Origin of the sequence: Amycolatopsis sp. lyj-108 (assembly GCF_046549005.1) — a bacterium.
Lineage (GTDB): Bacteria > Actinomycetota > Actinomycetes > Mycobacteriales > Pseudonocardiaceae > Amycolatopsis.
Window position 1 is genome coordinate 454641 of record NZ_JAJPWQ010000007.1, and the last position, 57517, is coordinate 512157.

Annotated in this window: 50 protein-coding genes (2 of these 50 only partly in view); 26 read left to right on the top strand and 24 right to left on the bottom strand. The window is 68.5% G+C overall.

What is annotated here, in order from left to right; genetic code table 11:
* Positions 1 to 2290, bottom strand: the 5' portion of a protein-coding gene (locus ACLJO0_RS26580; protein WP_410581165.1) for a GH92 family glycosyl hydrolase. 2003 nt of this gene lie to the left of the window's left edge; only the first 2290 of its 4293 coding nucleotides appear in the window; it begins with the start codon at positions 2288 to 2290; its stop codon lies off the left edge, out of view.
* Between the two features lie 200 nt (positions 2291 to 2490).
* On the opposite strand from ACLJO0_RS26580, the gene ACLJO0_RS26585 reads away from it, so the two are divergent.
* On the top strand, positions 2491 to 4134 hold the full coding sequence (locus tag ACLJO0_RS26585; RefSeq protein ID WP_410581166.1) for a tannase/feruloyl esterase family alpha/beta hydrolase: 1644 nt from the start codon (positions 2491 to 2493) through the stop codon (positions 4132 to 4134).
* Positions 4135 to 4259: 125 nt separating this feature from the next.
* Here the strand turns inward: ACLJO0_RS26585 and ACLJO0_RS26590 are convergent, their stop codons facing one another.
* The 4 genes from ACLJO0_RS26590 to ACLJO0_RS26605 all read right to left on the bottom strand — a co-directional run bounded on the left by ACLJO0_RS26590 (position 4260) and on the right by ACLJO0_RS26605 (position 11519).
* Positions 4260 to 4922, bottom strand: coding sequence for an ABC transporter ATP-binding protein (locus tag ACLJO0_RS26590; protein ID WP_125795689.1), 663 nt, complete (start codon positions 4920 to 4922; stop codon positions 4260 to 4262).
* Positions 4922 to 5614 carry an ABC transporter ATP-binding protein gene (locus tag ACLJO0_RS26595; RefSeq protein ID WP_125787667.1) on the bottom strand — a complete coding sequence of 231 codons (693 nt, stop codon included), beginning with the start codon at positions 5612 to 5614 and terminating at the stop codon, positions 4922 to 4924. Before ACLJO0_RS26595 ends, ACLJO0_RS26590 begins: the two co-directional genes overlap by 1 nt.
* Positions 5607 to 8183, bottom strand: a complete 2577-nt coding sequence (locus tag ACLJO0_RS26600; protein WP_410581167.1) for an FtsX-like permease family protein — start codon at positions 8181 to 8183, stop codon at positions 5607 to 5609. Before ACLJO0_RS26600 ends, ACLJO0_RS26595 begins: the two co-directional genes overlap by 8 nt.
* 147 nt (positions 8184 to 8330) lie before the next feature.
* Complete coding sequence (locus ACLJO0_RS26605; RefSeq protein ID WP_410581168.1) at positions 8331 to 11519, bottom strand: BTAD domain-containing putative transcriptional regulator; 3189 nt, start codon at positions 11517 to 11519, stop codon at positions 8331 to 8333.
* Between the two features lie 83 nt (positions 11520 to 11602).
* Here ACLJO0_RS26605 and ACLJO0_RS26610 point away from each other — a divergent pair, with 83 nt between their 5' ends.
* Positions 11603 to 12478, top strand: coding sequence for an NAD(P)-dependent oxidoreductase (locus ACLJO0_RS26610; protein ID WP_410581170.1), 876 nt, complete (start codon positions 11603 to 11605; stop codon positions 12476 to 12478).
* Between the two features lie 11 nt (positions 12479 to 12489).
* Positions 12490 to 13350, top strand: coding sequence for an NAD(P)-dependent oxidoreductase (locus ACLJO0_RS26615; protein ID WP_410581171.1), 861 nt, complete (start codon positions 12490 to 12492; stop codon positions 13348 to 13350).
* A gap of 74 nt (positions 13351 to 13424) precedes the next feature.
* On the opposite strand, the gene ACLJO0_RS26620 is transcribed toward ACLJO0_RS26615, so the two are convergent.
* On the bottom strand, positions 13425 to 14318 hold the full coding sequence (locus ACLJO0_RS26620; protein ID WP_410581173.1) for a LysR family transcriptional regulator: 894 nt from the start codon (positions 14316 to 14318) through the stop codon (positions 13425 to 13427).
* Between the two features lie 79 nt (positions 14319 to 14397).
* Here ACLJO0_RS26620 and ACLJO0_RS26625 point away from each other — a divergent pair, with 79 nt between their 5' ends.
* Entirely contained in the window at positions 14398 to 15300 is a 903-nt protein-coding gene (locus ACLJO0_RS26625; RefSeq protein WP_410581174.1) for an EamA family transporter, read from the top strand.
* Positions 15297 to 15911, top strand: coding sequence for an NAD(P)-dependent oxidoreductase (locus ACLJO0_RS26630; RefSeq protein ID WP_410581176.1), 615 nt, complete (start codon positions 15297 to 15299; stop codon positions 15909 to 15911). The genes ACLJO0_RS26625 and ACLJO0_RS26630 overlap by 4 nt, the downstream gene beginning before the upstream one ends.
* A 2-nt stretch (positions 15912 to 15913) precedes the next feature.
* Here ACLJO0_RS26630 and ACLJO0_RS26635 read toward each other — a convergent pair whose 3' ends face one another.
* On the bottom strand, positions 15914 to 16150 hold the full coding sequence (locus ACLJO0_RS26635) for a hypothetical protein (protein WP_410581178.1): 237 nt from the start codon (positions 16148 to 16150) through the stop codon (positions 15914 to 15916).
* Positions 16151 to 16211: 61 nt separating this feature from the next.
* Between ACLJO0_RS26635 and ACLJO0_RS26640 the strand changes: the two genes are divergently transcribed.
* Positions 16212 to 16811 carry a TetR/AcrR family transcriptional regulator gene (locus ACLJO0_RS26640; RefSeq protein ID WP_410581180.1) on the top strand — a complete coding sequence of 200 codons (600 nt, stop codon included), beginning with the start codon at positions 16212 to 16214 and terminating at the stop codon, positions 16809 to 16811.
* A 13-nt stretch (positions 16812 to 16824) separates the two neighbouring features.
* Positions 16825 to 17310, top strand: coding sequence for a ribonuclease E activity regulator RraA (rraA, locus tag ACLJO0_RS26645; protein WP_410581181.1), 486 nt, complete (start codon positions 16825 to 16827; stop codon positions 17308 to 17310).
* A 6-nt stretch (positions 17311 to 17316) separates the two neighbouring features.
* Here rraA and ACLJO0_RS26650 read toward each other — a convergent pair whose 3' ends face one another.
* A complete protein-coding gene (locus ACLJO0_RS26650; RefSeq protein ID WP_410581183.1) occupies positions 17317 to 18210 on the bottom strand; it encodes an NADP-dependent oxidoreductase in 894 nt (297 codons plus the stop codon).
* Between the two features lie 70 nt (positions 18211 to 18280).
* Here ACLJO0_RS26650 and ACLJO0_RS26655 point away from each other — a divergent pair, with 70 nt between their 5' ends.
* A complete protein-coding gene (locus ACLJO0_RS26655; RefSeq protein ID WP_410581185.1) occupies positions 18281 to 18862 on the top strand; it encodes a TetR/AcrR family transcriptional regulator in 582 nt (193 codons plus the stop codon).
* Here ACLJO0_RS26655 and ACLJO0_RS26660 read toward each other — a convergent pair.
* From ACLJO0_RS26660 to ACLJO0_RS26675, 4 genes are read right to left on the bottom strand one after another with little or no spacing between them, the layout of a single operon-like run.
* On the bottom strand, positions 18846 to 19307 hold the full coding sequence (locus tag ACLJO0_RS26660) for a hypothetical protein (RefSeq protein WP_410581187.1): 462 nt from the start codon (positions 19305 to 19307) through the stop codon (positions 18846 to 18848). The genes ACLJO0_RS26655 and ACLJO0_RS26660 overlap by 17 nt on opposite strands.
* Positions 19308 to 19350: 43 nt before the next feature.
* Entirely contained in the window at positions 19351 to 19962 is a 612-nt protein-coding gene (locus ACLJO0_RS26665) for a class I SAM-dependent methyltransferase (RefSeq protein ID WP_410581189.1), read from the bottom strand.
* A 10-nt stretch (positions 19963 to 19972) separates the two neighbouring features.
* Positions 19973 to 20614, bottom strand: coding sequence for a cation transporter (locus tag ACLJO0_RS26670; protein ID WP_410581190.1), 642 nt, complete (start codon positions 20612 to 20614; stop codon positions 19973 to 19975).
* Positions 20611 to 20949 carry an ArsR/SmtB family transcription factor gene (locus tag ACLJO0_RS26675; RefSeq protein ID WP_125787652.1) on the bottom strand — a complete coding sequence of 113 codons (339 nt, stop codon included), beginning with the start codon at positions 20947 to 20949 and terminating at the stop codon, positions 20611 to 20613. The genes ACLJO0_RS26670 and ACLJO0_RS26675 overlap by 4 nt, the downstream gene beginning before the upstream one ends.
* 455 nt (positions 20950 to 21404) lie before the next feature.
* On the opposite strand from ACLJO0_RS26675, the gene ACLJO0_RS26680 reads away from it, so the two are divergent.
* The 4 genes from ACLJO0_RS26680 to ACLJO0_RS26695 are packed head-to-tail and all read left to right on the top strand — an operon-like array spanning position 21405 to position 26299.
* A complete protein-coding gene (locus ACLJO0_RS26680; RefSeq protein WP_410581192.1) occupies positions 21405 to 22826 on the top strand; it encodes a family 2B encapsulin nanocompartment shell protein in 1422 nt (473 codons plus the stop codon).
* Entirely contained in the window at positions 22823 to 24211 is a 1389-nt protein-coding gene (locus ACLJO0_RS26685) for a family 2B encapsulin nanocompartment shell protein (RefSeq protein ID WP_410581193.1), read from the top strand. The genes ACLJO0_RS26680 and ACLJO0_RS26685 overlap by 4 nt, the downstream gene beginning before the upstream one ends.
* Positions 24212 to 24264: 53 nt before the next feature.
* A complete protein-coding gene (locus ACLJO0_RS26690) occupies positions 24265 to 25128 on the top strand; it encodes a geranyl diphosphate 2-C-methyltransferase (RefSeq protein WP_410581194.1) in 864 nt (287 codons plus the stop codon).
* A 25-nt stretch (positions 25129 to 25153) separates the two neighbouring features.
* Complete coding sequence (locus ACLJO0_RS26695; protein WP_410581195.1) at positions 25154 to 26299, top strand: family 2 encapsulin nanocompartment cargo protein terpene cyclase; 1146 nt, start codon at positions 25154 to 25156, stop codon at positions 26297 to 26299.
* 161 nt (positions 26300 to 26460) lie between these two features.
* Here ACLJO0_RS26695 and ligA read toward each other — a convergent pair whose 3' ends face one another.
* The 3 genes from ligA to ACLJO0_RS26710 all read right to left on the bottom strand — a co-directional run bounded on the left by ligA (position 26461) and on the right by ACLJO0_RS26710 (position 29936).
* Positions 26461 to 28452 (bottom strand): NAD-dependent DNA ligase LigA, encoded by a 1992-nt coding sequence (ligA, locus tag ACLJO0_RS26700; protein ID WP_410581197.1) that lies wholly within the window; start codon positions 28450 to 28452, stop codon positions 26461 to 26463.
* Positions 28453 to 28506: 54 nt separating this feature from the next.
* A complete protein-coding gene (locus ACLJO0_RS26705) occupies positions 28507 to 29604 on the bottom strand; it encodes a calcium:proton antiporter (RefSeq protein WP_410581198.1) in 1098 nt (365 codons plus the stop codon).
* Positions 29605 to 29684: 80 nt separating this feature from the next.
* On the bottom strand, positions 29685 to 29936 hold the full coding sequence (locus tag ACLJO0_RS26710) for a hypothetical protein (protein ID WP_410581199.1): 252 nt from the start codon (positions 29934 to 29936) through the stop codon (positions 29685 to 29687).
* Positions 29937 to 30218: 282 nt separating this feature from the next.
* Here ACLJO0_RS26710 and ACLJO0_RS26715 point away from each other — a divergent pair, with 282 nt between their 5' ends.
* Entirely contained in the window at positions 30219 to 30713 is a 495-nt protein-coding gene (locus tag ACLJO0_RS26715; protein ID WP_410581201.1) for a hypothetical protein, read from the top strand.
* 54 nt (positions 30714 to 30767) lie between these two features.
* Here the strand turns inward: ACLJO0_RS26715 and ACLJO0_RS26720 are convergent, their stop codons facing one another.
* The 4 genes from ACLJO0_RS26720 to ACLJO0_RS26735 form a co-directional block, all read right to left on the bottom strand.
* Entirely contained in the window at positions 30768 to 32231 is a 1464-nt protein-coding gene (locus ACLJO0_RS26720) for a trypsin-like serine protease (protein WP_410581203.1), read from the bottom strand.
* A gap of 128 nt (positions 32232 to 32359) precedes the next feature.
* On the bottom strand, positions 32360 to 32761 hold the full coding sequence (locus tag ACLJO0_RS26725) for a hypothetical protein (protein ID WP_233611749.1): 402 nt from the start codon (positions 32759 to 32761) through the stop codon (positions 32360 to 32362).
* A gap of 530 nt (positions 32762 to 33291) precedes the next feature.
* Positions 33292 to 33783 carry a DinB family protein gene (locus tag ACLJO0_RS26730; protein ID WP_410581205.1) on the bottom strand — a complete coding sequence of 164 codons (492 nt, stop codon included), beginning with the start codon at positions 33781 to 33783 and terminating at the stop codon, positions 33292 to 33294.
* A 7-nt stretch (positions 33784 to 33790) separates the two neighbouring features.
* Positions 33791 to 34831 carry a DUF2891 domain-containing protein gene (locus tag ACLJO0_RS26735; protein WP_410581207.1) on the bottom strand — a complete coding sequence of 347 codons (1041 nt, stop codon included), beginning with the start codon at positions 34829 to 34831 and terminating at the stop codon, positions 33791 to 33793.
* A gap of 162 nt (positions 34832 to 34993) precedes the next feature.
* Between ACLJO0_RS26735 and ACLJO0_RS26740 the strand changes: the two genes are divergently transcribed.
* Together ACLJO0_RS26740 and ACLJO0_RS26745 are read left to right on the top strand one after the other, a co-directional pair.
* Positions 34994 to 36622, top strand: a complete 1629-nt coding sequence (locus ACLJO0_RS26740; RefSeq protein ID WP_410581208.1) for a Na+/H+ antiporter — start codon at positions 34994 to 34996, stop codon at positions 36620 to 36622.
* A gap of 21 nt (positions 36623 to 36643) precedes the next feature.
* The gene (locus ACLJO0_RS26745) at positions 36644 to 37327 is read left to right on the top strand and encodes a class I SAM-dependent methyltransferase (protein ID WP_410581210.1); all 684 of its coding nucleotides are present in this window, start codon (positions 36644 to 36646) and stop codon (positions 37325 to 37327) included.
* A 13-nt stretch (positions 37328 to 37340) separates the two neighbouring features.
* On the opposite strand, the gene ACLJO0_RS26750 is transcribed toward ACLJO0_RS26745, so the two are convergent.
* Positions 37341 to 37802, bottom strand: a complete 462-nt coding sequence (locus ACLJO0_RS26750; protein WP_125795716.1) for a nuclear transport factor 2 family protein — start codon at positions 37800 to 37802, stop codon at positions 37341 to 37343.
* 88 nt (positions 37803 to 37890) lie between these two features.
* On the opposite strand from ACLJO0_RS26750, the gene ACLJO0_RS26755 reads away from it, so the two are divergent.
* Positions 37891 to 38457, top strand: coding sequence for a TetR/AcrR family transcriptional regulator (locus ACLJO0_RS26755; protein ID WP_410581212.1), 567 nt, complete (start codon positions 37891 to 37893; stop codon positions 38455 to 38457).
* 7 nt (positions 38458 to 38464) lie between these two features.
* On the opposite strand, the gene ACLJO0_RS26760 is transcribed toward ACLJO0_RS26755, so the two are convergent.
* On the bottom strand, positions 38465 to 39034 hold the full coding sequence (locus tag ACLJO0_RS26760; RefSeq protein ID WP_410581263.1) for an SMI1/KNR4 family protein: 570 nt from the start codon (positions 39032 to 39034) through the stop codon (positions 38465 to 38467).
* A gap of 52 nt (positions 39035 to 39086) precedes the next feature.
* Entirely contained in the window at positions 39087 to 39836 is a 750-nt protein-coding gene (gene aztA, locus ACLJO0_RS26765; RefSeq protein WP_410581213.1) for a zinc ABC transporter ATP-binding protein AztA, read from the bottom strand.
* A gap of 48 nt (positions 39837 to 39884) precedes the next feature.
* Between aztA and aztB the strand changes: the two genes are divergently transcribed.
* From aztB to aztD, 4 genes are read left to right on the top strand one after another with little or no spacing between them, the layout of a single operon-like run.
* The gene (aztB, locus tag ACLJO0_RS26770; RefSeq protein WP_410581214.1) at positions 39885 to 40736 is read left to right on the top strand and encodes a zinc ABC transporter permease AztB; all 852 of its coding nucleotides are present in this window, start codon (positions 39885 to 39887) and stop codon (positions 40734 to 40736) included.
* Positions 40733 to 41929 carry a hypothetical protein gene (locus tag ACLJO0_RS26775; RefSeq protein WP_410581215.1) on the top strand — a complete coding sequence of 399 codons (1197 nt, stop codon included), beginning with the start codon at positions 40733 to 40735 and terminating at the stop codon, positions 41927 to 41929. Before aztB ends, ACLJO0_RS26775 begins: the two co-directional genes overlap by 4 nt.
* A complete protein-coding gene (gene aztC, locus ACLJO0_RS26780) occupies positions 41926 to 42825 on the top strand; it encodes a zinc ABC transporter substrate-binding protein AztC (RefSeq protein WP_410581216.1) in 900 nt (299 codons plus the stop codon). Before ACLJO0_RS26775 ends, aztC begins: the two co-directional genes overlap by 4 nt.
* 26 nt (positions 42826 to 42851) lie before the next feature.
* On the top strand, positions 42852 to 44024 hold the full coding sequence (aztD, locus tag ACLJO0_RS26785; RefSeq protein ID WP_410581217.1) for a zinc metallochaperone AztD: 1173 nt from the start codon (positions 42852 to 42854) through the stop codon (positions 44022 to 44024).
* 547 nt (positions 44025 to 44571) lie between these two features.
* Here aztD and ACLJO0_RS26790 read toward each other — a convergent pair.
* Both ACLJO0_RS26790 and ACLJO0_RS26795 read right to left on the bottom strand, forming a co-directional pair.
* The gene (locus tag ACLJO0_RS26790) at positions 44572 to 45207 is read right to left on the bottom strand and encodes a response regulator (protein ID WP_410581218.1); all 636 of its coding nucleotides are present in this window, start codon (positions 45205 to 45207) and stop codon (positions 44572 to 44574) included.
* A complete protein-coding gene (locus tag ACLJO0_RS26795) occupies positions 45204 to 46379 on the bottom strand; it encodes a sensor histidine kinase (RefSeq protein ID WP_410581220.1) in 1176 nt (391 codons plus the stop codon). Before ACLJO0_RS26795 ends, ACLJO0_RS26790 begins: the two co-directional genes overlap by 4 nt.
* A 171-nt stretch (positions 46380 to 46550) precedes the next feature.
* Between ACLJO0_RS26795 and ACLJO0_RS26800 the strand changes: the two genes are divergently transcribed.
* The 6 genes from ACLJO0_RS26800 to ACLJO0_RS26825 all read left to right on the top strand — a co-directional run.
* The gene (locus ACLJO0_RS26800) at positions 46551 to 47633 is read left to right on the top strand and encodes an ABC transporter permease (protein ID WP_410581222.1); all 1083 of its coding nucleotides are present in this window, start codon (positions 46551 to 46553) and stop codon (positions 47631 to 47633) included.
* Positions 47630 to 48319: an ABC transporter ATP-binding protein gene (locus ACLJO0_RS26805; RefSeq protein WP_410581223.1), complete on the top strand. Its 690-nt coding sequence runs from the start codon at positions 47630 to 47632 to the stop codon at positions 48317 to 48319. The genes ACLJO0_RS26800 and ACLJO0_RS26805 overlap by 4 nt, the downstream gene beginning before the upstream one ends.
* Positions 48320 to 48681: 362 nt before the next feature.
* Positions 48682 to 49944 (top strand): aspartate kinase, encoded by a 1263-nt coding sequence (locus ACLJO0_RS26810; protein ID WP_410581224.1) that lies wholly within the window; start codon positions 48682 to 48684, stop codon positions 49942 to 49944.
* Positions 49941 to 53993, top strand: coding sequence for a Pls/PosA family non-ribosomal peptide synthetase (locus ACLJO0_RS26815; RefSeq protein WP_410581225.1), 4053 nt, complete (start codon positions 49941 to 49943; stop codon positions 53991 to 53993). The genes ACLJO0_RS26810 and ACLJO0_RS26815 overlap by 4 nt, the downstream gene beginning before the upstream one ends.
* 115 nt (positions 53994 to 54108) lie before the next feature.
* Complete coding sequence (map, locus tag ACLJO0_RS26820) at positions 54109 to 54927, top strand: type I methionyl aminopeptidase (RefSeq protein WP_410581226.1); 819 nt, start codon at positions 54109 to 54111, stop codon at positions 54925 to 54927.
* Positions 54928 to 55080: 153 nt separating this feature from the next.
* Positions 55081 to 57517, top strand: the 5' portion of a protein-coding gene (locus ACLJO0_RS26825; RefSeq protein ID WP_410581227.1) for a DUF6531 domain-containing protein. It continues 2417 nt past the right edge of the window; 2437 of the gene's 4854 nt are visible here — the first part of the coding sequence; the start codon lies at positions 55081 to 55083; its stop codon lies beyond the right edge, outside the window.

Below are 57517 nucleotides of genomic sequence, written 5' to 3' on the forward strand. Positions count from 1 at the left end.
CGTCCACCAGCTTGCCGGTGGTCTCCGGGCTGAGCAGCGAGTACGCCGACCACACCGTGCGATAGGTGTCCCAGAACCCGTTGTTGACGAAGAACTCGCCGTCGACCAGTTTCGCCCCGGTCTGCGTCGGAGTGTCCTGGCCGGTCTTCGGCGACACCGGGCTCGCGTACTTCTTCACCGGCTTCTCGACCGTGCCGACGTTCTCGAAGCCCGAGTTCGGGTACAGGAACAGGCGGTAGAGGTTGGAGTAGAGCGTGATCAGCTGGTCCTTCGACGCGCCCTCGACCTCGATGACCTTGAGCTTCTCGTCCCACGCCTTCTGCGCGGTGTCGGCGACCGACTCGAGCGTCGCGTTCGGGGCGAGCTCCTGCTCCATGTTCTTCTTCGCCTGATCGACGCTGATCAGCGACGTCGCGATCCGCATGTTCACCGTCTTGTCGGCGCCCGCGTCGAACTTCAGGTAGCCGAGGACGTTGTCCCGCTTCTGGTCGCCCGAACCGGTCGACAGCTTCGAACCGGCGGTCACCGGCTTGTCGAAGGTGGCGTAGACGAACATCCGGGTCGCACCGGCCGACAGCCCGCTCTTCACGTCGCTGTACCCGGTGATCGCCCGGCCAGCCGGGTCGAGGGTGAGCCCGCCGTTGTTGTTGACGTTGTCGAAGATCAGGTTCGAGTCCGCGCCGGGGAACTTGAACCGGTACAGCGCCGCGTGATCGGTCGGCGCGACCTCGGTCTTGATCCCGTTCTCGAAGTCGACGCCGTAGTAGTGCGCCCGCGCGGTCTCGTTCGAGTGCTTGAACGGCAGCTTCCGCGCCTCACGGTCGGGATTCGGCACCCCGGACGCGGTCGAGGGGAGGAACTGGAAGGTCTGCCGGTCCGCCATCCACGGACTCGGCGCGTGGCTCGCGGAGAACGCCTGCAGCGCCGGAAGGTTCTGCTCGTTGTTGCGCGAGTGGTAGGAGTACATCCAGCTCAACGTGCCCGCGTCGGTCGTCGGGATCCAGAAGTTGAACCCGTGCGGCACCGCGGTCGCGGGCATGTTGTTACCCCGCGAGAACGACCCGTTCGACAGCGAGCCGCGCGTGGTCAGCACGTTGTCCGACGGGCGAAGGCTCGCCGGCGGCGTCGGCGTCGCCGAGACCTTGATGTCGTCCAGCCAGCCCTGCAGCGAACCCGGCCCGTCGGCGTTGTCGTAACCGACCAGGATCCGGTCGACCGTCTTGCCCTTCGCGACCACACCGATCTGCGAGCGCACCAGATTCCACTGGTTGGTGTAGAGCACCTTGCTCGCGCCCTGGCCCTGCGGGGAGAGCCCGAAACCGTACTGGTCGACCGCGCCGAGCTGGCTCAGGTACGTGCCGTCGGTGAACGCCAGGTCCACCGCGACGTTCGTGCTCGGGTACTTGAGGTCGCCGCGGATGAACTCCGGCTGCACCTTGTACGACAACTCCGAGGTCGCCGCCACCGGGATGTCGACGTCGAAGATCTTGTTGTACGACCAGCCGTGCCCCTGCGCCTTGTGGCTGCCGGAGTAGCGGAACGCCCGCAGGCCGGTGAACCCGACCCGGTTCTTGCTGGTGTAGCCGCTGCCCGGGCCGCTGTCGGCGAAGCTGCGCATGTTCGGCAGCGCCGGCGGGGCCGGGTCCTCGTTGGCCAGCAGCAGCTCCGAAAGCTGCATGATCGGGCCACCGTTGTTCTTGGTGACGTCGAGCCGGAAGTACTTGTACGCGGCACTCGCGGCCGCGAGGCGGTACTCCTTCGTCTGGAACGGCTCGCTGAACTTCTGCCCGGTCTGCTTGTCCAGCTCCGTCCAGGTCTGGCCGTCGGCGGAACCCTGCAGCGTCCAGTCCTGCGGGTTGCGGTTGTCGAAGTCGTTCGCCGAGGACAGCGCGTACCGCGTGATCGACGTCGGCTCGGACAGCGTGACCCGCGCCCAGCCGGTCGGCGTCCAGGCCAGCCACTTGGTGTCGGTCGAGCCGTCGACGAGGTTCGATACGCCCTCGTTGGGCGTGTTCTCGCTGTTGGCGGAGGTCTCGGTGACCTTGCCGCGGATGTCACCGGGGATGGTGGTGGCGTTCGCGCCGTCGACACCGAAGGCCTTCGGCTTGCCCGACGGGTCGATGTCGACGGTGTCGCTCCACGTCGGCTCCGGTTCACCCGGCTCGAACGAGGAGTAGAAGTCCGGTGGGGCCTCTTCGGCCGCGGCGGTGGCGGGGAGGGCTACCAGCCCGGACGCCACGACCGTGGCACTCAGAAGGCTGCAGACCCAAGGTCTGACGCTTCGGGGCATCGTTGCACCAATGCTTTCTCGCAGGGGGACCGGTGACGCCAAGAGAGAAGAACTCGGTTGTGACATCGATGTCAAGACACCCGGACAAACCTGGCCCGAAGTGGACAACCCGGATGTCCGCAAACCTGGTGGACAACGGACGGGAGCGGGGCCAGGGTGAATGAGCCAACTGAAGCCGATCCGGAAACTGGGGTGGGGAAATGCGGCGGTTGTCCATGCTCGGCGTGGCAGCGCTCATCACGGCAGGCTCGATACTCACGGCTCCGGCGGCCACCGCCGGCGAAACGACCTTCCGCCCGGTGCGCACCTGCGCCGATCTCGTGCGGACCTACGACCTTCCCGGCGCGGTCACGCACGTCAAGACCGCGACCGTGGTGCCGGCGACGGCGACCGAACCGGAGAACTGCGACGTCCGCGGCTACGTCGAACCGGCAGTGCGGTTCCAGCTCCGGCTGCCGACCAAGACCTACGCGGGCCGGTACCTGCAGTTCGGCTGCGGCGGGTTCTGCGGCGTGGTCAACACGCCGCCGTTCGCCGACTGCGGCCTCCCGCACGGTGGCGACGTCGCGGTCGCGGCCACCGACGACGGTCACGTCGGCAAGACTCCTTTGGTGGTCGATGACGGCAAGTGGGCCGAGAACGACCAAGCCGCGCGTGACGACTTCGCGTTCCGTGCGCCGCACGTGGTCTCGAAAGCGTCCAAGCGACTGATCACGGCGTTCTACGGCGCTCCGCCGAAGAAGTCCTACTTCACCGGCTGCTCCGACGGCGGTCGCGAGGCGCTCCTGCTGGCCCAGCGCTACCCGCACGACTTCGACGGCATCATCGCCGGCGCGCCCGCCGGCTACTGGGGCCCGCTGCTCGGCGTCTACCAGACCTGGCTCGCGAAGGTCAACACCGGCGCCGACGGCAAACCGATCCTGACCGCAGACAAACTCCCGGCCCTGCACGCCGCCGCACTGTCCACATGCGACAAGTCCGACGGCCTCGGCGACGGCGCCATCGACGACCCGCGCACCTGCCGCTTCGACCCGGCCACCATCGCCTGCCCGCCGGGCACCGACAACGCCGGCTGCCTCACCGCGGCACAGGTCCAGGCCACCAAGAAGATCTACGCGCCGCCGACCGACGAACGCGGCCGCAAGCTGTACCCGGGCGGCCAGACCGTCGGCTCCGAACTCTCCTGGTACGGCTGGATCATCCCGTCACCGGAAACCGGCGGCGTCCCCTTCGCGCAGGCGCTCGCCGACAACTACCTGAAGTACATGGCCTACCCGATCGGGACACCGCATTCGTCGGTCCAGAAGTTCGCCTTCACCGCACGCGAATTCGACCGGCTGACCCCGGAAGGCATCCGCTCCAACGCGATGTCGACGGACTTGCGCGAATTCCGCCGTGCGGGCGGGAAACTCGTGATCTGGCACGGCTGGGCCGACCAGGCGATCCCCGCCGCGGGCAGCATCGACTACTACCAGCGGCTCACCCGCGCCAACGGCGGCCCCGCCGCGACGCAGAGCTGGGCGCGGCTGTTCATGGTGCCCGGCCTGTACCACTGCGCGACCGGCGACAAGCTGACCGAATACGACCCGCTGAAGGAACTGGTCTCCTGGGTCGAACGCGGCACCGCGCCGGACCGGACCATCGCCACCGGCCGCGACGCCGACGGCAAGGTCTTCCGCACCCGGCCGGTGTTCCCGTACCCGCTGCAGGCCAAGTACGACGGCACCGGAAGCGTCGACGACGCCGCGAACTTCGTGCCGGTCCCGCCATCGCGGCCTTCGCAGGACGTCGTGAACTGGGCCGGGAACGATCTGTACGGGAAGGTGGGTCCTGTCGCTCCCTAGGGGCTTCACACGCACGTCACTGCAAAAACGCTCACCGGTCCGTGAGGGCCTCCTTCCCTACCCTGAAGGTAGTGAAGGAGGCCCTCACGGACCGACAGCCAGACCCGACACTGCTCGATAACCGGTCAGGAAAGGACGCCGTCCAGCAGGCGGACCCGCCGGTCCGCGATCCGGTGCACGTCGTCGTCATGCGTCGCCACGATGACCGCGGCGCCCTCCTCGGCGCACAGCCGCAACAGCCGGAGCACGCGCGGCGTGCTCCCGGCGTCCAGATGCGCTGTCGGCTCGTCGGTGAGCAGGACCCGCGGCCGCCCGCTGACCGCCCTGGCGAGCGCGACCCGCTGCTGCTGCCCGAACGAGACCTCGAGCGGGTAGCGGTCGCCGAGCTCGCCGATCCCGAGTTCCTCCAGCAGCCCCGAAACCCGCGCGTGGATGTCCTTCGCGCTGGGTTTGGGGACGTCGGAGCGGAGCCGCAAGGGCAGCGCCACGTTCTCCGCGATCGTCAGTTCGTTCGCGAGGCCGAGTGCCTGCGGCAGGACGGCGCACGTGTGCCACGGCGGCGCGCCTGCTATCGGAATGCCGTCCAGCAGGACACTGCCGGAATCGGGCGAGTCGAAGCCGCACAGCAGCGCCAGCAGCGCGCTCTTGCCGGAGCCGGACCGGCCGGAGACGGTGACCAGTTCGCCCGCGGCCACGCGTAGTTCGAGTCCGCGCAGGACTTCGACGTCGCCGCTGGGATGGGGGAACCGGCGGCGTAACCCGACGGCCTCGAGGGCGGGTTCCGCCATCACGGCACGACCTCCCGTTCTTCGACTTTTTCCAGTCTGCCCTTGTGCATCCGGGCGACCCGGCTGCCGAGTTCGATGAGCCGGTCGTCGTGTGAGGCGACGATGACGGCGAAATCCTGGCCCGCCAGGTACTTCAGGGTGTCGAGCACCCGGTCGGCGGACCCTTCGTCCAATTGGGACGTCGGCTCGTCGGCGAGGACGACGGTGGAGCGGCGAGCCAGGGTGCAACCGAACGCGAGCCGCTGCTGCTGCCCTCCCGACAGTGCCGAGATCCGCCAGCTGCCGGTCCCGCCGAGACCCAGCTGATCGAGGATGTCGTCGGGCAGGCATTCGGTCCCGGCCGATTCCGCCGCCGCGCGGAGATTGTCGGCGACGCTCAGGTACGCGAGCAGGTTGTCGGTCGGGTTCTGGAACACCAGACCGAGGTGGTTCCGCCGTAACGCTCGCCGGTCGCGATGCCGAAGCTTGCCGGTTTCGGTGCCCTGGAAGGAGATCGTGCCCCGCACGGGCTGCTCGAACAGGCCGAGCGTCCGCAGCAGGGTGGACTTGCCGGAGCCGGACGGCCCAGCCAGCACGGTGATCCCGCGTGCGGGGATGTCGATGGTGACGTCGTCGACGCCGGTGACGGTGCCCGCCGGCGTCTGGTAGTCGACGCCGATCCCGCGCAGCCGGAAGATGGGTTTCTCAGGCACGGATCAACTCCGCGGTCCGGGCGGTGCGCACCGAGCGCATCGCGATCCAGCCCGCCAGCGCCACGACGAGCACACCGACGGCGAGAACGGTCAAAGCGAGCGGGGTCGGGTCGGGCAGCGCCGACTGCGGCGGGAGGAAGGTCGCCGGATCGAAGCGCGGCACCGAAAGCCCCGCGACCGAGACACCGCAGACGACACCGATGACCACGGCGAGCCCGCTGAGCGCGCCCAGTTCCATCAGATGACTCGCCAGCAGGGCACGCGGCCGCATCCCCATCCGCAGCACCAGCGCCCCGGCCAGCGCGTTCTGGCGCCGGCGGACTTCGACCGCGACCAGCAGCGACAGCACCGCCACCACCCCGAGCACGGCACCGAGCAGGGCCATGAACGAGAACGTCCAGGACACGACGTAGAACGGGAGCGCGTCGAGTGCGGACTCACGGGTGACGCGGTTGACCGCCGTCGCCACCCCCACGGAGCTCAGCGCCTCGGTCACCTGGGTCATCGACGAGCTGGACAGCACGCTCCACTTGGGCACGCCGCGCAGCTGCGCGGCGCCGAGCGAATCCCGCGAGATCACGTACCCGGCCTTGGTGCCGATGATCGGGAACATCGGCAGTTCGCCGATCGCCCTGGCATCCCCGAGGCCGGCGGGCAGCGCGGTCTTCCTGGCGGCGTCGCTGCCGATCCTGATCGCCGGGACACCGGCGCCGGCGCTGGACAGGCCGCTCAGCAACCGGTCGACCTCGGCGCCGTCGAGCGGGCCGAGCGTGGCGGCGCGCCGGAACGTCCGCGGGTCCACGACCAGCACGACCTTGCCGGTGCCGGTCAGTTCGCCGACGATCGTGGTGGTGTCGCCGACCGAGTCGGGCAGCCGGACCTGTCCGGTGCCGACGACGCTTTCGGTGTCGACCCTCGTCTCGGCCCCGACGAAAATGGCCGACTTCGTTTGCAGCGCCTCTTCCTGGCCGCGGGCGATGCCGATCCCGGTCGCCAGTGTCCCGATGGCCAGCGTGCCGATCACGAGGACACCGGTGACCGGCGCGCGGGCGCTGGCGAGCCGCCGGATGGCCAGTTGCAGCGCCGGCCGGGACCACAGCCGCGCGCGATGCGACGCGTGCAGCGCGAGCCAGGCCAGCCGTGCGGCGATGAGCCCGACGGTGAGCACGACGAACACCGGGTACGTGAGCGCCAGCGGGTCGACCTGGGGGAGCGGGTTGCCGATCCGGGACCCCTTGCTGTAGTCGACCAGCCGGTTCCAGCCGAGCAGGGCGACCGCGGCGGTGAGCAGTTCCCACGGGAAGAACGCCAGGATCTTCACCCGCCGGCGACCTCCCGAGCGGACGCGGCCGAGTTCGAACTCCCGATGGGTGCGGACCGCGATCACCCCGGCGAGCAGCGCGAGCGAGACGAGCAGGATCGCGGCCGCGACGAGCGACCCCCACACCATCGACCCGTCGTCCAGTTCACCTGGTGGTCCGTACACCCCGAGCAACAGCCGGGCGAGCACGCCGCCCGCCACTCCACCGGCGACGATGGGGAGCCCGAGTTCGGCGACCGCGAGCAGGCCCAGCGCGCCCGGGCCGCTGCCCCGGGCGGACAGCAACCGCAGCTGTGGGTGCCGCCGCTGGTACCACTGCAACGCGACGGTACCGATCCCCGCGCAGCCGACCAGGATGCTGATGGCCGCGAGCGGCAGGATCGAGATCAGGACATTCGATTCGGCCTGGTTGCTGATCTCCACCGAACGCTCGAACGGCAGCGAGCCGACGATCGCGTCACCGAGGCCTCGGGCACCCAGATCCGCCTTGACCGCGGCGATGAGGGCCTTCGAACGTTCCTGCAGGTCTTCGGCCTCGCTCACGGTCTTGGGAGGAGCCTCGTAGAACGACAGGTGCAGTGTCTTGATCACCGGGACGCCCAGTGCGCGGACCGTGTCGTCGAAGGTCTTCCCGTCGGTGGCGAACATGACCGAGTCGAGCGGGTCGTTGGCGAGCCTGCTGACGACGGCGTTCCGCTGCTGCGAGCACCACCAGCGCGGCGCCGGGTCGGCGAGGTCGCGGTACAACCCGGTCACCGGGGGCAACGGGGTACCGCGGATGCTCGGCGTGGTCCCGGTTTTGATCCCTTCGGCCCCGGCCACGACTGTGCCGAGCCAGAATCCGGCGCCCGCAGACCCGTCCGTCAGGGTGAGATTGCCGGGAAGAGCCTGATCCCGGTGGGCGAGAACGACCTTGTAGTTCGGGTCGCCGTTGAACTCGGTGCCGGTGAGGTACGGCGTGTACCGGGAGGTGACCGGCGCCGCGAAACCGTGCGCCGGGGCGTTACGGCGGACCGAGTCGACGACCTGCGGCGCGACCGCGGCGGGGACGTTGTCCTTGCTGAAGACGGGGCCGTAGTAGTCCGGGCACGCGATGCCGGACTGGTACGTCACAGCGGCGCCGCCCGCGGCCGAGGCCTGCAGGATGGCGGCGGTGCCGAGGAAACAGGCCAGTAAGGCGGTCACCGCGGCGATGATCAAAGTCAGGGGACTGGTCAGTGCCGCCCTCGGAGCCGCTCGCCACGGCATTGTCACCCTGGGCCCGCCGGGAGCCCCCCACCTCACCCGCATGGATACGCACGCTACCGGTCGGGGCGCTTTGGCGACAGAAAGAAATCACCGTTTGTTGCTGACGTGAAGTAAGGCCTGGTCCATTGTGGTGATACGGGTGCACGCCTACTGACTGTCCGTCACCAAGTGATCGATCGGAGTCCTCTCGCCCGCCGCGTGCTCCGCCGAGAATGCGGTTTCTCCGAGCGCCTCCACCACGACGCCGGTGATCCGGTCGACGTCGCCGCGTTCCCCCTTCGGCAGGGGAGCGCCCACCGACCGCCGCGAGGCCGCCGCGGCACCCAGCAGCCGCGCGGCCGCGTGATACGAGCCGGCTGCCGCCTCCGCCCCGGCCAGCCCTTCCAAGCCGAGGGCGATCGCGCGGGGATCCTCGCTGTGCCGGGCGATCGCGAGGCCGTCCAGCTGGAGCCGCTTCGCCTTCGCCGTGTCTCCGCGTTGCTCGGCGATGAACCCGAGCTCGGCGAGGATGAGCGTGCTGCCCGCTTCGGACTCCACGCGGCGATGCCAGTCCAGTATGGACAGCAACCGCTGTTCGGCCTCCTCGAACAGCCCTTGACGTCGCTCGCCGAGCGCGAGCCCTGTCTCGGCGTAGACCTCGCCGGGTTTGAAACCGTGTTCGACGGCCAATGTCCTGGCCCGCTCGTGGAACTCCTTCGCCCCCTCGAAGTCGCCCGTGAGCAGTGCCGTCCGGCCCAGCCAGGACAGTTTGTAGGCGACCTCCGGCCACAGCTCCAGTTCCTCCGCGCGGCGAAGGCTTTCCCGATGGACGCGGGCGGCGTGGTCGTAGTTCCCGGCTATCGACGCCAGCACGCCTACGACGAACGACGCTTGAAGCCAGCCCCAGCGTTCGCCGAGCCCGTCGAAGATCGCGGCGCTTTGAGCGGCGATCCGGCCGGCGCCGGTGAGGTCCCCACCGGCGATCAGATGGGTTGCCCTGTCGCTGAGCGCGGCCGCGGCGCTCCAGTCTTCACCGATGTCGCGGGCGGTTTCGAGCGCGCCGAGGGTGAGCTTCTCCGCCCGGCACAGGTCGCCGATCGTGGACCACGCGTAGCCGAGGAACCACAGCGTCCGTGCCCGCGCGACGGGATCGGAGATGCCCCACACGGCGTCCTCCACCGCGCCCTCGGTGCAGGTGCCGTCGAGGACGGCGATACCGGTGCTCCAGCCGAGAGCCTGCGCGTACTCGTCACCGGTGTCGATCTCCGTGTCGAGCACCAGGTTCAGCGAGCGACGGGCCTCGCTGAGCCGTCCGCGGAGGAACCAGAACCAGGTCGTCGCGTTCACCAGCCGCAACGCGAGCCGGTGTTCTCCCAGCCTCAGCAGCGTTTCCAGCGCACGCCGGGTGTTGGCGCCCTCGGCGTCCAGCCGGTCGAGCCAGCGCCGCTGCTCTTTCCCGCGCAGCCCCGTGTCACCGCGTTCGGCCAGTTCGACGTGGAAACGGGCATGCCGCAAGGACAGTTCGTCGAGTTCGCCCGCCCGTTCGGCGTGTTCCGAGGCATACGCCGAAACGGACTCCAGCAGCCGGAACCGCGGTTCGCCGGATCTGCCCGGCCTGCTGACCACGAGCGACCTGTCGACGAGCCGGGACACCAGGTCCATGACGTCGGCGGCGGCGATCCCGCCGCCCGCGCAAACCGACTCGGCCGCGTCGAGCCCGCAGCCTTCGGCGTGGACGGCGAGCCTGCGCAGCACGATCTGCTCGGGCTCGCTCAGCAGGCTCCAGCTCCAGTCGATCATCGCGCGGAGCGTCTGCTGGCGGCGCGGCCCGCCCCGTCTGCCCGAGGACAGCAGGCCGAACCGGTCGTCGAGGCGGGCGAGGAGTTCGTGCACGCCGAGCGTCCGCACCCGGGTGGCGGCGAGTTCGAGCGCCAGCGGGATGCCGTCGAGCGTGCGGCAGATCCGGGTGACGACGGCCGCGTTCTCGGCGTCCAGCGCGAACCCCGGAGCGGCCGCCGCGGCACGGGCGGTGAACAACCGGACCGCACTCGATTCCCGCACGGCGGCGAAATCCGCCTGCTCGGGCAGTTCGAGCGGCGGTACCGCCCAGACGTTCTCCCCGGGCAGGCCGAGCGGTTCCTGGCTGGTGGCGAGCACACGCAGCCGCGGCGCCGCCGCGAGCAGCCGTTCCACCAGCGCCGCGACCGGTTCGACGACCTGTTCGCAGTTGTCGAGGACGAGCAGGATCTCCTTGTTCCGCAAGGCATCGGCCAGCGACTGCGTGACCGACTTCGCCGACGTGGCCTCCTCGCGGAGGTCCAGCACGGCCGCCACGACGACGGCGACGAGGTCCTCGGGCGGGCACGTCGGGCACTCGACGTTGTCCAGGCCCGCGAGCTCGACGAGCCAGGTGCCGTCGGCCATCGCGTGCTTCGACGCGGCCTCGATGGCCAGCCTGGTCTTGCCCACGCCACCGGGACCGGTGAGAGTGACCAGCCGCGTGTCGGTGACGAGCGCGCCGACCTCCTTGACCGCCGTGGTGCGGCCGATCAGCTCGGTGAGTGACTCCGGCAGGTTCCCGCGCACCGGCTCGGCGGCGCGGCCGGTTTCGAGATCCGGACTGCGGGTGAGGATCGCCTGGTGCAGGGCCGCGAGGTCCGGCCCCGGTTCGAGACCGGACTCGTCACGCAGACGAGCCCGGAGCTCGGCGTAGGCCTCCAGCGCTTCGCTGTGCCGTCCGGCGGCGTACAAGGCGCGCATCAGCAGGCCGCGGAGCCGCTCGCGCAACGGATGCCGCGACACCAGGGCCGCCAGTTCCCCGGTGAGGAGGCCGTGTTCGCCGAGCGAAAGCCGGGCTTCGGCTCTATCTTCTTCGGCGAGCAGCCTTTCCTCCTCCAGCCGCTGTGCCGCGGCCACGGCGAAGAGTTCGTCCTCGAATCCGGCGTACGCGGGACCTCGCCACAAGGCCAGCGCGTCCGCCAGCAGCGCGGCACGCGCACGCGGATCGACGGTGTCACGGGCGCGGGCGGTGAGCGCGCGGAACCGGTGGACGTCCAGGTCACCGGCCTCGACGGCGAGGACGTACCCGGCAGGTTGATGCGTCACGATCTCCCTGGCACCCGGCTCGGCCCGATCCAGCGTGCGGCGCAGCTGGGACACCTTGGTCTGCAGGGTGTTGCCCGGATTACCCGGCGGATGCTCGCCCCACAGATCGTCCGTCAACGACGACACCGACGCCGCCCTGCCCTCCCGGCTCAGCAGCGCGGCGAGCAGGAGGCGGACCTTGGCCTCAGGAACGACGACGGGCTCGCCCGCGGTCGTCCACGCGGCGAGCGGTCCCAGCACTCCGAATCGCACGAAACCGACGTTAGCGCGGACCACCGACAAGACCGTGCGTGGACCCGCAGCGATCCGTGCGCGGGCGGCGTCACGGTGGTCCCATGAGCGAACACGGAAAGACCCCGGTGACGGTACTGGGACTGGGCGCGATGGGAACCGCGCTCGTAGAGGCACTACTGGCCGCGGGACATCCGGTCACCGCGTGGAACCGGACCGCGAGCCGCGCCGAGGCGGTGGCGGCGAAGGGAGCTTCGGTCGCTTCGACCATCTCGGAGGCTCTCGCGGCGAACGAGATCGTGATCGCCTGCCTGCTCGACTACGACTCGGTGCACGAGGTCCTCGACCCGGTCGCGGCCGAGCTCGCGGGACGGCAGCTGATCAACCTGACCAACGGCACCCCCGGCCAGGCACGCGAAATGGCCGTCTGGGCCGAAGACCTGGGCGCGGCATACCTGGACGGCGGGATCATGGCGGTCCCGCCGATGATCGGCACTCCCGCGGCGTTCATCTTCTACAGCGGATCGGGCACCGTCTTCGGCCACGCCCGCACCGCGCTCGACACCTTCGGCGGTGCCAACTACCTCGGCGCCGACCCCGGACTGGCACCACTGCACGACATCGCGCTGCTCAGCGGGATGTACGGGTACTTCATCGGCGTCATCCAGGCGTACGCGCTCGTCGGCTCGGCTGGGGTCAAGGCGCGGGAATTCGCGCCGCTGCTCCGCGGCTGGATCGACGCGATGAGCGGGTTCCTGGAGCGCTCGGCCGAACAGATCGACGACGGCGACTACCTGACCGACGTCGTGTCGAACATCGGGATGCAGGCCGCCGCCTACCCGAACCTGGCGCAGGCGGCGGAGGATCAGGGCATCAGCGCGGAGTTGCTCACGCCGCTCCAGCCGCTGATGGACAAACGAGTCGCCGACGGACACGGCGCCGAAGACCTCATCGGCGTCATCGAACTCCTCAAGAAGTAAAGGAAAACACAATGATCACACTGATCGGGCTCGGTCCGATGGGACAGGCCATGGTCCGGGTACTCCTGGAGAACGGCCACGGAGTGACCGTCTGGAACCGCACCGCCGCCCGCGCGGACGGCGTGGTGGCGGCCGGTGCCGTTCGCGCCGAGACGCCGGCGGACGCGGTGTCGGCGTCGGAGCTGGTGCTGCTGAGCCTCACCGACTACGCGGCGATGTACGACATCCTCGGCAAGGCCGAGGATGTCTTGGCGGGCAAGGTGATCGTCAACCTCAGCTCGGACACCCCGGAGAAGACCCGCGAAGCAGCCGACTGGGTCAAGGCCCGGGGCGCGCAGTTCGTCGCGGGTGGCGTCATGGTGCCGGCCCCGCTGGTGGGCAAGGAGGAGGCGTACGTCTTCTACAGCGGCCCCACCGACGTGTTCGAGAAGTATCGGGACATCCTGGCGCTGATCGGGCGGGCGGACTTCCTCGGCGAAGACGTCCGGCTGGCACAGCTGTTCTACCAGGCGCAGCTGGACATCTTCCTGACCTCGCTCTCGGTGTTCCTGCACGCGAGCGCGCTCATCCGCTCGGCCGGGGTGCCGGCGCAGAAGTTCGTCCCGTACGCGAAGGAGAACTTCAGGATGATGGACTTCTACCTGGAAGCCGCGGCGGAGCAGGTCGAGAAGGGCGAGCACCCCGGCGACGAGGCCAATGTGACGATGATGGGCGCGACCGCCGACCACATCGTGCAGGCGAGCCGGGACGCCGGGATCGACGTCGTCCTGCCGGAGGCGATCAAAGCGCACTACGACCGGGCGATCGCCGCGGGACACGGGCGCAGCTCGTGGACCAGCCTTTACGAGGTCATCAAGGAAGGGCGCGAGTAGTCGCCTGACTCACGGCGCGCATTGCCGGTCCGTGAGGGCCTCCTTCCCTACCTTGAGAGTAGGGAAGGAGGCCCTCACGGAACGTCCCCAACGGCACCCGGCGCCACGCCCAGTAAGTCCAGGAACGCTTTCGCGGCCGGAGTGACCGTGGAGCGGTTCCAGACGAGGTGCTCGATCCGCGCGGGCGCGTCCCGGACCGGCACGGTGACGACGTCGGTCAGGTTCGGCATGTACTTCGACGGCAGCAGCGCCACACCCAGTCCCTGATGGATGAGCCGCGCCATGAAATCGGCGGCCGTCACCTCGAAGGCCACCTCCCGAGTGATCCCCGCCGCGGCGAAGGCCTGATCCGTCTGGGCCCGTCCTGCCGATCCGGCGGGGAAATCGACGAAGACCTCGGTCGAAAGCCGCTTCAAGTCCACTTCGGACTCGACGGCGAGAGGGTGCCCCGGCGCCACCACGGCGATGAGATCGTCGCGGCCCAGTTCGCAGGTGGCCACGCCTTGGGGCCGGTCGGAGACCGGGAGACCGAGGAACGCGACCTCGATCGCTCCGTCCCTGATCTGCTCCACCAGCTTTTCGCTCGCCCCGACCCGCAGCCCGATCCGGACGTGCGGATACCGGCCGCGGAAGGTGTGCAGCGCCGCCGGGACGTCGACCGCCGCGACGGTCGGGATGACGCCGACGGTGAGCCGTCCGCGGATCTCGCCGACGGCCGCGGCGACCTCCGAACCGGCCCGTTCGGCGGCCTCGAGACATTGCCGGGCAGCGGGCAGGAACGCTTCGCCCGCGGCGGTGAGCCGCACTCGACGGCTTGTGCGCTCGAACAGCCGCGCGCCGAGTTCACGCTCCAGCCGCGCGATCTGGTGACTCAGCGCCGACTGCACGACCAGACAGCGTTCCGCGGCACGCGTGAAGCTGTTCGTCTCCGCCACCGCCAGGACGTACCGCATCTGCTGAAGCTCCATGGATCCATCTTGAATCACGATGGATCAAGTGACAAACATGTGTTGGACTCATTGATCGCCAGCGCCGAAGCTGAGAAGCGTGAAAACGCTGACGACCACACCCCTCGCCGCCGGTCTCGCCGGTACCGCGCTGACCGCCTTCGCTCCCATGGTCTGGGGAACGACCTACGTGGTCACCACCGAACTCCTCCCGCCAGGGCATCCGCTGTTCGCCGGACTCATGCGCGCCCTGCCCGCGGGACTGATCGCGCTCGCCATCACCCGCACCCTCCCGCGTGGCACGTGGTGGCTGAAGGCCGCGGCGCTCGGCGTCCTCAACATCGGGATGTTCTTCCCCTTGCTGTTCGTCGCCGCCGAACGGCTGCCCGGCGGGGTCGCCGCCACCCTCGGCGCCGCCCAACCGCTCCTCGTCGCGATCCTCGCCGTGGCGGTGCTGCGGCAGAGCCCGTCCGCGTGGCGGTTCGCCTGGGGGATCGTCGGAATCGTCGGTGTCGGCCTGGTCGTGATCGGCCCCGCGGCGGGTTTCGACCTCGTCGGGGTCATCGCCGGACTCGGTGGCGCCGGCACGATGGCGCTCGGCGTCACCCTCACCAAACGATGGGGGCGCCCGGCCGACGTCGGGCCGACCGCGTTCGCCTCGTGGCAGCTCACCGCGGGCGGGTTGTTCCTGCTGCCGGTGACCTTCCTGATCGAAGGCGCACCGCCCGCGATCGACCTGGACGCGGCTCTCGGTTACCTCTGGCTCGGCCTGATCGGCGGCCTGCTCGCCTACGTCCTGTGGTTCCGCGGCATCACGTCCCTGCCGGTCACGTCGGTCGCGGTCCTCGGCCTGCTCTCGCCGATGGTCGCCGCGGTGCTCGGCGCCGCGCTGCTCGGTCAATCGCTCGGCCTGGTCCAGCTCGCCGGTTTCGCCCTCGCCCTTGCCTCGATCGTGGCAGGCCAGATCACCCCGAAGGCCAAGATGGAAGGCATCGTCCGATGAAGATCGCCGTTGTCGGAGCGTCGGGAATGGCAGGCTCCCGAATCGTCGCCGAGGCCGTTTCCCGCGGACACCACGTCACTGCCGTCTTTCGACGCACTCCACCGGAGCATCCGGACATCGACGTCGTACGCGGCGACGTCACCGACATCCGCCACATGAGCGCGGTTTTCGGGGGAGTCGATGCCGTCGTGGGCGCGACGAGACCCGCGCCCGGCGCGGAAGACACCGTCGCCGCCACGGTCACGGCCCTGCTCGACGCCGCGGCGGGCACGCGTGTGCTGGTCGTCGGCGGCGCCGGGCCGTTGCGGTCACCGTCCGGCGGGCTCGTGATCGACGACACGGCGTTCGTGCCGCCGGCGTGGCGGACCATCGCCTCGGCCAGCCTGAGGCAGCTCCATGCCTGCGAAGCGCACCCAGGCGACTGGGTGTACCTCAGTCCACCCGCGATGTTCGAGCCCGGTGTCCGGACCGGGGCCTATCGGCGGGGCACGACGACCATCGTCACCGCGGAGGACGGTTCGTCCGGGATCTCGGCGGAGGACCTCGCCGTCGCCGTCGTGGACGAACTCGAGAATCCGGGCCGGGACCGGCATTTCACCGTCGGCTACTGAGGCTAGAGCCGCCACTTCAGCTCGGGCGGGTCTCCGGGCGCCGGCGTCTCCGGACTCCGTTCGGCTTCGATCTGGATCTCGATGTTGGTCTTGTGCGAGATCGGGTCCCAGATCTCCTCGATCGGCGCCAACAGCGACTGGCTGACGCCCGCCCGTCGGGCACGCGCCGCGTACCAAGCGAATCCGGCCAGGAAGAGGGGAAGGCTGAGAAACGCGGCCACGGGTGCCAGGAACTCCATGCACCTGACGATACAGTAACGTCGTGTATCCAGAAACGTTCTGTTACCGAATTGGCGGGCGATGACCAGGCTGACACGGGCCGAGCAGCAGCGACGCACCCACGAACACCTGCTGGAGGCCGGTCGGCAGGTCTTCCTGCGACGCGGCTTCCTGGCGGCGACGGTCGAGGAGATCGCGGCCGACGCCGGGTACACCCGCGGCGCCGTCTACAAGCACTTCGGCGGCAAGGAAGGACTGTGGCTGGCGATCATCGAAGCCGGCGCGGAAGGTCACCTCGCGGAGCTGCGGAAAACCCTCGCCCTCGCCACCACCCGGGACGACGTGATCGCGGCACTGGCTCCTGTCGACGTGGCGGACAAGGACGCCGCCAAATGGAGCGCGGCGGCCGCGGAAGTGCTCGCCGCGACGGCGCAGCAGCCCGAAACCGCCGCCCTTGTCGCCGCCATCCAGCAGCGTCACGACGACGAGGTCGTCGCCCTGCTCGTCGTACATGCGAAGCGGCTCCGCCTCGAACCCGCCCTGCCACTCCATCAGGCCGTCGTGATGCTGGGCGCTCTGGGCATCGGGCTCGCCCTGCGTCAGGCGGTCGCGCCTGCCGCCGACCCCGCCGCCATCCTCACCCACGTGCTGGACTCGGTGTTCCCGCCCGAGGCGACGTGAGAAACTCCAGCGCGTGATCGATTCCTTCACCACCGCCGACCTCGTCGACGAACACGGCGACCGGCTGCGCGTCTGTGACACCCAGCTCCGCCAGTTCGGCGGGCACCGGAAGTTCTCGGGCCCGATCCGGACGGTCTCCTGCCACGAGGACAACGGCCTGGTCAAGAAGCTGCTGGCCGCCCCCGGTGACGGCGGTGTCCTGGTGGTCGACGGCGGCGGCTCGCTGCACAGCGCTCTGACCGGCGACATGATCGCGAAGTCCGCCGTGGACAACGGCTGGGCGGGCGTGGTCGTCAACGGCGCGGTCCGCGACAGCGCCGAGCTCGCCGGGCTCCCGCTCGGGGTGAAGGCGCTCGGTACCAACCCGCGCAAGAGTTCCAAGGCAGGCGTCGGCGCTGTCGACGTCCCGGTCGGTTTCGGGGGAGTGACCTTCACTCCCGGCGACACGCTCTACGCCGATGACGACGGCGTCGTGGTCCTTCCCGCGACCACCGCCTGAACCGGCTCACACGACGATGACCCGGCGGCCGCGGGTGTGCCCGGCGTGGCTGTCGACGTGGGCCGCCGCGGCATCGGCCAGTGAGTAGGACTTCTCGACCGGGATGTGCAGCTTGCCCCGCGAGATGAGGTCGACGGCTTCGGCCAGCGCGTCCGGCACGCTCCCGGCCACCCCGGAGAACCGGACGCCGAGCTGGGGCGCACCGAGATCGGCGATGGTGAGCACCTTGTCCGGATCCCCCGTCAGCTCGACCAGTTCGGCGATCACGCCCGACCCCGCCAGGTCGAGAGCCGCGTCCACCCGGCCGAGCCGCCGCACCCGCTCCACCCAGCCCTCGCCGTAGGTAGTGGCGGCCGCGCCCAGGCCGCGCAGATAGTCCTGGTTCGCGGCGCCTGCCGTGCCGATCACCGCTATGCCGCGCTCGCGGGCGATCTGCAGCACCGCCGAACCGACCCCGCCGGACGCGCCGCTGACCAGCAGCGTCTCGCCGGGTCGCACGCCGGCTTCGCGGATGAGACGCAGCGCGGTCTCGACCACGGAGGGGTATCCGGCGGCCTCTTCGAACGTGAGTCCCTCGGGCATCACGGCCCAGGCCGTCAGCACGGCGAACTCGGCGTAGGTGTTCGAACCCTCGCCGAATACCGAGTCGCCGATCTCGACGCCGACCACGCCATCGCCGACCTCGTCCACCACACCGGCGGCATCCAGGCCCACACCGGACGGCAGCACGGTCGGATGGGCACCGAGCACCTGCCCCTCACGCACCCGCCAGTCGACAGGGTTCACTCCCGCCGCCCGCACGGCGATGCGCACTTGACCGGGACCCGCGTGCGGATCCTCGGCGTCGACGAGCTGCAGGACTTCCGGACCACCGAACTCGGTGAAGATCACTTTCTTCATGCGACCGACCGTAGCACTAACGGTTAGCGTTTTGAAACCGTTGTTGTTTTGGATCTGCTAGCGTCGCCGCATGACCGTGCCGACCGGACGTCGTGAGCGCAAGAAGGCAGCGACCCGCCAGAAGATCGCCGACACCGCCCTCCGGCTCTTCTTGGAACGCGGATACGACGCGGTGGGCATCCGCGAGGTGGCCGCGGAGGCGGACGTCGCCGTCACCACGCTCTTCTCCCACTTCGCCTCGAAAGAGGCCCTGGTGTTCGAACAGGACGCGGACTTCGAGCAAGGCCTCACGCGGGCGGTCACCGAACGGGCCCCGCACGAGCCGCTCATCCCCGCGTTGCGCCGCGAGATCCACGCGATGGTGCGGCATTGCACGGCCGACGGCGCCGCCCCGATCTGGCGCATGATCGACGAATCGCCGGCGCTGCGGGAGTACGAAGACTCGATGCGGCTGCGCCACGCCGAATCGCTGGCGGCGGCCATCGCGGCCGATCCGGACCTGTCCCGGTCGACGACGGCCTGCCGCACGATCGCGCGGTTCGTGATCGACGCCTATTCGATCGGCAGGGAGGCGGCCGATCCCGAGGCCGCGGTGGACGAGATCTTCCGGATGATCGAAGCGGCCTGGGAAACCGTCAGCCCTTCGGCATGAGGCAAAGTTCCCTGGACTGTCCCGACTCGAAGTCGTAGACGACGGGGTTGCCGTACTCGTAGCCGGGTACGGAGTTGCAGTCCGAACCGGACCCGGACGAGAGCTGCGCGATCACCGAGTAGTTGGCCGTGTTGTCCGAACAGTGGACCCGGACGGCGCTGGCGCTGAACTTGCCGTTGCTCCCGGCGTCCTCGTCGGCCGAGATGCAGTCTCCGGCCTGCGCGGAGAACGGGTCGGGATCGACCTCGGGCGCACTACCACCGGCCGCATTGTCAGCGGTGGCGCTGCCACCGGTGGTGATCGCCACGGTCACCGCGATCGCCCCGCCGGTGACGACGAGCGCCGCGGCCGCGATGCCGGCGATCAGTCCGGTATTCGGGGCCTTCTTCGGCGTCGCGACGGGGTACTGCTGCCAGATGGGTGGCTGTTGCTGAGGGTAGGTCACGTCACCATGATCGGCCGCGTCGATGAAATTCCGATGACACGGCTCATTTGCGGGCGACGAGCCGTTCCACCAGCCCGAGTTTGAACCGCTCCCGGTGCTCCACGGCCAGGCCGAGGCCGCCGATCTTGTCGAGCGGGCGCCGGAGGAAGTGTTCGCCCGCCATCGGCACGGTGACCCTTTCGGCGAGCCACTGCAGACCTCGGACGGCACGCGACGAACTCGCGATGTGGTCGAGCAGGATGAGCCTGCCACCCGGCCGGATGACCCTGGCCATTTCCCGCAACGCCTTGCCGTCGTCCGGGATGGCGCACAGCCCGAGCGTGCAGACCACGGTGTCGAACGAATCGGCGTCGAAGGGCAGGTCGTGCGCGTCGGCCCGCCGCAACGTCACCGGATGGCCGAGGCGTTCGGCTCGGCCGCGGGCGATGGCGAGCATGCCGTCACTGAGGTCGATGCCGGTGAGCGTGACGCCTTCGGGGTAGAGCGGCAGGTTGAGGCCGGTCCCGACGGCGACTTCGAGGGTGTCGCCGGTGGCCTGGCCGCAGGCCCACGCGCGGGAATCGCCGAAGAGCTTGCGGTCCAGGAACTGCATCTCCCGGTCGTAGTTCTGGGATTTGCTGTCCCAGTAACGGTTCCACCGTGCGGGCCGGGTCATGACGCTCCTTTCAGCAGCAGTGCTCGCCACGCCAGGCCTCGCGGCCTTCCTTGATCGCGACCGCGGCGATGACGAGCGCGACCAGCGGATCGGCCCAGTACCAGCCGAAGAGGCTGTTGAGCAGCAACCCGACGAGCAGCACACCGGAAAGATAGGTGCAGAGCAAGGTCTGCTTCGAGTCGGCGACAGCGCTCGCGGAGCCGAGTTCGCGCCCGGCGCGCCGCTGGGCGTAGGACAGAAAAGGCATCACGAGCAGCGAGATCGCCGCCAGCACGATGCCGACGGGGGAGTGCTCGGCGTGGTCGGCGCCGAACAGGGTGCGTACCGATTCGACGGTGACGTACGCGGCCAGTGCGAAGAACGACACCGCGATGACCTTGAGTGCGGTGCGTTCGCGGGCTTCGGGGTCCTTGCCGGAGAACTGCCAGGCGACGGCCGTGGCGGACGCGACTTCGATGATCGAGTCCAGGCCGAAGCCGATCAGCGCGGTCGAGGAGGCGACGGTGCCCGCGGAGATGGCGACGACCGCCTCGATGACGTTGTAGGTGATCGTCGCGGCGACCAGGAGCCGGACCCGGCGCGACAGCGCGACACGACGATCCGGGTCCACTGTGGACTTCGTGGTGCAGCAGCCGTCCGCGCAGGAGCTCATCGCAGGACCTGAAGGGCGGCGTCGTCCACACAGGGCTCGGCGGTGTCGACGGCGAGTACGACCTGGACCAGTTCCCGCAGCGCGCGGGCCAGATGTGCGTCCGCCAGCGAGTAGCGGACCTGCCTGCCCTCGTAGGTGGCCACGACCAGTCCGCAACCCCGCAGGCAGGCGAGGTGGTTCGACACGTTCGAGCGGCTCAGGCCGAGCTCGTCGGCCAGCCTGCCGGGATAACTCACTCCGTCGAGCAGGGCGACCAGGATCCGGCAGCGGTTCGGATCGGCCAGGGCACGGCCGAGCCGGGCGAGCGCGGCGCCCTGGGTCTCACATGTCAGCACGGACACGATAGTACAGCCGACGCTGACATATCGGCAAGGGGCTGAACCATGACACGACGGAGTGTCCGGACGCGACACTCTGTTTCGTCGCTGTCCGTCAAGTCGTCGCCGAACACGGGCGCGGAGGCGACCCGAAAGAGTTCCGCGCGTCCACTCCAACGGCCGCAACGTGGGTACACCGGGGAGTTCCGGCACGGCCTCACATAACACCTCAGAACAATCGATGGACCGATTGCGTGGCGGATTTAAAGCGTCGGGTAACGGCGGTAAAAGTGTTACTGCGCAATGGGAAAACCGGCATTCGGGTGGCCTTGCCGCATTACCTGAAAGTGCGCTTGTGCGAAAAAAACACCTTGCTATGTTGATCCTGCGGGGCCGCACTTCGGGGTACGACCGGCACGCCGCGACTTGTGGTTCTTGTTTGTTCGCACGACTATCGAAGGGTGGACCTTGCTGTGACCGTCACCGAATCGGGCACTGCCGCCGAAGGTGTCCAGGGGCCGGAAAATCCGCAGCTGAGTTTGGGTCGGGCCGCCGCGCGCAACCTGGCTACCACGACCAAATCCGTTCCGCAGATGCAGGGAATTTCATCCCGCTGGCTGCTGAAGATGCTCGAATGGGTTCAGGTGAACGGCGGCGCCTACCGGGTCAACCGGCGGCTCAATTACGCGGTCGGCGACGGGCGGGTGACCTTCTCGAAGGCAGGCACCGAGGTGAGCGTGATCCCGGCGGAACTGGGAGAATTGAAGCCGCTCAAGGGATATGACGACGAAGAAGTACTCGCCGAACTCGCCCACCGCTTCGAACAGCAGGAGGTGGCGGCAGGCGACGTACTCGTCGAATTCGGCCACCGCGCCGATCGGGTCTTCCTGATCGCGCACGGCAAGATCACCAAGACCGGTCCCGGCCCGTACGGTGACGAGACCGCGCTCGGCGTGGTCAAGGACGGCGACTACTTCGGCGCGCAGGCCCTCGTCGCCGACGACGGGATCTGGGAGTTCACCGCCAAGGCGGCCACCGCCTGCACGGTGCTCACCTTGACCCGCCAGGACTTCGAGCGCGTACTGGAACAGTCCGAATCGCTGCAGGCCCAGATCGAGCAGGCGACACAGGACTCCGGGCGCGCCAACGACTTCGGCGAGGCCGAGATCGACATCTCGTCCGGACACGACGGCGAGCCGCTGCTGCCTGGCACGTTCGTCGACTACGAGACCTCGCCGCGCGAATACGAACTGAGCGTCGCCCAGACCGTGCTCCGGGTCCACAGCCGCGTTTCCGACCTCTACAACCAGCCGATGGACCAGACCGAGCAGCAGTTGCGGCTGACCATCGAGGCGCTGCGCGAGCGCCAAGAGTACGAAATGATCAACAACTCGGACTTCGGCCTGCTCCACAACGCCGACTTCACCCAGCGCATCGCGACACGCACCGGTCCGCCCACTCCGGACGACTTCGACGACCTGCTCGCCCTGGTATGGAAGGAACCCGGCTTCTTCCTCGCGCATCCGCGCACGATCGCCGCGTTCAGCCGCGAGTGCAGCAAACGCGGCATCTACCCGACCGGCGCCGATCTCGGCGGGCACAAGGTGCCGTCGTGGCGCGGGGTCCCGATCCTGCCGTGCAACAAGATCCCGGTGAGCCAGACCAGCACCAGTTCCGTGCTGTTGATGCGCACCGGCGAGAAGAGCCAGGGCGTGGTCGGCCTGCGTCAGATCGGCCTGCCGGACGAATACGAGCCCGGGCTGAACGTCCGGTTCATGGGCATCTCGGAGCAGGCGATCATCTCCTACCTGGTCAGCACCTACTACTCCGCCGCTGTGCTCGTACCGGACGCGCTCGCCGTCCTCGAAGCCGCCGAACTCGGCCGCGAAGGATGACCGCCACGACGCCGGAGGCCGACCGGCGACTCAGTCTCGGCCCCGCCGCCGCGCGGAACCTGGCGACGACCACCAAGACGCGGCCGCAGATGCAGAGCATCACGCCGCGGTGGCTGCTGAAGATGCTGCCCTGGGTCGAGGCGAACGGCGGCACGTACCGGGTCAACCGGCGGCTGACCTACGCCATCGGTGACGGGCGGGTGACCTTCACCAACGTCGGCACCGAGGTACGGGTCGTCCCGCAGGAACTCGCGGAATTGGCGCTGCTGCGCGGTTTCGACGACGAGGACACCCTCACCGCGCTCGCCGACCGGTTCGTGCAGCACGAGTACCGGCCCGGCGAGACCATCGTCAGCCACGGCTCGCCGCTCGACGAGGTCGTGCTGGTCGCGCACGGCAAGGTCGCCAAGGTGGCGCCTGGTGAGTACGGCACCGAAGCCACCATCGGGAGCATGGCCGACGGCGACCACTTCGGTGACGAAATGCTCGCCGGCATCGACCGGAACTGGCCGTTCACCGTCAAGGCCGTCACCCCGGTCATCGTGCTGACCCTGCGCGCCGACGACTTCGCCGACCTCAACGGCCGGTCCGAGGCGATGCGCCGCCACGTGCAGGACATGCTGACGCACAAGGGAAAGCCACAGAACGCCAAGGGCGAGGCCGAGATCGGGATGTCGTCAGGGCACGACGGCGAGCCGATACTGCCAGGCACCTTCGTCGACTACGAGATCTCACCACGCGAGTACGACTTGGCCGTCGCGCAGACAGCGCTGCGGGTGCACACGCGGGTGACCGATCTCTACAACGGGCCGATGGACCAGTTCGACGAGCAGCTCCGGCTGACCGTGTCGGCGCTGCGGGAGCGGCAGGAACACGACCTGATCAACAACCGCGAGTTCGGGCTGCTGCACAACGCCGATCTCAAGTCACGGTTCCAGACCCGGGCGGGTCCGCCGACGCCGGACGACATGGACGAACTCGTCAGCCGTCGCCGCAAGACGAAGTTCTTCCTCGCCCATCCGCGCACGATCGCCGCGTTCGGCAGGGAATGCACGCGCCGCAGCCTGTATCCGGAAGGCACCACGGTCGACGGCAAGGTGGTCAACGCGTGGCGCGGGGTGCCGATCCTGCCCTGCGACAAGATCCCGATCACCGAAAGCGGCACGTCCTCGATCCTCGCCATGCGGACCGGCGTGGAGGACAACGGCGTGATCGGGTTGCACCAGACCGGTCTTCCCGACGAGTACGAGCCGGGCCTGAACGTGCGTTTCGAGGGCATCAACGAACAGGCCGTCGCCAACTACCTGGTCAGCACCTACTACTCCGCCGCCGTGCTCGTTCCCGACGCGCTCGGCGTCCTGGAAAACGTCGAGGTCGCGCGATGACGCCCCGGCCTGCCACGACAACGAACAACAAAGCTTCAGAAAGGACCACACACGTGACCATCGCCCGTACCCCCGCTCCCGCAAAGGTGCTGCGCACCGAGTACCAGAAGTCGGTGGCGTCGTACTGGAACAAGGAGAAGGACCCGGTCAACCTGCGTCTTGGCGATGTGGACGGGCTCTATCACCACCATTACGGGATCGGCGAGGTCGACTGGTCGGTGCTGGAAGGTCCCGAGAACACCCGGGACGAGCGGATCATCGCCGAAATGCACCGACTGGAGACCGCGCAGGCGGACGTCTTGCTCGATCACCTCGGCGACGTCGAACCGGACGACCGGCTTCTCGACGCCGGCTGCGGGCGCGGCGGGTCCAGCATCATGGCCAACGCGCGGTTCGGCTGCCACGTCGACGGGATCTCGATCTCGGAGAAGCAGGTCGAGTTCGCCAATCACCAGGCGGACATCAGGGGCGTCGCCGACCGGGTGCGCTACCACTTCCGGAACATGCTCGACACGGGCTTCGAAACCGGTTCGCGCAAGGCGATCTGGAACAACGAAAGCACCATGTACGTGGACCTCTACGAGCTCTTCGCCGAGCACGCGCGACAGCTGGAGTTCGGCGGGCGCTACGTCACCATCACCGGCTGCTACAACGACGTGACCGGTGGCCGGTCCAAGGCCGTCGCGCAGATCGACCAGCACTACACCTGCAACATCCATCCGCGCAGCCAGTACTTCAAGGCCATGACGGCCAACGACCTGGTGCCGATCTCGGTGGTGGACCTGACGCCGGACACGATCCCGTACTGGGAACTGCGGGCGAAGTCCTCGGTGGCGACCGGGATCGAAGGCCCGTTCCTGGACGCCTATCGCGAAGGCAGCTTCCACTACCTGCTGATCGCCGCGGACCGCGTCTGATCCCGCGAGACCATCGGAGTAAGCGATGACCGAACAGGGTGCGCTCGCCACACTACTGGCCGGTCCGAGCGGACTGGGCACGTCAGCCGCTCGGCTGGTGGCCCGGCTGACCGCTGTTCCCCCGGCGGCGGTGGAGGAAACTCCGCCGCCGCCGGAGGAACCCGCTCTCGACCCGGCGTACGCGTACCGGCCGTGGGGCGACGGGTCCGCGCCGCCGTTGTACTGCCCCGTCACCGAACGCATCAACGATCCGCTCGCCGAGGAGGTCGACAGGCGGCTGGTCCTGTGGGCGGGGGAGTGCGGGTTCGGCGAGGAGGAATGCGAGCAGATCGGGAAGGCGGGTTTCGGCAGGCTCGTCATGCTCGCCCACCCGGACTGCGAGGATCCCGACAAACTGCTGATCTCCGCGCGGCTCAACGCCGCCTGGTGGGCGGCCGACGACCTCTACGCCGACGACACCTCGCTCGGTGCGGTGCCGGCGGAGCTGCCGCCGAAACTCGCGCTCGCGATGGCCGCCATGGACCCCGTGCCGTCACTGGGTGAATTCAGCCGCGACCTCGACGAAACGCTGCGAAACGACCGGGTTCTGGTGGCCCTCAACTCGGGGACGGACTTCCTGCGGCAAGCCGGGACCGCCGCGCAGGTCCAACGGGTCTGCTATTCGACCTTCGCGATGTTCGTGAGCTGGAGCGCCTATGCGGCATGGCGTCACAGCGGGAAATACCCACCCGCCTGGGAGTACCTCGCGGCCAGGCAGCACGACAGCTTCTACACGTCCATGACGCTGATCGACGTCCTCGGCGGCTACGAACTGACGTCGAACCTCTACTACGACCCGCGGGTCCGTGAGGCGGCGATCCAAGCGGGCACGGCGTCCGTGCTCGTCAACGACGTGCACTCGGTCGCCAAGGACCTCGAGGACGAGTCGCCGCCCTGCAACGCGGTCCTGCTGATCGCCGACGACCGGAAATGCACGATCGAAGAGGCCACGGCGATCACCGTCGCACTGCACAACGACGTCGTCCGGGACTTCCAAGCGGCGCACGAAAAGCTGAGCGCCGTGCCCTCCCTTGAACTGCAACGGTTCCTGCGTGGGTTGCGGGGATGGATGGGCGGCGGCTTCGAATGGCACTCGACGAGTCCGCGGTACCGGACGAAGCCCGCGGGGTAACGAGACTTGACTGGCTCGGTACCTGTGTCCTTGTCCGCCTAGGTACATGAAGGACCCCTTCCTGTACCTAGGCGCAAGGATGGGGTCCTTCATGTACTTGAGCTGGTGTGAAGGTCGAGTTTCCTCGGCTGAGTCGAGTGAGGGCCCGGTTCCAACCTTGGCTAAACGACGCCCGCCTCGATCAACTGCCGCCAGATCACGCCCTGGTCCACGACCTCGACTTCGAGCTTTTCGGCCTTCGTCAGCTTGCTCGCCCCGACGTCGGCGCCGGTGATGAGCAGGTCCGTGTTCGCCGAGACCGACGACGCGATGGTCGCGCCCGCCTTTTCGCACAACCGCTGGAACGTCGGGCGCGGCACCTTCTCGCCGGAACGGGGGTCACTGATCGATCCAGTGACCACGACCGTCTTGCCCGCCAGTGGCGCGCCGGCCGCGACGACCGGCGGAAGGTCCTCTTCGCGCACGTCCAGCGAGACGTCGGCCTCCCGCAGCCGCTCGAGTTCGGGGCGCAGCCGGGTGAGGTGCTCGATCAGGGACGCGGCGACCTTCGGGCCGATGTCCTCCACGGCGACGAGGCCCTCTTCGCCCGCGTCGGCGACGTCTTCCAGCGAACCGAATCCGGCCCGGCACAGCCGCGCGGCGGTGCCTTCGGAGGCCATCGGGATCGCCAGCCCGATCAGCGCCCGGCGCAGGCCGACGGCGCGGCTCTTGTCGATGGACTCGATCATGCGGGTCGCGGAGATCTCGCCGATGCGGTCGAACTCCAGCAGTGTTTCCTTGGTGAGCCGGTAGAAGTCCGACGGGTGTTCGAGAATCCCGGCCTCGGCGAGCCGCTCGATCCAGACCCCGCCGATCGCGTCGATGTCCGCGGCCGCGCGCGACGCCCAGTGGATCAGCCGCCGGACGGTCTGTGCGGGGCAGGCGACGTTGGTGCAGAACAGCTCGCGGCTGTTGCCCTGTTCGGTCAGCGGTTCCTCGCACGACGGGCACACCGACGGCGGCACGATCTCCCGCTCCTCGCCCGTGCGCTTGGTGGCGTCGAGGACGCCCGCCACGAACGGGATCACGTCGCCGGCGCGGCGCACCAGCACGGTGTCGCCGATCTTGATGCCGCGAGCGCGGATGACCTCCTGGTTGGCCAGTGTCGCCCGGGTGACGGTGGTTCCGCCGACGAACACCGGCTCCAGCCACGCGACGGGGGCGATCTTGCCGGTCTTGCCGACATCCCAGACCACGTCGGCGAGCACCGTGGTCTTCTCCTCGGCGGCGAATTTGAACGCCAGCGCGCCGCGCGGTGAGCTGGACCGGGTTCCGGCGGCCGCGTACGCGTCGCGATCGGCCAGGCGCAGCACGGCACCGTCGAGGTCGTAGTCGAGGTCGTTGCGCTGCTGCTCGATGGTCGTGATGACGGCCTGCGCCGACTCGGCGTCTTCGCAGTGCCGCATGTCGGCGGCGGCGAACCCGAGCGTCCTCAGCGCGCCGTCGAGATCGGTTTCCGCGCTGTCGGGTTCGGTGGAGAGGTCGAAGGCGAAGAACTGGAGGCGCCGCTCGGCGACGGTGGCCGGATCCTTGGCGCGCAGTGTTCCGGCGGCGGCGTTCCGCGGGTTGATCAGCGGTTTGTCCGGGTGGACCTTGTTGTAGGCGGCGAAAGTGGAGCGCAGCATGACGGCCTCGCCGCGGACCTCGACCCGGCCCGGCGCGTCGACCTTGTCCGGGACGCCGTCGGTCAGCGCCCGCACCAGCATGGTCACGTCGTCACCGGTGGTCCCGTCGCCTCGGGTGACCGCCCTGGCGAGCCGCCCGTTCTCGTACACCAGGGCCAGCGACAGGCCGTCGAGCTTGGGCATGACGACCACCGACTGCCCCGGGAAGCGGGTGAAGAACGCCGCGACCTGCTCGGGCTTGGTCGCCTTCTCCAGCGACAACATCGGGCGCGAGTGCCGGATGGGCGCGTGCAGGACGGCGGGTGCGCCGACCTGGTCGAGCGGGTTCGGATCCGGGGTCAGCTCGGGGTTGGCCTCGATGAGGCCGCGCAATTCGTCTTCGATCGCGTCGTAGTCGGCGTCGGCCACCTTCGGCGAGCCCCGGTAGTAGGCGTCGCGAAGGACGACGATCTGATCGGCGAGTTCTTGGATGCGGTCCCGAGCGTTCACCGGGCAGAGATTACCCGCGACCACCGACAGAACACCGTCCGAAGAGGACTCGTGTCACGGATTGATGGCGAGGACCAGGAACGAGGCCAGCAGGACCAGGTGCACCCCGCCCTGCAGCCGGGTCGCGCGGCCGGGGACGACGGTGAGCACGCTGACCGCGATCGTCAGCGCCAGCAGCACGATGTGCGTGGCGCCGAGGCCCAGCATCAGCGGTCCGTCCAGCCAGATCGACGCCAGCGCGATGGTCGGGATGGTGAGCCCGATGCTCGCGATCGCCGAACCGTAGGCGAGGTTGAGGCTGGTCTGCATCCGGTCTCGCCGGGCGGCCCGGGTCGCGGCCAGGGTCTCCGGCAGCAGGACCAGCATGGCGATCACGACGCCGACGAACGATTGCGGGAAGCCGGCCGCCCTGACCCCCGCTTCGATCGCCGGTGACTCGACCTTCGCCAGTCCGACGACGGCGACCAGCGCCACCAGCAGCAACCCGAGGCTGGTCAGCGCCGCCTTGGCGGTCGGCGGTTCGGCGTGTTCCTCCTCCTTGACAGAACCCTCGCTGTCGACCGGCAGGAAGAAGTCGCGGTGACGCACGGTCTGGGTGAGCACGAAAAGGCCGTAGAGCAGCAGTGAGGCGACAGCGGCGAAGGTCAGCTGTGTGCCGTTGAAGGCCGGGCCGGGAGTGCTGGTGGTGAAGGTCGGCAGCACGAGGCTGACGGTGGCGAGCGTCGCCACGGTGGCGAGCGCGCCGCCGCTGCCCTCCGGGTTGAAATGCGTCTCGCCGGTGCGGCGAGCGCCGACCATGAGCGAAATGCCGGCGATGCCGTTCATCGTGATCATGACCGCGGCGAACACGGTGTCACGGGCCAGCGTGCCTGCCTCGGGGCCGCCGGAGGACATCATCGTCACGATCAGCGCGACTTCGATGACCGTGACCGCGACCGCCAGCACAAGCGAGCCGAAGGGTTCGCCGACGCGATGCGCGACCACTTCGGCGTGGTGGACCGCGGCCAGCACGGTCCCGCCGAGCGCCAGCGCGACGACGACCACCGGCACCGGGCCCAGTTCGCGGCCCCAGCTCAGCGCCAGGACGACTATGGCGAGGACCGGCATGACGGTGGTCCAGGAGACGGGGAATCGTCTGCGGGAAGCGGCCATGTCGTCACCTTCGCACACTCAGTGTGACATCGCCGCTCCATGGGGGGAGCGGGGTGACGGTGCGTCGCGATCCCGGGCCGTCACGAGAGGCGAGCGTCGGGAATCTTGACGATGATCCGCTGGTCGGCGGCCACGATCCGCTGGAGCCGGAATCGGCAGAGGGTGTAGAACATCTCACCCAGTTCCTCGGGGTCGATACGTCCTTCGAGGTCGCGCTTGCTCGCGTTGAGCACCCGGCTGATCATGGTGGAGGGCACTAGGCCGCCGAATTCGCCTGTCAGCCAGACACCGATTTCGCCGATCTCGTCCATGATCGTGCGCTGCGCGGTCATCAGCCGTACCCCTCTGCGTCGGAGTGCCGCCGGGAGTGCCCCGGCGATACTCCGACGTGCGACCGAAATCCCCATGACGGGAAAAGCGCGAGATTGCTCTGCTCGGCCTAACGCCTGTCGGTTGCACGGAACCATGCAGCGGGTCCGGGTGATCTCCGGGGAAACCCCGATGTGATCGACATCCGGCTGTGTCAGCCTCGATGGTGACCATTGTGGACAGTCGGAAAGGAGAGTTCACGCGTAGTGGCCCCAGCAAGGGATGAAGAAGTCGAGCAGTGGACAGTGGAGTTGACGGCCCTCAGTGAGCTGTATCGGTCAGCGGAGACCGCAGGCTCGACGAAGGCGGTGTCACACGCCGGATGGCACACCGGCGCGCGACTCTGGGCGGGCAGCGCGAACGGGCGGCTGCTGGCCTACAACGATTCGGGCGCCGAGGCGGAGTGCGTCTTCCGGGAGGGAGAGAGCACGCTGTTCAACATCATGAGCAGAGGGTACGGAAGTGACACCGCCGAGCGCGGATTCGCGGTCTGGAGCAGCAGGCCGGGCGTGCTCGGAGCGATCGACGCCGGGGTGAGCCGCCTGGAGGTCGCCGATGCGGACGGCGCCGTCGTCGGAGCCGACATCGTGGCCCATACCTTCGCGGTGGACGTCGACCTGGGGCCGGTGCCCCAGACGGTCGACGAAGTGTTCGCGCCGTGGGAGCCGCCGGAGTTCACGGTTCGGGTGTACGGCGAGGGTGACTCGTTGCGATACGAAGGTCCGTTGCTGACGTCCTGAGAAATCACGTGAAGGCCCCCTTCATCGCGAAGGGGGCCTTCACGTACTCGGAGATCAGCCGTTCGGAGTGGTGATCACCGCGAACTTCGATCCCTGGCTCGCGATCCGCTCGCTGAGATCGGTGGTGATCGTCTCGATCGGCGCGTAGTTGTTCAGCTCACCGGCCTGGCAGGGGCCCGACCGGGACTGCTGATTCCCGACCAGGATGCCCAGCGCGGCGTGATCGGCCTGGCTGAACAGCGGTCCGCCGCTGTCGCCGGGACGGGCGCACAGGTCGGTGTTGATGCCGACGTCCGTGGACAGGACACGACCACAGCGGGTCCCGACCAGGTAGCCGGCGCCCGCGCCGCTGTCCACGGAATCGGGGTAGTTCACCGCGCTCGAGGCGGTCCCCGTGGCGCAGACGACCCAGCCCGCCTTGATGTCGGCGAGTTTGTGCGCGCCGGTGATGTACTCGTCGACCGAGGTGGCCTGCGCGCCGCACGGGGTGTCACCGTTGCTGTCCATGCCGCCGTTGCGGCAGTACTTCAGCACCCGGTTGCGGCCGGTCTGGCCTTCGAGCCAGTTCGTCGCCGCCGCGTCGTTGACGTACGGCAGGGCCGCGTAGTCGTACGGGTACGAGCTCTTCTCGATGCCGTGCTGCTGCAGCACGTCGTTGCCGTTGTGCTGAGTCGGCGTGTTGTTGGTCTTCGTCCGCATGCAGTGTCCCGCGGTCAGCACCCAGCCCTTTCCGGGGAAACCGCCGCCGGTGGACCGCAGGTTGAAGCCGCTGGTGCAGCCGCCCCAGGTGCCGTTGTCGCGCTTCATGTCCAGCCGGATGCCGCCGCGCATCGGGCCGTAACCGGTGCAGTAGAGCGGATGGCAGAAACCCAAGTCCACGTTCGGCGTGGAGAGCGCGTTCGGATTCGCCAGCACGCGCGACACGACCATGCCGGATTCCGCCGCCGCGGCCGTGCGAGCGATGTTCACTTCGGCGGTCACGGCGCGCATGGCCGCCTTCTCCTGCGCCACCCAGCCGCGTTCCCACAGCACGACCCGGTTCTCGGACTGGCTCACCGCCGGAAGGAAGACGGCTTCCGGCCCTGCGCCGACCTTCGCGGCGACGCGTTCCTTCGCTGCCGTGAGCTGCTGCAACGAATGCTGGACCCGTTGTGTGCGAACGCCGGAACGGACGGGCATCGCCCGCAGATACGGTTCAGCGGCCGCGGGCTCGGTCATCGCCACGACCAGCTGCCCCTTGTCCTGGTCGAGCCACATGCCGCCGTACTCGGCGCCGCGATCACGGCGCAGCAACTCGTCCAGCTTGACGCCGTCGGTCTGCAATTCCAGACGGCGTACCGCCTCCTGCTCGTCGACCTGGTAGTTCTCGACCAGGTATCGCACCGACTCCCGCACCGAAGCGGGGTCGAGTGTGGTGTGGAACGACTGCACGGTGCCTGCCGACGCCGGGCTGCTCAGTGCCGTGGCCGCTGCCAGCACCGAAACGGCCAGGGCCCCCAGTCTTCTAGCTGTCCGCACGAGATCTCCTCACATGTCGGGACTTCGCGATCATTCAACCGGAGGTCGCCGGACAGATGTGGAGAATTTCCGACTATGCCCGAAGCCCCGTGCCGGCGATGCGACCGGCACGGGGCGTGGGTTTCGGGCTACAGACTCGGCTCCCGCCGGTGTTTCCCTTGGCGGGCTTTGACAATCCAGGCGCCGAAGAGAGTCAGGAGACCGACGAACGTCCCTGCCGAAGCGCCGATCTCCGGCGTGCTGATCTTGACGACACCGACGACGATCCCGCCGCCGATCGCCAGGAGGAGACACATCCGCAGCGTCGGCGCCCAGCCGGCGAGAACCGTCATCGCCAGGCAGAGCCAGCTGTCCCTGGTCTGCTCCTTGCGGTGGCGGCCAGGGCTCCTCAGGAGAGGCCGAGCCGCGCGGAGCATTTCCGCGGAGGTGGCGACCCGCCGGGCCGGCTTTTCGACGTGCTCGATGACGACTTTGACCCGACGGGGCGGACCGTTGTCTGGTGTCTTCGCGTTATCAGGCTGTATGGTCACGGCTGTCCTGTCCTTGTTCTAGCGAGCGGGCGAATGGACATCCGCGTGGCCTCCTGTTACAGCAGGGGGCCACGCGTGCGTTACCGGTTCTTTACCGGTGCGGCTGAGAACATCTTGGCGAAAGCGGACTGTGACCGTTCAGTCGTACAGCGTGTGTCGCGCTGAACGGTATGCACGCGTCGCTCAACGGTCTGGGTGACCCCGAAAACTACTAAAAGTAGCGGGTGACGCCGAATGGCCCAGCGCCATCGAGAGGCCTCGACGGCCCGGTGACTTGCCTTTCCGGTGTCGAGCCAGGTCACGGCGCGATCGGCCGCCGAGCTGATCTTCGCAGGTGGAGTACCGAATATTCGTCGTTGTGCGCGACGACTTCGCACTATGCAGAATGCTGATCGCAAGAGCGGCTTACGGTCAATTTCAGCCAACCCCGAGCATCCGTGCTCACGGTGGGTTCACTCGATCGGTCGCCCCGCCACCCGTTGTGACCTCACTCGGCTCACCAACAGCGAGTGACTGGTCTGACCGGGTGGTCACCCCGCGGACAGGATCTGTTCGCGGAGGATGTCGCCGTGCCCGGCGTGCCGCGCGAAATCCTCGATCAAGAGCAAATGGACGAACCGCAGGCTCACGTCGCCGACGCGGGGATGCGTCTTGATCTCGTCGAGGTCGAAGTCCGCGGCGATCACGCGGGAGCGCGCACTGGCGCGCTCGAACTCGGCGATCACCTCGGTCAGCGTCTCGTGGTCCCCGACGACGAAACTGGCGTCGCCCGGCGTCGTACCACCGTCACATTCGTTCTCGGGCACGCCGCCGAGGACGTGGTGGAACCAGATCCGTTCGGCGACCGCGGCGTGTTTGAGCAGACCGATCGGCGTGGTCATGGACGCGACGAGCCGCCGTCGGGACTCGGCTTCCGACAAGCCGCGCACCGAATTGACCAGTTCGGCCCGGTTGCGGTCCAGCATGGCTTCGAGCAGCCGGCGTTCGGCGCCGATGGTGATTCGCGGGAACGACCAGGTCATCGCCGGCTCAACCGAGCAGCAGAAGTGCGTAGTAGGCCAGGAAGTGTTCGACCATGTAGGCACCGCCGGTGGTCTGTGAAAGTGAGGCATGGGTGTGCGCGTGCGTGGCCCCGAGTATGGCGGGGATCCGGCCGTCACCCTCGGGGAGGGTGCGCGCGAGACGGTGCCAGCACCAGGCGCGATGCAGATTGAGGCCGTGCAGGTGGGCGAGCTGCCCGTCGGAAGGATCGGTCACGGTCGCCGGGATGAAAAGTGACGAGGGCTTCCGCTCGGCGATGCCGGGCAGGAACCTGTCCAGCCATTCGGCGAATTCGGTCGCGGGCAGCAGGCGGGACATGAGTTCGGCTTCGGCGAGGGCGGGGGACAGGAAATCGGCTCCGGACGGTTCCCAGGCGCCCGGGTAGTCCTGGTCGGATCCGAACCAGCGCCAGGCGGTCTCGACGATGACGTCGCGCAGTCGCGAGTCCCCCTGCTCGGCGAGGTGACAGGCGTAGGGCAGGGCGCGGGACAACCCGAACGCGCCGTTGTCGTGCACCCCGTACCGGATCGGGTACGTGGTGCGCGGCAGCCAGCCGAGGTAGCGGGTCACGAAGACCGTGCTCAACTCTTTCAACGCGGCTGACCAGCGTGCGGCATCCGGGTCGTCCCAGGTGGCGGTCTCGAAAGCGAGTTCCAGCAGTGCGGACCAGCCGTACGGACGTTGGGTGGTGCGGTGTTCTTCGGGAGCGAAGAAGGCGACCTCACCCGCGAGCGCGTCGACGGTCAGGTGTTCGTTGAGGCATTCGCGGATCTCCTCGGCCGGCACGAGTTCGGCGTGGTGGCGCAGCAGGCGCACGAGCACCCAGAACATTTCCACACAGGAGTGCCAGTCGAAACTGCCGTAGAAGCACGGATGCGACAGACGCGGGGAGAGGATGGGCACGCCCTTCACGTGCCAGTGGCTCTCGTGGTGCGGGTACTCGCGCACGACGTTCGACAGCGCGGTCCCGGCGAATGCGCCGGCATTCGCCTTCAACAGCCGGTCTCGCTCGATGTCCCATTCGGTCATGGGCCTGCTCCTGGGTCTCGTGAGTGGTAAGGCAAAGGTGGCATGGTCGGTGCCGGTGGTCGTGACTGATGGGACGGCACGTGTGATCCGGCGGACGACACGCGTGACTGGATGGACGACACGCGCGCGGCCGGGTTTTTTCCGTCAGGTAGAACAAGGGGCATGCTGGGTGCAATCGGGTTCGTGCTGGTCATGCTGGGCGTCATCGTCGTGGTGAGCGCGATCAGCCACCGGATCGGCTTGCCGGATCCGGTGCTGCTGACCGTCGTCGGGCTCGTCTATGCCCTGCTCCCTGGGCCGAATCTGCACTTGGAACCGGAGTTCGTCCTCGACGTCATCCTTCCGCCGTTGCTGTACAACGCCGCGCTCGGTTCGAGTCTGCTGGCGATCCGCAGCAAGTTGCGCTCGGTTGTCAGTCTCTCGGTCCTGTTGGTGCTGGCGACGGCGTTCGCGGTCGGCGGGTTGCTGACCTGGCTCGTCCCGGTGATCCCGCTCGCGGCCGCGATCGCGCTCGGTGCGGCGGTGGCGCCGCCGGATCCGGTGGCGGCGCTGGCCGTCGGCCGCCGGGTCGGGCTGCCCGCGAAGCTGTCGACCCTGATCGAGGGTGAGGGGCTGCTCAACGACGCCACGGCGCTGACGGTCTACAAGATGGCGCTCGCCGTCGCGGTCGGCGGCAGTTTCTCGTTCGGGCTCGCGACCGGCGAGTTCGCCTTGGCCACGATAGGTGGACTGCTGGTCGGTGTGGTCGTGGCGTTCCTGGTGCGATTGTCCCGCCGAGTCTTGGCGGATCCCCTGTCGGCGAACGCGGTCTCGCTGGCGACGCCGTTCACCGCCTATGTGCTCGGCGAGACCATCCACGGTTCGGGTGTCCTGGCTGTCGTGGTGGCGGGGTTGATCGTCGGACATCAGACGCCCCGCCTCCAGACGGGAGCGAGCAGGTTGCAGACGGGTGCGGTGTGGAGCCTGGTCAACTACCTGCTCGAAGGATTCGTCTTCCTGCTCATCGGCCAGCAGTTGCCGGCCGTCATCGCCGGGCTCGGCGGCTACCCGGTCGGCTCGGTGGTCTTGACGGCGGTGGTCACCGTGGGCGCGGTTCTGTTGGTCCGGCCGTTGTGGCTGGTGCTGACCCAGCTCTTCCCGCGGCGGCTGCACGCCCGGCTCGGCAGCGCGGACGAAACGGGGGAGGCGGCGGAGCGGGCGCTGACGGGCAAGGAGATCGCGGGCCTGAGCTGGGCGGGCACCCGAGGGGTGATCACGCTCGCGGCCGCGTTCGCCATCCCCGTCGTGACCGCGGACGGCAGTCCGTTCCCCGCGCGCGATCTCCTGCTGTTCTCGGCGTTCCTGGTGGTCTTGGTGACGCTCGTGGGCCAGGGGGTGACTTTCGGGCCGCTCCTGAAACGGCTCGGCCTGCGTGCCGACGTCCAGGATCAGGCCCGGCTGCGTAACCAGGCACGCAGCGCCGCTGTGGACGCGGCGCTCGCTCGTCTGGACCAGCTCGTCGAAGAGGACGACGTGCCGGACGAGGCGGCGGCGGCGCTGCGCAAGAACCTTCAAAGCCGTCAGCGACGCTACCGGGCGCGGTTGGCCTACCTCGAGGACAACCCGCTCACGCCCCGGGCTCCGGGATACGAGGCGGCCGTCCGCGCCCGGCACAGCATCATCGAGGCGCAGCGGGAAGAACTCCTCCGCTGGCGTGACGCCGGTCGGTTGCCCGACGCCAGCCTCCGGATCCTGCAGACCGAACTCGACCACGAGGAGAACGCGCTGATGCCGTCTTCCGGCAAATCGTGAGAATCGATCTACCATGAAGGGGTGGACGAACGACCGATCACCACGGCGCAGCGCAACTTCCGGCGGGTCGCCGAAGAGCTCGAAAGCATGGGGACCCAGGATCGTTTCACCTACATTTTCCGCTCCCGGCTGTGGAGTTCCTCGTCGGTCTCCGGGCCCGGTTCCGAGTCGGTCCAGACGCGGGAACTGAGCGACCGGTTGCCCGGCCTCCTCGATCGTTTCGGGGTGCGCACCCTGCTCGATGTCCCGTGCGGGGACTACGGCTGGCTCAGTGAGGTGGACCTCGACCTCGACCGGTACATCGGCGCCGACATCGTCCCCGACCTGATCGAGATGAACGCCGCACGGTTCCGCGACGATCCGGTCCACGAGTTCCGGGTGCTCGATCTGACCGGTGATCCGCTGCCGTCGGCCGACCTCGTCCTGTGCCGGGATTGCCTGGTGCACTTGAGTTTCGCCGATATCGAGCGGGCGCTGCGCAACCTCAGGCGAAGCGGCTCCCGGTACCTGCTGACCACGACCTTCACCGAACTGGGCACCAACGCCGACATCGCGACGGGCGATTGGCGGCCGCTGAACCTGTGCCGGGAGCCGTTCGGGTTCCCGGAGCCGCTGGCCGTGCTGGTCGAAGGGTGTACCGAAGAGGGCGGGTCCTACGCCGACAAGTCCTTGGGATTGTGGGAGATCGCCGCGATCGTGGACTGATCGGCGAGGTGCCTCACCGGAGCGGGAAGTCGGCTCCGTGTTCTTCCTCCGGGCGCGGGCCGCGGATGCGCCGCTCGCTCTCGGAGATGGCCACGTCGTTGATGCTCGCCTCACGACGGCTCATGAGCCCGTGCTCGTCGAACTCCCACAGTTCGTTGCCGTAGCTGCGCCACGACTGACCGGCGTGGTCATGCCATTCGTACTGGAACCGGACGGCGATCCGGTCGTCGGTGAACGCCCAGAGGTTCTTGCGCAGCGCGTAGTCCAGTTCCCGCTCCCACTTCGCGGTCAGGAACGTGACGATCTCCTCGCGGCCGCGGACGAACGTGTCGCGGTTCCGCCAGACGGAGTCCGGCGTGTACGCCGACGCGACCCGGCGGGGATCGCGGGTGTTCCAGCCGTCTTCGGCCGCTTGGACCTTCCGCAGTGCCGTCTCCCGCGTGAACGGCGGGTAGGGCGGGCGATCTTCCGGCATCTTCGGCCTCCTCAGGGTGAGAACGTGCGTTCTCCACATCTGGCGCCTACGATAGGGAACGACCGTTCTCAACGTCAAGGGAGTCCCGATGCCGGCCGCCGTCACCGACGAGCAGAACCGCGTGGACCGCGAAGCCCTGCTCGACGCCGCCGAGAAACTCTTCTACGAGAACGGCATCCAGGCGGTCGGCATGGATCAGTTGCGCGCCGCGTCCGGCCTCTCGCTGAAGCGGATCTACCGGTTCTTCGAAGCCAAGGACGACCTCGTGGTGGCGATGCTCAAACGTCGTGATCAGCGGTGGCGGGGCAGCTTGGCCGCCCACGTGGAGCAGGTCCAGGATCCCCGCGAGCGGGTGCTGTCGATCTTCGACTGGCTCGCCGTCTGGTTCGCCGAACCCGGTTTCCGCGGTTGCGCCTGGATCAACGCCCACGGCGAGGTCGGTCCTGCCTCCGATGCGGTCCTTGCCGAGGTGCGAGCACACAAACAGGCGTTCCACGAGCAGATCGAGACCTGGGTGCTGGCCGCGGGGTCGGCCATGGCCGAGCCGGTGTACCTGCTCGCCGAGGGGGCGATCGTGACGGCGGGCATCAGCGGTGACCCGGCTCCGGCCTGGCAGGCGCGTGAGGCCGTCGCGGCGTTGCTCGGGAGCCCCTGATCGCCGGTCAAGGCCAGCTGAGCTTGCCTTCGCTGATGTCGGGATGCCGTTCACGGTAGGGCAGTTCACGGTCGTGGACGTAGTTGTCGAGCCGCTCGGCGATCTCGTCGAGGATCTCGGTCACGCTCGCCCAGTCGGACCGGTAGATCCCGTCGCTGGCGTACCACTCCATGACGCAACCGTGGTACTCGCCCGACCGGAGATCGACGCACAGCAGACCTCCGTCGATGGCCCGGCCGATGGGGAGAAGCGCTGCGCAGAATGGGAATCCGTCCCGTCCGGCCTGCTTGCGGTGCGTTCCTTCGGCGGTGCAGCAGTCCGGATCCGGATACTGCGACTGCCTGGCGTACTCGTCCTCGGCTCGCGCCACCGAAAGAGGCAGGTAGCCCTTCGGGATCAGGTATCCAGCGCCGCGGACGCGCTGGTCGTCGACGCCGTCCATGAGAGCCCACCAGGCGGACAGCTCGGGTGGGAGTTCGAGGCCGACGCGGTCGCGCAGGCGCTCAAGGTGCGCGGCCGGCGCCGGGGGCCGGATCTCCCGCGCGGTGACCGGTGCGTGTTCGGTCAATAGGGCCATCATGCGCCGCCACATCTCTTCCACCGGTGCCCCCTTCGCTCGGCGGACCACCCTAGCGAGGATCGGCGGCCTTCGGCGCGAAAGCGGGTGAGTGGATGCGGGCGGGCAGGCCCCAAGCTTCCGCCACGCGCTCCGGGGTCAGCACCGAAGCAGGCGCGCCTTCGCCGACGAGGCGGCCGTCCTGCAGCAGCAGGCAGTGATCGGCCCGGCCCGCCACCTCCAGGTCGTGCGTGACACGCAGGATCGTCGTCCCCTCGGCGAGTGCTGCACGCAGGGCTTCGTCGATCAGGCCACGGGCGTGCAGATCGAGACCGGCCGATGGCTCGTCGAGCAGCAGCAGTCCGGCTTGCTGGGCCAGTCCCTGCGCCACCAACGCCCGTTGCCGCTGCCCGCCGGAGAGGGAGCCGATCAACCGGTCCGCGATCGACGTGATCTCCAGCCGCTCCAAGCACTCTCCGACGATCTGACGGTCCATCTTGGACAGTCGCCGCCAGTGACCGCGGTGCGCCCAGCGGCCCATCGTCACGGTGGCGCGCACGGTGATCGGCAGCGATCGTGACACCTCGCTCTGCTGGGTCACGTAGGCGATGCGCCCCGGATCCCGCCGGGTCACCGAACCGGTGGTCGGCGGCAGGACGCCCGCGACGAGGTTGAGCAGCGACGACTTGCCCGCGCCGTTCGCGCCGGCGATGGCGGTGAGCCGGGCCGACGGCACCTGAGCCGTGATCCCGCGCAGCACTTCGCGGGGCCCGTAGTGCGCGTGCGCGCGGTCGATCGTGAGTGCCGTTGTGTCCGGGGTCATCCCACCCTCTTTCAGATAATGACAATCATTACCACTATAGTGTGACGCGTGGAGTGGTTGTTGATCCCCTTCGAGGTGTCGTTCGTGCAGCGTGCGCTGGTGGCGGGAGTGCTCGTTTCGGCGGTGTGCGCCGTCGTGGGTACCTGGGTGGTGTTGCGCGGCATGGCCTTCATCGGCGACGCGATGTCGCACGGCATGTTGCCCGGCGTGGCGATCGCCTCGCTGACCGGCGTGAACCTGCTGATCGGCGCCGCGATCAGCGCCGGGGTGATGGCGCTCGGCGTCACGGCGTTCGGGCGTTCGCGGCGGCTGTCCGAGGACACCACCATCGGGCTGCTCTTCGTCGGCATGCTCGCGAGCGGCGTGATCATCGTGTCGCACTCGCGGTCGTTCGCGGTGGATCTCACCGGATTCCTGTTCGGCGACGTGCTCGCCGTCGGATCCGGCGACCTGGTGGGCCTCGCGATCACCCTGCTCGTCGTGGGGGTGGTGGCACTGGCGGGACATCGCTCGTTCACGGCGCTCACCTTCGATGTCCGCAAAGCGCACACCCTGGGGCTTCGGCCACGTCTTGCCAATGCGGTGCTGCTTGGCCTGGTCACGTTGACGATCGTCGCGTCGTTCCGCGTGGTGGGGACGCTGCTGGTGTTCGGCCTGCTCATCGCACCGGCCGCGGCGGCGCTCTTCTGGTCGCGGCGGATCACCACGATCATGCTCATCGCGGCGTTGCTCGGCATCGCCGCCACGGTCGGCGGCCTGCTCGTGTCCTGGCATTGGGGCACCGCGGCGGGCGCGACCATCGCCGCCGGCGCGGTCCTCCTGTTCTTCCTTTCCGCGTTCCTGTCCTTCGTACGACAGCGATTCCGTTCCCTGACACCGGAGATCGAGTGCTCACGATGAAACTGAAAGCAGTGACGGCGGCCGTCGCGGCGCTGACCCTGGCGGCGTGCGGCGCGGAGGAACCGAAGGAGGTGACCGCGGAAGTCCCGCACGGCTACGTCGAAGGCGCCGAAGAAGCGGCCGAGGCGCAGTCACGGCTGATCGTCGCCGACCCGGACACCGGCGCGGTCCGCGTCGTGGACCTCATCACCGAGGAAACCCACGAAGTCGGACGAGTCGACGGTGTGCAGGCCGTGACCACTGATGGCCGCTTCGGCTACCTGACCGCTCGCGACGGCGCCATCCGGGTGATCGACAGCGGTTCCTGGATGGTCGACCACGGTGACCACGTCCACTACTACCGGGCGAAGGTCCGGAACGTCGGCGTGGCACCGGGCAAACAGCTTTTGGCGGCGTACAGCGATCCCGCCGTTTCCGCCCTGTCCTATTCGGACGGTACGACGACGTTGCTCGACCGGGCCGCGCTCGACAAGGGCTCCGTGACCGAACTGGGGAAGATCACGCGCGAACCGCACGCCGGGATCGCGATCCCTTATGGCGAGCACATCGTCGCCACGGTGGCCGACGCCGGAAAGCCGCTCGGTCGCGGAGTGCGCGTCCATGATCGTCAGGGCAAGGCCGTGGCGGAGATCGATCAGCCGTGCCCTGACCTGCAAGGACAGGCGGTGACCCGGCGCGGTGTCGTCTTCGGTTGCGCGGACGGCGCTTTGCTCGTGACCGAAAAGGACGGTGCGTTCGCCGGGGTGAAGATCCCGTACCCGCGCAGTGTCACGGCGCAGGAACGCGCCACCGCGTTCTTCCACCGGCCAGGTGGCTCCACGCTCGCGGCGCGGGCGGGGGAGTCGGCCGTGTGGTCGCTGGACGTCGGCCGTCGCAGCTGGCAGTACGTCGAGACGGGACCGGTCGCCGCGGTGAACGCCGTCGGGGAGGGCGGCCCGCTGCTGGTGCTGTCCCGCGACGGAAAGCTGCGCTCCTTCGACGGCACCGGAAAGGAACAGGCGTCGATCCCGCTCCTGACCCCGGAAGCGACCGCCGCCAGCGTCCCCACGATCCAGGTCGATACGACCCGTGCCTACCTCAACAACCCGCTTTCGGCCGAGGTGTACGAGATCGACTACAACGACAACCTCCGTCGCGCCAGGACCCTGAAGGTCGGCGGCAAGGCGGGTCACATCGTGGAGACCGGCCGATGAGGCGGCGGGCGCTCGCCCTGTTCGCGGTGGCGCTGCTGGCGGCGGCCGGATGCTCCGCCGGCGGCGGAGGCGGCAAGTCGGTCGTCGTCACGACGAACATCCTCGGCGACATCACCCGCGCCATCGTCGGCGACCAGGCCGAAGTGACCGTGTTGATGAAGCCGAACGCCGATCCGCATTCCTTCGGCATCTCCGCACAGCAGGCGGCCCAGGTCGAGCGTGCCGGCCTGATCGTCTACAACGGACTCGGGCTCGAAGAGGGAATGCTGCGCACCGTCCGCACAGCCGAGGAGAACGGCGTGCCGTCGCTGCCCGCCGGGGAGCGGGCGAACCCGATCAGCTACGCCGACAACAAGCCGGACCCCCATTTCTGGACGGATCCGGCACGGGTGCGCGACACGGTGAAGACGATCGCCGACGAGGTCGTCGCCCACGTCGACGGCGTCGACGAAGCGGTGATCCGCGCCAACGCCGAACGCTATCGCGGCGAGATCGAGGCGCTCGACGCGATGATGGCCGGGAAGTTCGGCGGGATTCCGCGCGAACGCCGGAAGCTGGTCACGAATCATCACGTGTTCGGGTACCTGGCCCAGCGGTTCGGCTTCGACGTCGTCGGCGCGGTGATCCCCGGCGGGACCACGCTCGCGTCCCCCAGTTCCTCGGATCTGAAAGCACTCGCCGACACCGTCCGCGCGGCGGGGGTTCCGGTGATCTTCGCCGATTCCTCGCAACCGGACCGGCTCGCGCGGGTGCTGGCCGAGCAAGCCGGGCTGCACGTCCAGGTGGCCCCGTTGTTCTCCGAATCGCTCAGTGAGCCAGGCCAGGGCGCGGCCACCTATCTGGAAATGATGCGCGCCAACACCGAATCGATCACCGCCGGTTTGACCCGTTCCTGATCGGAACAGACGAAAGGCACAGTGAAATGGCACGGAAAACCCGATATCTCGCGCTGATGGCGACGACGGCGAGCACGCTCGCGCTCGCCGCCTGCGGGACCGAACAGCCGGCGGCGGAGGCCGGAAAGAGCGCGGCTCCGGCACCGGTCGTCGCCGATCCCGTGGCTGTCACCTATGACGGAGGCATCGTCCTGCTCGACGGGAAGACCTTGAAGGAGGCCAAGAAACTTCCGCTGGAGGGCTTCAACCGGCTCAACCCCGCCGGGAACGACCGGCACCTGCTGGTCTCGACCTCCACCGGGTTCCGGGTCCTGGACGCCGTCGGTGCCGTGCTGACGGACAACGAAGTGAAGGCGGCCAAGCCGGGACACGTCGTCCGGCACGCGGGCAAGACGGTGCTGTTCGCCGACGGGACCGGCGAGGTGACGGTCTTCGACCCGAAGACGATCGGCACCGCGGCCTTGCCCGCGCCGAAGCACAAGACGCCGGAAGCGCATCACGGCGTGGCCGTCGAACTCGCGAACGGCGAGCTGGTCACCACCGTCGGGAACCAGGACAAGCGGTCCGGAATCGTGGTGCTGGACAAGGACAAGAAGGAGATCGCACGCAACGAGCAGTGCCCCGGCGTGCACGGTGAGGCCGCCGCGCGTGGCGAAGCGGTCGTGGTCGGATGCCAGACCGGTGTGCTGATCTACCGCAACGGTGCCATCACCAAGGTGACCAGCCCGGATCCCTACGGCCGCATCGGGAACCAGGCGGGCTCGGACGTCTCCCCGATCACCTTGGGCGACTACAAGGTCGACGAAGCGGCCGAGCTCGAACGCCCGACCCGGATTTCCCTGATCGACACCGAGAAGGCGACGCTCAAGCACGTCGACATCGGGACCAGCTACACCTTCCGGTCGCTGGCCCGCGGCCCGCAGGGCGAGGCGCTGGTGCTGGGCACCGACGGTCAGATCCACGTGATCGACCCGGTGAGCGGTGCCGTGACGCGGAAGATCGCCGTCCTCGGAACCTGGCAGGAACCGATCGAGTGGCAGCAGCCGCGTCCGGCGATCTTCGTCCGGGGCGGAACCGCCTACGTCACCGATCCCGGCAAGAAGGAGATCCACTCGGTCGACCTCGCCTCGGGCACGAAGACCGCGACCGGCACGATTCCGGGAACGCCGAACGAGGTGAGCGGCGTCCTCGGGCACTGAGCTCCTCCCTGTGCCGTGAAGGCCTCCTTGAGGGACTCTGGGTCCCTCAAGGATTTGGGGTCGACCTGCGGCTAGGCGTCTGTCCGGACTGTCCACAAGGGACATTGGCTGGCGGCTAAATGTCTGCTTGAGTCACGTCCCCAAGCACGCGAGTCATGCCTTACCGAAGTACATGAAGGCCCCCTTCCTTGCGCCTAGCGCAAGGAAGGGGGCCTTCATGTACTTCACGACCGGCCGCCGAAGTCACAGCCGTCCCACGGTTACCAGGCATCACATCCGACGGTAGCGAAAGCCTCCTTCACTACCCTCAGAGTAGGCAAAGAGGCCCTCACTACCAGGAGAACGCGTACGCAGAAGCGGACACCGGCCCCACGCCACGACACGTTCGACTTTCCCCTCAATAACCCTCTTTATCACTCACGAACCGTGCAAATCCGTGCGAATTGCTCAAATCGGGTGCAGCCGCCGCGGCTAATGTCCCTTATGGCAGCAGCGGAAGCGTCAGGTGTCCCGCTCCTGCCTTCAACTCAACCCACTTACGAGACGGTCACCGGCGGATGAGGCCGAGATCGGTCGCGGTGGCGACGGCGGCGGTGCGCGAGTCCACGCCGAGTTTGGTGTAGCTGCGGGCCAGGTGGGATTTCACGGTGCCCTCGGTCAGGTGGAGCCGCTCGGCGATGGCCCGGTTGGACAGGCCGTCGGCGACCAGGACCAGTACTTCGATCTCACGCAGCGTCAGCGCGGCCGAGGGCATCCGCATCCGGTTCATCAGCCGGTCGGCCACGGTCGGGGCGAGTGTGGTGCGTCCGGCGGCGGCGGTGCGCACGGCGGCCGCGAGGCTTTCGGGAGGGGCGTCCTTGAGGAGATAGCCGGTGGCACCTGCTTCGATCGCGGGCAGCGTGTCGGCGTCGGTGTCGAAGGTGGTGACGATCAGGACGCGAGGTGCGTCCGGCCGCGCGGTGATCACCGCGGTGGCTTCGGCCCCGGTCATGCCCGGTCCGAAGCGCAGGTCCATCAGCACCACGTCGATGTCGCCTTCGGCGGCTCGGGCCACCGCTTCCTCCGCGGTCGCGGCTTCGGCCGTGACGACGAGACCGGGTTCGGTTTCCAGCAAGGCGCGCAGTCCTGCCCGGACGATGGGGTGATCGTCGGCCAGGAGGAGCCGGATCGGGGGTACGGTCACGGGCGTTCCTCGGATTCGACGGGCAGCCGCACGGACAAGGTCGTGCCGTGGCCGGGGGAGGACTCGACAGTGAGCGTTCCGTCCAGTGCTTCGGTCCGCGTGCGCATCGCGCTGAGTCCGAAGCCGCTGTGCTCCGGGTGGAAGCCGATGCCGTCGTCGACGACCTCGAGGGTGGCGTGTTCCCCGAGGTAGCTCAAGGTGATCTCGGCGGTGGACGCGTCGGCGTGCCGGACGGTGTTCGCGAGGGCCGCCTGGCCGATGCGCAGCAACGCGACCTCGTGCGCGGTCGGCAGCGGAACGGGAGCCCCGGCGAGGCGGAAGCGTGCGATGAGCCGGTGCCGGGCGCTCGTGGTGGCGCAGAGCCGTTCCAGCGCGTCGGCCAGTGTGGTGTCGTCGAGCGCGGGAGGGGACAGGGCGACGACGAAGCGGCGGGCTTCGGCGAGGTTGTCCGCGGCCGCTTGACGTGCCTGCTCGACATAGCGGGCGGCGTTCCCGGCGGTGTCGGGGAGCGTTCTTTCGGCGGCCCGCAACAGGAGTTGAATGCTCGACAGCCCTTGGGCGAGGGTGTCGTGGATCTCGTGGGCCAGCCGCTCCCGCTCGGCGAGCACTCCTGCCGCGTGCTGTGCCTCGGCGAGGTCGGCGCGGGTGGCGGTGAGCTCCTCGATCAGGTCGCGGCGTTGTTCACTTTCGCGGTACAGCGCCTGGTATCCCCACACGACGGCGACCGCGACGGCGGCGCCGAGTGCCGGCCCGATCGCTGCCGCCGGGACGAAGGAACCCTGGTGGGCGGCGAACGCGGCGATGGCGGCCAACGCGGTCGCGATCACCGCGAACAGACCGTGACGACGCGGAAGCAGATGCAACTGCAGGAAATACAGCGGGAAGGCGAGCCAGACACCGTCGGCGGTCAGCGCCAACAGGACCAGCCACACGACGCCCACGGCGATCAGCCACCACAAGGCAGCCTTCCGTGACGTCTTGACGCGGGGAAGGAGCGGCCCGGCCGCGTACACCACACCGCACACCAGCGCCGTCGCGACGACGGCCACCGCGTGGGCCGAGCCGCCGGCCACCGCCCGCGTGGCCGCCAGCGCGAGCAGCGCGACGAACAGCAGGTGCAGACACCAGGTCAGCACCCGGCTGGTCGGGGTCAAAGCAGGCGTGGTGATCACAATGCGTCCAGATTACGGAGCAGGCTCGGCGAGCGCCTCTATCCAAAGGTAGAGGCGGCGTGCCGTCTTCCGACGGACGAAGTGCCATCTCCGGCCAGATGTCCTCGCCGGTCCCGGCGGCGATCGTGGAGAGGTACCCAGCCCACCCGCCGGAGAGGACAGACCGGAACCGTGTTCGTCGCCTGGAGAGACCTGAGATTCGCCAAGGGGCGGTTCGCCCTGATGGGCGCCGTCGTCGTACTGATCACCCTGCTGGTCGGCCTGTTGTCCGGGCTCACCGCGGGATTGGGCGAGCAGAACATCTCCGCGATCACGGGCCTGCCCGCGGACAAGATCGTCTTCGCCGCTCCCGGTGACGGGCAGAGCCTTTCCTACGCCAACTCCGCCGTCACCGAGACACAACGACAGCGGTGGGCCGAGACCCCGGGCGTCACCGACGCCGAACCGCTGGGTATCGCCACCACCAAGGCCACCGCGGGGAACCGCAGCGCCGGGATCTCCGTGTTCGGCGTCCGGACCGGTTCAGCGCTCGCCCCGGACAGCGGGAGGATCACCGCCGATTCGGTGGTGCTGTCGACGTCCGCCGCCGACGACTTGGGCGTCCGAAGCGGGGACACCATCACCGTGGCCGGACGTCCGCTGACGGTCGGCGCCGTGAGCGGGGACGCCTGGTTCAGCCACACCCCGGTGGTGTGGGCGGCCCTCGACGTCTGGGCGAAGACGGCGCCGCCCTCGGGCGGCGAACCGAAGGCGACCGTGCTCGCGCTGAACACCACCACCGATGTCGATTTCGCGGCCACCGACCGCGCCGCCGGCACCCAGACGGTTTCGAAGAGCGACTCGTTGTCCGCGATCGGCTCCTACACCTCCGAGAACGGTTCGCTGCAACTGATGCGCGGCTTCCTGTTCGCCATCTCCGCCCTCGTGATCGGCGCCTTCTTCACCGTCTGGACCATCCAGCGCAGCGGCGACATCGCCGTTCTCAAGGCGCTGGGAGCGAGTACGGCCTTCCTGCTGAAGGACGCGCTCGGCCAGGCTGTCGTACTTCTCGCCGGCGGCACCGCCGTCGGAACCGGGCTGGCCGTCGGCTTGGGGGCGGTCGTCGGCGGCTCCGCCGTGCCGTTCCTGCTGACACCCGCCACCGTTCTCGTCCCGGCCGCCGTGATGATCCTGCTCGGTGCGCTGGGGGCCGCGCTTTCCGTCCGCCGTATCACCTCCGTCGACCCGCTGACCGCACTCGGGAGCGCCCGATGAGCTTGAACCTGACCGGCGTCACCCTCACCTATCCCGACGGCGACTCCCGCCTCACCGCCCTCGACAACGTCACGCTGGACGTCCCCTCCGGCGCGCTCACCGCTGTCGCCGGGCCCTCCGGTTCCGGCAAGTCCAGCCTGCTCGCCGTCGCCGCCACCCTCATCAGCCCGGACAGCGGGACCGTCACGATCGACGACACGGTGACCGCCGGCCTGTCCCGCGCCGAACTCACCGAACTCCGCCGCCGCAAGATCGGGATCGTCTTCCAGCAACCGAATCTGCTGCCCTCCCTCACAGCAGCCGAACAACTTCAGGTCATGGCCCGGATCGACGGCCGCTCGCCGGCGGCGGCACGGGGGGTGGCCATGGACCTGCTCGACGCCGTCGGTCTCGCCCCGCAGGCCGGACGGCGCCCGCATCAGCTCTCCGGCGGTCAACGACAGCGGGTGAACATCGCGCGTGCGCTGATGAACGAACCCACCGTGCTGCTGGTCGACGAACCGACGAGTGCCCTCGACCACGACCGTGGCGCCGCGGTCGTCGAGCTGATCACCCGCCTCACCCGCCAGCGGGCCACCGCCACCGTCCTGGTCACCCACGACCGAGTCCACCTCGCCGCGGTGGACCGGATCGTCGAAGTCCACGATGGACGGTTGGGCATTCCCTCGACGGCCGTGAACACGTAAAAGGATCTCGCGACTTTCGGAGAACGGGTAAATTCGTTCCTTTCCACGGTCGCTCTTTCGAATTTCGAAGGCAATGGGAATGTGTCATTCTTTCGGCCCGATTCCATCGAACTCGGCTGTTCGCAGCTATAACATTACTCGATGTCGTCGGGTTATGACCTGTGAGAAATGGACGATCGGTCTTTCGTACTTACGGAGGTACCCGTTCAAAGTTTCTCGCACTACTTTCCATTCCTGTCAGCCCGTCCGTGCAGGACTGAGCCACGGAAGTCTTCTCTGGCAGCTCTGAGTGAAGAATATTCGTTGCGGGCTGATTGTCCGAATTCGAACCCGGCCGCCGCGGCGATCCACTAAGGAAACTGGTGAATTCTTCTCCGGACCTCGAGCTCAGCTTGGACCTGCCTTTACGGAAGACGCGAAGCGAAGGGCCGGTCATACGAAAATACGGTGGCTCCTCGCTGGCCACGCCGGTAATGGTGTGCGACGTGGCCGCCGAAGTGGCCGCGATCGCCGAAGAGGGGAACCGGTTGGTCCTGGTCGTATCGGCCATGGGGGACACCACCGACAGGCTGATCGATCTGGCCGGGGAGTTCGCCGAGACGCCGCATCCTCGGGAACTCGACCAGTTGATGGCGACGGGCGAACAGGTCTCCGCGTCGGTGCTCGCCATGGCGCTGGCCGAGCGCGGGGTGCGGGCCGTGTCGTTGTCCGGTGACCAGGCGGGGATCGAGGTGACCGGCGAACCCGGGGCCGGGACCATCGTGCGGGTCGACCCGGGCAAGATCCTCACGCGGCTGCGTGACTCGCAGGTCGTCGTGGTCGCCGGTTTCCAGGGACGGAACGCCGACGGCGAGCTGCTGACCCTGGGCAGGGGCGGTTCCGACACCACCGCGGTGGCGCTCGCGGCCGCGCTCGGCGGTGCCGAATGCGAGATCCGCACCGACGTCCACGGCGTTCGCACGGCCGACCCCCGGATCGTCCCGGACACGCGTCCCGTCCGGACGATCTCCTACGACACCATGGCCGAGCTCGCCGAGCTCGGGGCCCGCGTGCTGCATCCCAGATCCGTCGAACTCGCGCGCCGCCACGGGGTGGCGGTGCGGGTGACGCACTCCTCGGATCCCGGCCCTTCTACCGTCGTCACGGCGGAGGAAGGGCCGTTGGAAGGCACTCCCCGGGTCATCGGCATCGCACACGAACGCGATGTGCGGCTGGTCAGGGTCGAGGTTTCCGCCGACGGCCCGGAGCAGTACGCCCGCGTGCTCACAATGCTCGCGAGGTGCGGGGTGAGACCGGACAACCTGAGCTGGCCCGATCCCGGCGAGCTCAGGTTCACCGTCCGGGGTTCGGAGCCCCGCCTGCCGATCGCCGAACTCGCGAGGGAACTGGACGCCCGTGCCTCGGTTTTCGACGAGCTCGGCTCGGTCTCCGTGGTCGGCACCGCGCTGCTCGACCCGCCCGGGTTCCTGTCCGAGTTGCTGCGGGTCCTCGCCGACCACCGGGTCACGGTGCCGTCGTTGACGACGTCGCAGTCGCGGCTCACCGCCGTGATCCCCGCCGACGCCGTCGACACGACCGTCCGCGCCCTGCACGACTCGTTCGGCTTGGCGGAGGACAGGACATGAGCCCGTACGGACAGCCGTCGGGCCTGTTCACCACCGATGGCCTGGTCCTGACCTGCGACGGCCACGAACAGCGGATTCGATGGCAGTCAGGCGATCGGCTTGAGCGGTTGTACGAGCGGCTTTGCGACCGGCTGCGCGCAGAGGGCCTCGGAGATCGCCTCGCGGTGGACGCCGGGGACACGAAGCTCACCTTCGCCGGACTGGACGAGCGGGCCAATCGTCTCGCCCGCCATCTGCGAGCGCGCGGAGTGCGCCCCGGCGATCGGATCGGGCTGCTCTTCGACGAACCGGTTCATCCCTACGTCGCGATGCTGGCCGTGCTCAAGGTCAACGCGGCGTACGTGCCCTTGGACGCGGGTTTCCCGGACGACCGACTGGCGTACATCGTCCGCGACGCCGGCGTCCGGCTGGTGGTGTCGATCTCCGGCCTGCGGGATCGGTTCGAGTCGGGCAGCGTCGGGCTGGTCTGCCTCGACGAGGACGCGGACCGGATCGCCGCCCTTCCGGGTGAGCGGCTCAGCGCGGGCGAGAAGGGCACTCCGGCGGACGAACTCTGTTACGTCGTCTACACGTCCGGTTCGACCGGGCGGCCGAAAGGCGTGACGATCGACCACGCCTCGATCTGCAACTTCGTCAGTGTCGCGGCCGACGTCTACGGCATCCGGGGCACCGACCGGATGTACCAGGGCATGACGATCGCGTTCGACTTCTCGGTCGAGGAGATCTGGGTGCCGTTGCTGTGCGGCGCCACGCTCGTGCCGAAACCCGGCGGCGCGGCCCTCGTCGGCCACGACCTTCTCGAATTCCTGCGGGAGAACCGGATCACCGCGTTGTGCTGCGTTCCGACCCTGTTGGCCAGCCTTGATGAGGATCTGCCTCGGCTGCGGTTTCTCCTGGTGTCCGGTGAAGCGTGCCCCGAAGACCTCGTGCGCCGCTGGTACCGGGCGGGCAGGCGCTTCCTCAACGTCTACGGCCCGACGGAGGCCACGGTCACCGCGACGTGGTCGGTGCTGCGACCGGACCGGCCGGTGACCATCGGGGTGCCGCTGCCCACGTATTCGGTCGTCATCCTCGATCCGGACGAGCCGAGGGCACTGGCCGCGGGCGAACTGGGGGAGATCGGCATCGCCGGGATCGGCCTCGCCGGGGGATACCTGAACCGTCCCGACCTGACCGAGCGGGCGTTCATCCCGGACTTCCTCGGCATCGGGAACAACCCGTCCCGCCGCATCTACCGCACCGGCGATCTCGGCCGGATCACCCCGGACGGGGAGATCGAATATCACGGGCGTGCGGATACCCAGGTGAAGATCCGTGGCTACCGCGTCGAGCTCACCGAGATCGAATCGGTCCTGCTCCAGATCCCCGGGATCGCCCAGGCGGTGGTCGAGACCCACCATCCGGACGCCGGCACGACCGAACTCGTCGCCTACTACAGCCTGCGACACGACAGGGCGGACATCGATCCCGGGGAGCTACGCCGTCGCCTGGCAGAACTGCTGCCGGGCTACATGGTGCCCGCCTATCTCGAACGACTCGACCACATCCCGCTGACACCGGCGGGCAAAGCCGACCGTAAGAATCTCCCGGAACCCAGCAGCCCGCGAACAACCGCGAGCGACGTCGGCTACGTGGCACCGGCCACCGAGACCGAGCTCCACCTGGCGGAGGCCTTGGGGCGGGTACTCGGGATCGAGCGGATCTCGGCGACGGGACATTTCTTCGACGACTACGGTGCCGACTCCCTGTTGCTGGCCAAGTTCTGTGCCCTGGTCCGGGAACGCGGCGACATCGCGCCGTTGTCGGCGAAGGACGTCTACCTCAACCCCACTGTTCGCGGTCTCGCGGAGTCGGTTCCCACGTCGGACCAGGTCACGGTCGTTCGCGCCGAGGAGCCGCGCCGGGCGTCCACGGCGTCGTATGTCCTCTGTGGAGTGTTCCAGCTCCTGGCCTTCCTCGCCTACGCCGCCGGTTCCGGCTGGATCCTGGACACGGGATTCACCTGGCTCGCCGCCGCGACCGGACTCGTCGACGGCTACGCGCGGGCCGTCGGGCTCGGGCTCGTCGTGTTCGTCGCCCTCTCCGTGGTGCCGATCCTGGCGAAGTGGGCGCTCGTCGGACGGTGGCAGCCGGGGGAGATCCCGCTGTGGAGCCCCGGCTATCTGCGCTTCTGGACGGTCAAGACACTGATCAGGTTCAGCCCGCTGATGCTGTTCACCGGCACGCCGTTGTACTCCTGGTACCTGCGGGCGCTCGGTGCGGACATCGGCAAAGGCGCCGTGATCCTGTCCCGGAACCCGCCGGTCTGCACCGATCTGCTCAGCATCGGTGACGGAGCTGTCATCCGGAAGGACGCCTACTTCTCGTGCTACCGCGCCAGGGCGGGCTGGATCCAGACCGGCCCGGTCACTCTCGGCGACAACGCCTTCGTCGGTGAGATGACCGTGCTCGACATCGGCACGACGCTGGGCGACAACGCACAACTGGGCCACTCGTCGTCCTTGAACGCCGGACAGTCCGTCCCCGACGGCGAGAGCTGGCACGGGTCGCCCGCCCGTCTCTCGACCGTGGACTACCGGGCGTTGCCGACCGTGGCACGGGGCAGGCTCAGACCATTCGTTTTCAGCGCCTCCAGCCTGCTGCTCCTGTTGCTGGTGACGCTTCCCGTGACACTGGGCGGCGCGGACGTGCTCGCCGAGCGACTGTTCACGAAGACGGTGGACTTCACGAGTTGGGCCTTCTATCGTGGCCAGATCGCCGGCTCGGCGCTGGTGTACTTCGGGGCACTGTGCGCCGGGCTGGCCGTCGTCCTCACGATCCCGCGTCTGCTCGGTTTGTTCCTCCGGGCGGACCGGGTCTACCCGCTCTACGGGAGGCATTTCGCGATCCAGCGGCTGATCGCGCGGTTGACCAATCTCCGCGCGTTCACCTACCTGTTCGGCGACAGCAGTTACATCGTGCACTACCTGCGCGCGCTGGGGTACGACCTGTCGAAGGTCCAGCAGACCGGATCCAACTTCGGGGTCGAGGTCAAGCACGAAACACCGTTCCTCAGCACGGTCGGCACCGGGACGATGGTCTCGGACGGTCTTTCGCTGCTCAACGCGGACTTCTCCGCCTCGTCGTTCCGGCTGCGCAGGACTTCCGTGGCACCACAGGCGTTCCTGGGCAACGAGATCGCTTATCCACCGGACGCGCGGATCGGCCGGAACTGCCTGCTGGCCACCAAGGTCCTCGTTCCTCTGGACGGGCCGCTCAGGGAGAACGTCGGCCTGCTCGGGTCACCCGCCTTCGAGATCCCCCGGACCGTCCGTCGTGACACCGGTTTCGACCATCTCAGCACTGGGGACGGCCTCCGAGCGAAGAACCGGCACAACACCGTCACCATCTTCGTCTACCTGCTGGTCCATTGGCTCCACCTGCTCGGGGTTCTGCTGATCGGCGCGGCCGCCGGTGCCCTGCACGAGCGGCTCGGTCCACTCGCCATCGGCGCCGGCCTCGTGGCGACACTGGTGTTCTCGGTCTCGTTCCTCATGCTGGCGGAACTCGGCGTGCAGGGCTTCCGGGCGATGCGGCCGCGGTTCTGCTCGATCTACGATCCGGCCTTCTGGCGGCACGAGCGGTTCTGGAAGCTCAGCCCCGCCCGCTACCTCGCGTTGTTCGACGGGACACCGTTCAAACCCTTCCTGCTGCGCTGCCTCGGCGTCCGGATCGGCCACCGTGTCTTCGACGACGGATGCGCGATCCCCGAACGGTCCTTGGTGAGCATCGGCGACGACTGCGTGCTCAACCTGCACACCGTCGTCCAAGGACATTCACTCGAAGACGGCCTGTTCAAATCCGACTACATCACCATCGGCGCGGGGTGCACGATCGGCACCGGTGCGTTCATCCACTATGGAGTGACGATGGCGGACGGGGCGATCGCCGAAGCGGACGCGTTCCTGATGAAGGGCACCGCCGCCCCGGCACGAACCCGCTGGCATGCCAATCCGGCGGTCGAGCTCGACACGGCGGAGGAGATCACCGCCGCAAGGGGACTGCCGTGACGCACACCCCCACGGCGAGGCGATCGAGCGCTGCGAGCACACCTGGTTGGTATTATTATACCGGTAAATGCTAGGGTGCCGGTATAATAATACCAACCGGCCACGCGAGGATCCCATGATCGAACTGAAGACGCCCGCCGAGATCGACCGCATGCACGTGACCGGGCGTTTCGTCGCCGAGGTGCTCACCGAGGTCGGCAGCATGGCCGACGTCGGCGTCAACCTGATGGACCTGGAACACCACGTGCGCGGCATGATCCAGCGGCGCGGGGCGGAGTCGTGCTACTGGGACTATGCGCCGTCGTTCGGCAAGGGCCCGTTCCGCAACGTCATCTGCCTGGCGGTCAACGACGCCGTCCTACACGGCCTGCCCCACGACTACACGCTGCGCGACGGAGACGTACTCACCGCGGACCTGGCGGTGAAGATCGACGGCTGGGCGGCCGACTCGGCGCGCACGGTCATCGTCGGGACGCCCGCCGAGGAGGACCTGCGGATCATCCGCGCCACCGAGGAGGCGTTGGAGGCGGCGATCGAGATGGCGCGTCCCGGCAATCGGCTGGGTGACATCTCCGCGGCCATCTGGACGGTCGCCCGTGATTACGGCTATCCGGTGAACACCGCGTTCGGCGGCCACGGCATCGGCCGCACCATGCACGAGGAACTCCACATTCCCAACAAGGGCAAAGCGGGTCGCGGCCTGAAGCTCCAGCCGGGACTGACCGTCGCGCTCGAGCCCTGGTTCGCCCGGACGACGGACAAAATCATCTTCGACGACGACGGCTGGACCATCCGCTCTGCCGACGGTTCACGCACGGCCCACTCCGAGCACACGGTGGCCATCACCGAAGACGCACCCTTGGTGCTCACCCGGCGCGAGCACGAGACGTCCGCCGCTCCTCTGTCCACAAAGGACTCCGAGCACGCCGAGTGATCTTCGGCACGCGCTTTGCCTTTTCGGGCAGAGTCGATGTGCACAACAGGCAGTGTCACGGGCACGAACATCGGTGGCGTCTGCACCATGTACTCGGGCAACGCCTGAACCGGTGTCGACGGCGGTCGTTTCGGTCCATGCTTGAATCAAGTCATGAGTAATCCGTTGGTCGCGCCGGTCAAGGACTCGACGACGGCGGTGTCGGGCGTGCCGTTGCTGGAAGGCGCGCTCGACCTGAAGTCGGCGATCGAGAGCGGCGACTGGGCTTCTGTCGCCATGGGCGCGGTGGGCACCGCGCTGGACGCGCTGACGGCCGTGATGGACCCGTTCGGCGCGGTTCTCGCCGCCGGTGTGGGCTGGTTGATCGAGCATGTGGGCCCGTTGAAGGAGGCGCTCAACGCTCTCACCGGCAACGCGGACGAGATCGCGGCGCAGGCGGAGACCTGGACGAACATCGCCAAGGAACTCGGGACCGTTTCGGTCGAGCTGGTGGATCTGGTCGACAAGGATCTCGGCACCTGGACAGGGGAAGCGGCCGACGCGTACCGCGAACAGGCCAAGAACACCTCCACGCTGATCGAGAGCGCGCAGAAGGGCAGCGAGGGCGCGGGCAGCGGGGTGAAGACGGCCGGGGAGGTCGTCGCCGCGGTCCGTACGCTGGTCCGGGACATCATCGCCGAACTCATCGGACACCTGATCTCCTGGGCGCTGCAAGTGGTGTTCACGCTCGGCATCGGGTTGACGTGGGTGGTGCCGCAGGTGGTGGCAGCGGTGGCGAAGACCGCGTCGAAGATCGCCGGCCTCACCACGAAGCTGGTGAAGGCGCTCAAGGGCCTGGTTCCGCTGTTGAAGAAGGCGGGGGATCTGTTCGACGACGCCGGGAAGGCGTTGAAGAACCTCAAGGGCGGGACGGTCACGCCGTCCGGCAAGCCCAAGGACATCACCGTCAAATCCCCCGAGCCGAAGCCCAAACCCAAACCCGACGAGGACGGCGGCACCAGCCCCTCTGGCGACCACACCGGCCCATCCGGCGACAAGGGCGGCTCCGGCGGCGACAGGGGTGGTTCGGGCGGCGGGGACAAGAACGGCAACACCGGTCCGGCGGGGGACAACGTCACCCCATCGGGGGCAGGCGGCAGCCGTGGCGGCGGAAGCAACGGAAACCCGCCCCCGGCCCGAACGGACCCTCCGCCCAAGCAGTCCGCGCCCGACGAGATGAACCTCTGTGGCGACCCGATCGACATCGCCACCGGCGAGGTCGTGATGGTGCAGGACGATCTGTCGCTGGCCGGACCGCTGCCGATCCGGATCCGCCGCACCCACATGTCGAGCTACCGCGCGGGCACCGGCTTCGGCCGCTCCTGGGCGTCGACCGCCGATCTGCGGCTGGAGCTCACCGCCGAACACGCCCGGTTCTTTTCCGACGACGGCACTGCGCCCACGTTTCCGTTGCCGGAGCCGGGGCGGCCGACGGAATCGCCGGCCGGGCCTTCGCGAGCGCTGCTCGTGGACGAGGCTGGCACTTATCGGCTGGAGACCTGGGATTCCGGGATCACCCTGTACTTCGCGCCGGTCCCGGGTGCGCCGTCACGAGTGCTGCCGCTGACCGCGTTCGAGCTCGGCGAGGACGGGCCGCGGATCGAGGTGGATCACGACGCCGACGGCGCGGGCGTGCGCTGGCGGCATTCCGACGGACGGGTACTGGAGATCGACCGCGCCCGCGGCCGGATCCAGGCCCTGCGGATGACCGATCCGGTCCAGGGCCAGAACGTCGTCGTCATGCGCTACGGCTACGACGACGCGGGCAACCTCACCGAGGTGACCAACTCCTCCGGCCGGGCCCTGCGGTTCGACTACGACCCCGACGGCAGGCTGGCGGAATGGCAGGACCGCAACGGGATCTGGTACCGCTACGTCTACGACGCGGCCGGGCGCTGTGTGCGCACGGTCGGGGATCGCGGATTCCTCGACTGCACCTTCGAATACGAGACGAAACGGACGCGCTACACGGATTCCCTCGGTCACGTCACGGTCTTCGAGCTCGACGCCGCGCATCACGTGGTTCGCGAGACGGATCCGCTCGGCGCGACCACCGTCTTCACCTGGGACGAGCGGGACCGGATGCGGTCGAAGACCGATCCGCTCGGCCGGACCACGCGGTTCAGCTACAACGCCGAGGGCGAGATCTCGAAGGTCACCCGGCCCGACGGCAGTGTGGTGCTGGTGAACCGGTCCGAGGACGGTGCGGTCGACGGACTGGTGGCCGACGAAGGCGACCACACCCGTTACCGGGCTTACCCGGACGGCATGGGGCCGGATCCGCGGCAGGACCCGGTCGGCGTTTCCAGCTCGATCAACCTCGGCTCCGGCCCGGAATCCGACGACTCCGGGACCGAGGACCACGACCTGTTCGGCAGGCCGCGTTCGGTCCCGCACGGCAGGGGACGGGCCCGGATCGGCTGGACCGTGGAGGGGCTGCGGGCCTGGCGGGTCGGTTCGCTGAGCGAGCGGCAGAGCTGGCGCTACGACAGTGAAGGCAACGAGATCGAACACGTCGACCCGGCTGGGCGCACGACCCGCCGCGAGTACG

Excerpts from the sequence above, each read along its gene's own strand:
- ACLJO0_RS26705 (WP_410581198.1), bottom strand. The coding sequence starts at position 29,604 with ATGGCCGCTTCCCGCAGACGATTCCCCGTCTCCTGGACCACCGTCATG.
- ACLJO0_RS26685 (WP_410581193.1), top strand. The coding sequence starts at position 22,823 with ATGACCGCCACGACGCCGGAGGCCGACCGGCGACTCAGTCTCGGCCCC.
- ACLJO0_RS26755 (WP_410581212.1), top strand. The coding sequence starts at position 37,891 with ATGCCGGCCGCCGTCACCGACGAGCAGAACCGCGTGGACCGCGAAGCC.
- ACLJO0_RS26775 (WP_410581215.1), top strand. The coding sequence starts at position 40,733 with ATGAAACTGAAAGCAGTGACGGCGGCCGTCGCGGCGCTGACCCTGGCG.
- aztA (WP_410581213.1), bottom strand. The coding sequence starts at position 39,836 with ATGACCCCGGACACAACGGCACTCACGATCGACCGCGCGCACGCGCAC.
- ACLJO0_RS26630 (WP_410581176.1), top strand. The coding sequence starts at position 15,297 with ATGAAGATCGCCGTTGTCGGAGCGTCGGGAATGGCAGGCTCCCGAATC.
- ACLJO0_RS26585 (WP_410581166.1), top strand. The coding sequence starts at position 2,491 with ATGCGGCGGTTGTCCATGCTCGGCGTGGCAGCGCTCATCACGGCAGGC.
- ACLJO0_RS26710 (WP_410581199.1), bottom strand. The coding sequence starts at position 29,936 with ATGACCGCGCAGCGCACGATCATGGACGAGATCGGCGAAATCGGTGTC.
- ACLJO0_RS26665 (WP_410581189.1), bottom strand. The coding sequence starts at position 19,962 with ATGACCCGGCCCGCACGGTGGAACCGTTACTGGGACAGCAAATCCCAG.
- ACLJO0_RS26650 (WP_410581183.1), bottom strand. The coding sequence starts at position 18,210 with ATGAAGAAAGTGATCTTCACCGAGTTCGGTGGTCCGGAAGTCCTGCAG.
- ACLJO0_RS26730 (WP_410581205.1), bottom strand. The coding sequence starts at position 33,783 with ATGACCTGGTCGTTCCCGCGAATCACCATCGGCGCCGAACGCCGGCTG.
- ACLJO0_RS26590 (WP_125795689.1), bottom strand. The coding sequence starts at position 4,922 with ATGGCGGAACCCGCCCTCGAGGCCGTCGGGTTACGCCGCCGGTTCCCC.
- ACLJO0_RS26735 (WP_410581207.1), bottom strand. The coding sequence starts at position 34,831 with ATGACCGAATGGGACATCGAGCGAGACCGGCTGTTGAAGGCGAATGCC.
- map (WP_410581226.1), top strand. The coding sequence starts at position 54,109 with ATGATCGAACTGAAGACGCCCGCCGAGATCGACCGCATGCACGTGACC.
- ACLJO0_RS26610 (WP_410581170.1), top strand. The coding sequence starts at position 11,603 with ATGAGCGAACACGGAAAGACCCCGGTGACGGTACTGGGACTGGGCGCG.
- ACLJO0_RS26600 (WP_410581167.1), bottom strand. The coding sequence starts at position 8,183 with ATGCCGTGGCGAGCGGCTCCGAGGGCGGCACTGACCAGTCCCCTGACT.
- aztD (WP_410581217.1), top strand. The coding sequence starts at position 42,852 with ATGGCACGGAAAACCCGATATCTCGCGCTGATGGCGACGACGGCGAGC.
- ACLJO0_RS26805 (WP_410581223.1), top strand. The coding sequence starts at position 47,630 with ATGAGCTTGAACCTGACCGGCGTCACCCTCACCTATCCCGACGGCGAC.
- ACLJO0_RS26640 (WP_410581180.1), top strand. The coding sequence starts at position 16,212 with ATGACCAGGCTGACACGGGCCGAGCAGCAGCGACGCACCCACGAACAC.
- ACLJO0_RS26740 (WP_410581208.1), top strand. The coding sequence starts at position 34,994 with ATGCTGGGTGCAATCGGGTTCGTGCTGGTCATGCTGGGCGTCATCGTC.
- ACLJO0_RS26655 (WP_410581185.1), top strand. The coding sequence starts at position 18,281 with ATGACCGTGCCGACCGGACGTCGTGAGCGCAAGAAGGCAGCGACCCGC.
- aztC (WP_410581216.1), top strand. The coding sequence starts at position 41,926 with ATGAGGCGGCGGGCGCTCGCCCTGTTCGCGGTGGCGCTGCTGGCGGCG.
- ACLJO0_RS26670 (WP_410581190.1), bottom strand. The coding sequence starts at position 20,614 with ATGAGCTCCTGCGCGGACGGCTGCTGCACCACGAAGTCCACAGTGGAC.
- ACLJO0_RS26635 (WP_410581178.1), bottom strand. The coding sequence starts at position 16,150 with ATGGAGTTCCTGGCACCCGTGGCCGCGTTTCTCAGCCTTCCCCTCTTC.
- ACLJO0_RS26615 (WP_410581171.1), top strand. The coding sequence starts at position 12,490 with ATGATCACACTGATCGGGCTCGGTCCGATGGGACAGGCCATGGTCCGG.
- ACLJO0_RS26815 (WP_410581225.1), top strand. The coding sequence starts at position 49,941 with ATGAGCCCGTACGGACAGCCGTCGGGCCTGTTCACCACCGATGGCCTG.
- ACLJO0_RS26750 (WP_125795716.1), bottom strand. The coding sequence starts at position 37,802 with ATGCCGGAAGATCGCCCGCCCTACCCGCCGTTCACGCGGGAGACGGCA.
- ACLJO0_RS26760 (WP_410581263.1), bottom strand. The coding sequence starts at position 39,034 with ATGGCCCTATTGACCGAACACGCACCGGTCACCGCGCGGGAGATCCGG.
- ACLJO0_RS26620 (WP_410581173.1), bottom strand. The coding sequence starts at position 14,318 with ATGGAGCTTCAGCAGATGCGGTACGTCCTGGCGGTGGCGGAGACGAAC.
- ACLJO0_RS26695 (WP_410581195.1), top strand. The coding sequence starts at position 25,154 with ATGACCGAACAGGGTGCGCTCGCCACACTACTGGCCGGTCCGAGCGGA.